Genomic DNA, 57671 nt, shown 5'->3' on the forward strand with positions numbered 1-57671 from the left:
GTGTCCGGACGCCCTCCGCCCCCCCAGCCTCAGCCGGACGAGCCCGCCGCGACCCCGCGCCACCTGATCACCCGCCGCGCCACGCCGCAGGCCGAGGCGCTGTGGGACCGGCTGCAGGTCTTCGAGATCGACACCAGCCATCTCGAGCGCAACCGCATCATCACCGCGAGCCGCGAGGATCCGGCCCATGCCGCCTTCGACGTGCTGCGCACCCGGCTGACCCAGGCGCTGGCCGAGAACGGCTGGACCCGCGTCGGCATCACATCGCCCAGCAAGGGCTGCGGCAAGACCTTCACCGCCGCCAACCTCGCCATCTCGATGTCCCGGCAGGAGGGGCTGCGGGCGCTTCTGATGGACCTCGACCTGCGCAACCCCTCGCTGCACAAGGTCATGGGGGTGCGCGCACCCGGTGCAATGGGAGCCCTGCTGCGCGGCGTGATCCCGCCCGAGGCGCATCTGATGCGCATGGGCGAGAACCGCATCCACGCCGGGCACAACATCGCCTTCGGCTTCAACGAGGTGGTCGAGCCCTATGCCGCCGAGCTGCTCAACGCGCCCGCCACCGCCGAGGTGATCACCTCGATCGAGGCGCGGCTGCAGCCCGACGTGATGCTCTTCGACCTGCCGCCGGCGCTTTACTACGACGATGTCCTGGCCTTCCGGCCGCAGATCGACGGTGTGCTCATGGTGGTCGGCGGCGGGCTGACCACCGAACGCGAGATCCGCGAGGTCGAGCGCCGCCTCGGCACCGAAACCCCGTTGCTCGGCATGGTGCTGAACAAGGCCGAGGGCACCAACCTCAAGAAATACCAATACTGAGAAAGGCGGGCCCCTGGCCCGCCTTTTCACATCGGCTCGCCCTATCGCCGGGTCTGGCCGCCTAGGCGCCGACCCGCGGCAGGAAGCGCTCGATCATCGGCAGCCGGTCGCCAAGCAGGCGCAGCACCCCGAAAAGCACCGCCCCCACCGCCAGCACCAGCGCGGCGATGCCGAGCCCCTTGCCGCGGCGGTCGCGGCGGCTCTTGACCGGCGGGATCGCCACAATCGGCTGGATCCCGAGCACCCGCTCCATCTGCGCCGCGCTGCGCAGCGCCGGGTTCATCAGCTCGGCGGCAAAGGCCGAGATCAGCCCGGCGATCAGGCTCGCCACGGCGCCCACGGCCACCAGCTTGCGGCGGCTCTGCGACGCCGAGACCTCGGGCACCAGCGCCGTCTCGAGCACCTCGAAGCGGTCCGACTGCTGCCGGTCCTCGAGCATCTGGCCCATCTCGGCATCCGCCTTGCGGCGGGTGATCACGCTGTACTGGTCCTGAAGCTGGGTGCGCTCGCGCTCGAGCCCGCTGAGCTCGCGCTCGACCTCGGGGGCGCGGCGAATGGTGTCCTCGATGCCGTCGATGCGCATGGCAATCAGCTGCTTCTGCTCCTGAAGCAGCGCAAGCTGCCGGGCCTGCACGTCTTCGCGCTGGCGGGCGGAATTGGCCTGCAGCGCGACGATGTCCCGGTCAAGCTGCAGCTTGTTGTCCTCGAGCGTGCCGAGCTGGTCGCGCATGGCGGTGAGCCCGGAGGGCAGCGCCTCGGAGTTCTGCTTCTTGAACTCGGCGATACGGCCATCCATCGCCTCGATCTCGGTTTCGACCCGCGCTTCCTCGGCCTCGAAGAAGGCCAGCGCATCGCGCGCCCGCGTCTCGCTGCGGCTGCGCGACATCTCGATCACCGAGTGCATGAGCTCGTTGGCCACGTCCGCGGCCTTCTGCGGATCGTCGAGCCGCACCGTGATCATCAGCCCCGAGGGCTGGTTCTGCGGCGCGTAGACATTCGGATTGGCGCGGATTTCCTGGATCGAGGCGGACTCGCGCATACGGAAGACGCGCTCGTTCATCGGCATCTCGGGAACGGTCACGAAGAGCCCGTGCTCCTGCATGATGCGCACGAGGTTGTCGCGCGACATGATCCGCTGCTCGATGAGCTGCACCCGGCGCGAGGCGGTCTCGGCCGCGCTGGTGGCGCTGGTCGGGTTGGGCGCGACCTGCGCCTCCTCGATCTGGACCACCGCCGTCGCCTCGTAGAGCTTGGGCTGGTTCAGCGCGAAGAACACGGCGATCGCCGTGCCGACCACGAAGGTCAGGACGATCAGACCGAAACGGCGGCGCACTGCGGAGAGCACCTCGGAAAACGACTGTAACTGGTTCACAACAAAACTCCCGCAATGGCCCCCAATGCGATCGGAAAGCGGCACCCCTGCCCCGGCCAATTTGGGGTTGGGACCGGAAGCAGGCGCGCCGCTTTCATGACAAAATCTAGCAATTTTGCCCGGTTTACGCCATGTTTATACGGAGCCATTCGGGAAACACTTCGTGTCCGATGTGGGGATCGCGAACACATTTGCGCCATAAATCCGGGATTTTTCGCCTATCAGCCGTGACGCAAGGCGCAAACCGACAAAATAAGGTCAAAATCCGCGAGCTGAAGCATGGGCAGACCCGCCCCCGCGCCAAGCCCCAATTCCGCCACCATTCGCATCGCGCCAAGCGGCAGGTGTGATTCCATCGCCTCGAAACCGAAGAGCGCCCCGGTCAGCGGGTACTGCGCCTTGTAAGCTGCCTCCTTGGCGCTGAAGATTCGCACCCCGGCGCGCGAAAAGGGCATGGGCGAGAGCCGCGCCAGCTCGGTCACGCTGGCAATGCTGCCGAGCAGTTCGGCACGCATCGGCCGGTCGAGTTCAAGATCGATCCCCAGGCCGCGCCAATCCTGCGCGCGCGCCGCCATGGCAAGGCAGAGCCCCTCGGTGTGGGTGATGCTGGCGACGACCCCCTCGGGCCAGACCGGCGCGCGATCCGCGCCCTTGGGAATGGCAACGCCCGGCAGGCCGAGCTGGCGCAGCGCCGCGCGGGCCGCCAGCCGCCCGCCGGCAAATTCCGCCTGCCGCTTGGGGACCGCGCGAGAAATGCAGTCGCGTTCCTCGGGGAAGAGCTCAGAGAGGTCCTGCACCGGCTCGGACACGGCCCAGACAATCCCCTTCGGCAGCGCGGCCCTGCACAGCAGGTCCCGGAGTTCCTCGGGCCGGGCCATCTCAGGCGGGCCTCCGGGCGCGCATCTCGCGCCGCCGGGCCATCAGGTCGGCCCGCATCTGCGCGCGCGGATTCAGCGGCGCAGCAGCCTCCGGCGCGGCGATGTCCGTCTTCGGCTCCGGCTCCGGCGCTGTCAGGGCGACCGGTGCAACCGCCGCCGCCCGCTTGGTCGCCGGTGTCCTGACCGGGGCGCCCGCCCCGACGGTGAGCCCCGCGACCCGCCCGGCCAGATCCGCCAGCACCGGGAAGCGGAAAATGTCGGTGATCGACAGGCCCTTCGCCCCCAGCGTGTCGCGGATCGCCCGATGCGCCTGCACCGCCAGCAGCGAATGCCCGCCCAGCTCAAAGAAATTGTCCCGCCCGGAAAGGCCCTGCACCCCCAGCACGGTCGACCAGATCTCGGCGATCTGCGCCTCGACCCGGGTTGCGTCCAGCGCCTCCGTGGGCACCGCCTCGGGGGCACTCACCGGCGCCTCGACCGGCTTCGGCGCCGCGCGCCGCGCCAGCGGTGCAGGCAGCGCCTTGCGGTCGACCTTCTTGTTCGGCGTCAGCGGGAAGGCGTCGAGCCTGACGAAATGCGCGGGCACCATGAAGACGGGCAGCCCCCTGGCCATCGCGGCCCGCAGCGCCCCCTCGTCCACCTCGGCAGGCGCGGCGTAATAGCCCACAAGGCGCAGGTCGCCCGGCGTATCCTCGCGCGCCACCACGACGGCCTGCGAAACCCCCGGCTGCGCCTCAATGACGGCCTCGATCTCGCCCAGCTCGATGCGGTAGCCGCGCAGCTTCACCTGGTGGTCGACCCGGCCGATGAAATCGATCCGCCCATCCATCCGCCGCCGCACCAAATCCCCCGTCCGGTACATCCGCCCCGGATGGAAGGGGTTCGCCACGAAGCGCTCGGCGGTGAGGTCCTCGCGACCCCAGTAGCCGCGGGTCACCCCCTCGCCGCCGATCCAGAGCTCGCCCGGCACGCCCACACCCACCGGCTGCTGCACCTCGTCCAGCACGTAGAGCTGCTGGTTGGCGAGCGGCAGGCCGATGTTCACCACGCCCTCGGTACCGCGCGCGTCCTCCGTCGAGGACCAGATCGTTGTCTCGGTCGGCCCGTACATGTTGGTGACCGTGGCCCCGGTGACCCGCCCGAACTCCTCGACCAGCGCCCCGGGCAGCGGCTCGCCGCCGAGGAAGAGGTGATCCACCTTCGACAGCGCAAACCGCGCCTCGTCGTTCATCGCGATCATCCGCGCCATCGAGGGGGTGCATTGCAGGTGGGTCACACCGTGGCGCAGGATCTGCGCGGCGATCGAGAAATCATCCGCCGCCAGCTCCGGCGCAACATTCGCCCGTTTCACCACCTCGGCCAGCGGCCGCAGCCCCTCCAGCACCGTATCCACCGGAATCCCGTAGTCGATCAGGCAGGCAATCTCGCCCACGCCGATGCGTTTGAGCTGCTCGGTCCTCCCCAGCGCGTCCTCGACCGTGCCGAAAAGGCCGCTTTCGGTGAAATACCGCTCGAAAGCGAAGTCCAGGATCGCCTCGAGATCCTCGGGCTCGAGAATGTCGAGGTCCAGATCGAAGGCGTTGTTCACCCCCTTCGGTCGCTTGAACGCCGGGAAGGCCCAGGCGTATTGCTTGATCAGCGCCGCCGCCGAGCGCAGGTACTCGCGCATCGGCCCGCGCGCGGTCTCCCGCGCCGCCTCGCGGGTTTCGGCGATGTAGCTGTGCAGCATCAGCGTGACGGTGAAATCCTTGGGATCCCTGCCCGCTTCGCGCAGCGACGCATGGTAGAGGCGGATCATCTCGGCCACGTCGCCGATGCTTTGGCCCAGCAGGTGCGTCAGCACGTTGCAGCCATGGGTGCCCGCGTCCTTCCAGGTCTGCGGGTTGCCGGCGACGGTCAGCCAGAGCGGCAGCTCCTTCGACACCGGGCGCGGCTGGGTCACCACGTCGAACATCGTGCCGTCCTTGCGCGGGAAGGCCACGGGCCGCCCGGCCCACAAATCCCGAATCTGGGAAATATTCTCGATCACTGCGGCCTTGTTCTCGGGCGGCGTGTTCTCGGGGCGCAGCACGAAGTCATCCGGCTGCCAGCCCGAAGCCAGCGCCAGCCCGGCGCGGCCGTTCGTCAGGTTGTCGATCACCGCCCATTCCTCGGCGATCCGCGCCGGGTGGTGCAGCGGCGAGACGACGGAGCCGGAGCGTACCGCCAAATTCTCGGTCACCGCCGCCACCGCGGCCCCGGTCACCGAGGGGTTCGGATAAGGCCCGCCGAAGGCGTGGAAGTGACGCTCCGGGGTCCAGACAGCGCAGAATCCGTGCCGGTCGCCGAACTTCGCGCCCTCGAGCAGCAGCCGGTACTTGTCGCGCCCGACGCCGTCATCATTGCCCCAGTAGTAGAGCGAGAACGCCATGTGCTGCTCCGACAGCGGCATCGGCCCCTTCGAGATCAGCCCCCGGTCCTCGTCCGAGGTCAGCACCACCTTGAAGCCGCGCGCCAGCGTGTAGAAGAGCTCGAGCACCGAGATGTCGAAGCTGAGCGAGGTGACCGCGAGCCATGTCCCCGCCGGGTCATGCGGCACCACCGCGTCCATGCCGCAAAAGAAGTTCACCACGTTGCGCTGCTCGACCATCACCCCCTTGGGCGTGCCCGTCGAGCCGCTCGTGTAGATCAGATAGGCGATGTCCCCGGGGCCGCTGGTCGCCTCGGGGCGCGTCGCCGGGGCCTGCGCCAGCCGCGGGTCGGCGTCGAGCAGCAGGAGCTGCGCGCCATGTTCCGGCAACGTCTCTGCCAGCGCCGACTGGGTGACGATCACCGGCGGCACCGCTGTCGGCGATATAGTGCTGCAGCCGGTCCGCCGGGTAGGCCGGATCGAGCGGCAGGTAGGCCCCGCCCGCCTTGAGGATGCCAAGCGCCCCGACCAGCAGGTCGACCGAGCGCCGCGTGCAGAGCCCCACCACCACGCCCGGCCCGACGCCCATGCCCTGCAGCACGTTCGCCGTGCGGTTGGCGCGGGCGTCAAGGTCGGCGTAGCTTAGGCTCTGCCCCTCGAAGACCAGCGCCACGGCTTCACGGTCCCTGGCCACCTGCGCCTCGAAGGCGGCCTGAACGGTCAGCCCGCGGCCATGCTCCACGCCGGAGGCGTTCCACAGGTCGATGACCATGGCGCGCTCGGCCTCGGGCAGGATCGGCAGGGCGCGGATCTCGGCATCGCCGGTCAGATGCGTCGCGATCAGCTCCAGTCGGGCGGCGATCAGTTCGGCCTGCGCGGCGGGGATGCGGCCGGTGTCGGCGTGCAGCAGGATGCCCTGCGCGGTCTGCTCGACGGTCAGCACCGCGCCGGGGATCGGCCCGGCGGCAAGGCTCAGTCCAAGCTGCGGCACCTGCGGCGCACCGCTCAGCTCGGGGGCCCGGGCGGGCAGATCGGTGGCAAAACCCCGGCGCCGGCGGGCTTCGGCGATGGCCTCGGCGATGCGCGCCTGCAGCGCCACGGCATCCCCCTCGGCCTCGGCGCGCAGCGGCACCCAGGGGGTGAGGATCCCACTCTTGGCGAGCCCGCTCAGCGCGAGGTCGGCGAGGGCGATGTCACAGGCCCCCTGCGCGTCATGCCGCGCGGCAAAGGCGGCGACGACCGAGCCGAAATCGGCCTCGCCGAACGAAAGCGCCCGGCGGTTGATCGCACCCGCCTGCCTGCCGAGGCCCGGCATCTCGAAGGGGCGCAGCCCCGCCAGCCGGGCGCGCCAGAATTGCTCATGCGGGGCGACGCTGCGGATCGCGGTGTCGATCCGGGCACGCTCGTCCGGCTCCAAGAGGTCCAGCGCCCCGCCGGGCTTGCCGACCTGCGCCACCAGAGCGGGCGCGCCGCAGGGATGGGCGAAATGCGCCAGCCGCAGCGCGCCGCTGCCGCAAGCCACCGTGAGGTGATCGTCGCTGGCCTCGAGGATCTCTCCCGGGGTGCCGCGCCCCTCGATCCCCTGCGCCTCGCCCACCAGCCAGATCCGCCCATTCGCGCGGACCTTGGGGGCCGAGAGCGGGTTGGCATAGCCGCCGTGATCCAGCGCCCGCACCAGCCGGGCGAGATCTGTGGCCGGTTTGGTAAAATCGAGCAGCCCGTGGCCTGACGGCCGGTCGGCCAGCGCGTGATAGCTGCGCTGCGAGAGATCCTGCGGCAGGCGCTTCAGCCCCGTCGCCAGGTGTTCGATGACCTCGTCGAAACTCTCGATGGCGGCCTCGAAAGCCTTGGCGTTCAGCGTCAGCGCGGTGTCGCTGGCCGAGATGTCGAATCCTCTGGTCACGAGGATATCGCCCTCGTCCACGCCGCCCTCGATCATGTGCCAGGTGATGCCGTGGCGGGTCTCGCCCTCGATCAGCGCCCAGATCGGGGCGTTGAGCCCGGCCCGGCGCGGCAGCGGCCCGTCATGGAAGTTCACCGCGCCCTTGGAGGGCAATGCGAGAACATCTGCGGGAATAATGTCCAAATTCGAGATGGAGAGCAGGTAGTCGAAGCCCTTCGGCAGTCGCGAGGCCAACCCGGGACCGGGGGTGACGATCTGGATTCCCTCATTTGATGCCCAATTCCCGATATCGGGATTGCGTGTCACCACCGCCTCTAGGCCATGGCCCGCGCTAAGAAGTTTCTCCGCGCATTGCACCAGCAGGGACTCGTTGCCGATGACGACAGAGCTGAACTTGGCCATCACAGTCTCTCCGCGTTCGTCTCCGCGCTGCCTGTCCCCGCGGGGACGGCACGCTCCGGCGAGGGCCGGAGCAGGGCGCGGAGGTCATGGGATATCAGGTCGTGCAGGAAATGCGCGGGATCGGCGGCGGGCTTGCGCTGGATCACCCGGCGCAGCCGCCAGAGCAGGCCGCCGCAGGCATGCGACAGCGTCGCCAGCGCGGCGTAGCACCGCCCGTGGGTCTTGGCAAAGTAGTGCCAGCGGCTGTCGAGCCAGAAGGTGGGGATGCGGGTCCAGCGCTTCATCCCGGTCGAGACCGAGCCGATGTGCATGACATCGCTGCCGCGCACGTAATGTGTCTGGTGCCCGGCGCGTGCGGCGCGGTGGCAGAGCTCGGTTTCCTCGAAGTAGAGGAAGAATGTCTCGTCAAAGAGGCCGATCTCGTCCAGCACCGCCCGCCGCAGCATCAGCGAGGCACCGGCCAGCCAGTCGACGCGCTGCGTCCCCGCGGGGACGGGCATCGGCACCGCCTTGCGCTTGAGCAGCCGCGAGACCGGGCCGAAACGGGCGGCGCCTTCAAATTCCGACGCGATGGAGGGGAAGCGGAAGGCGGTCATATGCGCCTCGCCGTCCTGGCCATGGAGATAGCTGCCGGCAAGGCCCGCCTCGGAGTGCGCCTCGAGATGCGCGACCAGCGCGCGGATCGCACCCGGCGCGGGGAAGGCGTCGGAGTTCAGCAGGTAGACGTAGTCGGGGCAGCTGCCGTCCGACATGCCGGCGCGGATGCCGATGTTGTTGCCCGCGCCGAAGCCGCCGTTGTGGTCCGAGCCGATCAGCCGGATCGGCGCGCCCTTCGCCCAGTCCTCGGCCGCGAGCGCTGCCTTCATCTCTTCGTAGGATCCGTCGCCGCTGGCGTTGTCGACGATGACGAGCTCGGCATCGAGTCCCTGCATAGCGCGAAGCGCCGCCTGCACCGAGCGCAGGGTCATCTCCGCGGTGCGGTAGTTGAGCGATATGACGAGCACGCGCGGCATCGGTCTACTCCGCGGCACGGGCAGTGAACGGCGGCGCCTCGCCCGGCGCCGGAGCCACCTCGGCCTCGGCAATGGCCTGCCGCATCAGCGCCGCCAGCACCCGCACGTTGGGTTCGAGCACCATGGAGTCGTGATCGCCCGGCACCTCGTGCACCTCGACCCCGGGCACATATTGGCCCCAGTCGTTGTCGGCCAGCACGTAGGCGCGCTCCGAGTTCACCATGCGACCGCCACCGACCTGCCACTTGCCGACCAGCGGCGGGCGGTAGAGCACCAGGCGCCCATCCCACGGGCGGACATTGTACCGCGCCACGGCCTGCAGGAAGGCGGCCTCGATCTCGGCATTGTGGAAGGCGTGTTCGGCGCCGGTGACCGCGCTGGCGCGGCGCTTGGCGATCTCCCAGCGCAGGCGGTTGCGGGCCCAGACCAGCGGATAGAGCGGACCCTTGTCCCTGGCCTCATGCCACTGGATACGCAGCCGGTCACCGCGTTCGAGCGGGCGGCGCGTCGGCAGCGGCGTGTCGAGCAGCACGCAGAGCGCGACCTCTTCGCCCATGGCCCCGAGCTGGCGGGCGATCTCGTAGGCGGTGATCCCTCCGCCCGAGAAGCCGCCGAGCATGTAGGGGCCCTCGGGCTGCACCTGCCGCATCTCGGCGATGTAATCGGCGGCGGCAGCCTCGATGGTCGCATGCGGCGCTTCGCCGCCATAGAGCCCCTTGGCCTGCAGCCCGTAGCAACGCCGGTCGGCGCCCAGCAGATGTGCGAGGTGTCGCAGGTTGAGCACGTTGCCGAACATGCCCGCCACGAGGAAGAACGGCCGGCGCGGCCCACCCTCGCCGTCGTGCATCGGCACAACGTGGGTGAAGCGGCGCTCGGGCGTCTTCGGCGCTTCGCTCGCGGCTTCACCCGCATGCCCCGTGCGCTCGGCGATGAGCGCGGCGCAGCGGCGGATGGTCGGCGCCTCGAAGAGTACCGAGATCGGGAAATCGACGCGGAAGGCCTTGCGCACCATGGCAAAGAGCCGCACGGCGATCAGGCTGTGCCCGCCGAGATCGAAGAAGCTGTCCTCGGCCCCCACGCTCTGCACCCCCAGAAGCTCTTGCCAGAAGCCTGCCAGGGTGCGTTCGATCTCGCCCTCGGGGGCGACGTAGTCACTGTCGAGCTGCGGCCGCTCGAAACTCTGCCCCTCGGGTTTCTCGAGGCTCATGGCGGCACTCTGCCGGGTGAGCTGGTCGAGATCCACGGACGAGACCACCACCTGCGGCAGGCCGAGCCGCAGCGCACGAGCAAAGGCCTCGATGCCTTCCTCGGGCAGGATGCCCTGCGACAGGCTGTCGGCGAGCCGTTCCTCGGCGGGCGAGAGTGGCTGCGCGGCACCGTCGTCCTCGGTCTCCAGCTCGGCGGCGGTGAGCCGCGGCGCGGCCTGCAGCTGCTCGGGCGTGTCGAGACGGCGCAGTGTGAAGCCGTCGATCTCGACCAGCACGCTGCCATCGGGCGCGCAGAGGGTGACGTCGAAGCTGGCGGATCCGCTCTCGGCCTGGGTGTCCACGGCAGTGCGAACCCAACTCACGATCCGCCCCGGCAGCGGCGCGTGTACGCGGACTCGGGAATAGGAAACCGGCACCCAGAGGTGGGTCGGAGCCCAGCCCGCGATCAGCGCCATCGCCCAGCCAGTGGCAATGTCGCACAGCGCCGGGTGCAGCAGGCAGCCGTCCCGCGCCGCCTCGGCCGGCAGCGAGAGATCGGCGATCCCCTCGCCCTGCCCCAGCGCCGCGGCGTCGAGCACCTTCCAGCGCGGGCCGAAGGCGAGCTGCTCTTCCTGTGCGGCGGCAAGCTTGCCGCCGCGCGGCGCGCGCTCGGGGGCGGCGCAGCGGGCGCGGAGTGCTTTCAGGTCAAGCCGAGCAGGGCGCGGCAGCGGCAGGAGAGAGAGCGTGGCCTGCGCGGTGAGCGCAAAGCCGTGGCGTCCGTTCAGCGTGGCATCTCCCAGCACCTCGAAGCCGTATCCCTCGTCCCGGCGCGTGAGGCGCAGGCGGAGATCGCGGGGCCTCTCGTCGGTCACCCTCAGCGGGCGCAGGAAGGTGAGATCGCGGATCTCGAAGCGCTGCTCCTCGCGCTGCGCCTTCAGGGCATGGGCGGCGAGGGTCAGGTAGCCGGTGCCGGGCAGCAGCGCGTCGCCGGCGCGGGTGCGGTGCTCGTCGATGATCCAGTCAGCCGTCGAGAGCGTGCTGGTGAAGAGACGGTTGCCCCGTGCGTCGAACGTTGCCTCGCCGAGCAGCGGCAGGCCGGTGGGCTCCACCGGTTGCGCGGGTTGATCGCAGCTGCGCGCGGCGACGGCCTCGGCGGCCATGCCGACCTCGTTCCAGATGCCCCAGTTGATCGCCGTGACCTGCGTCTGCCCGCCGGCGCGGGCGCGGGCGAAGGCGTTGAGGAACTCGTTGGCGGCGACGTAATCCACCTGCCCCGCCGGGGCGGTGACGGTGGAGGAAGACGAGAAGAGCGCGATCCAGTCCGTGGACCCGTCGGGGAAGACCTCGCCCAGTACCTGCGTGCCGTGGATCTTCGGGGTGAAGACAGCCTCGACCGAGGCCGGTGTCTTGGTGAGCAGCGGCGCGTCGTCGATGACGCCCGCGCCGTGGATCACCCCGGTGATGCGGCCGAAGCGCGCTTCGGCTTCGTCCCGTGCGGCCTGAAGCTGGGCGCGGTTGCAGACATCGGCGGCGATCACGAGGATCTCGGCCCCGGCCTCTTCCAGCGCCAGCACGGCACGGATGCGGCGCGCGATGGGGTCCTGCGGCGCGTGGCGGGCAAGGTATCCGGGCCAGTCCCCGCGCGCAGGCAGCGCGCTGCGGGCGACGAGGATCAGCTTTGCGCCATGCCGGGCGAAGGCCATGCCGAGCGTCAGGCCGATGCCTCCGAAGCCGCCGGTGAGCAGGTAGGTCCCCTGCCCCGGCGGCAGTGCGGCTTCGGGCAGCGGCACGGAGGCCATGATGCATTCATAGCGGCGGCCGCCGCGCAGGGCGGCACTCGCATCCCCGGGCTCGGCGAGCAGGTCCTCGAGCACGAGATCGGTGAGCCGGGCGAAGGCCTGCGCGCGGGTGGCCTCGGCCTTGCGGCGGGTAAAAAGGGTGCCAGTGGCGGGCCCGGGCAGGACAAGGTCGAGCGTTTCGACACGAACACCGGGGAATTCGCGCGGGATGACCCGGGCGGGACCGGCGATGGTGGACTTGGCGGGATGCACCAGCGGCTCGCCCTGCACCTGCGCGGCGCCGGTGGTCAACACGGTTATCTGCAGCGGGCGCGGCAAGGACTCCTCGGCCATGGCCTGCGCGAGGAAGAGCAGCGAGTAGAAGCCTTGCTCCTGCACCCGATGGAAGAAGCTGGAGCCGGGGCGGTGCCCCTCGCCCTCGGTGACCAGCCAGAAATGCGCAACTCGGGTGGGCACATGCCCGCGCAGGGCCAGATCCTGCAGCAGCAGGTCATAGCCCTCGCGGCCGCGTTCGGGCGGCAGGACATACGAGCTCTCCGAGAGGCGGATGAAGGCGTCGCCGGGGCGCACCTCGATCACCTCGTGCCCGGCCGCACTGAGCCGCGCCGCGCAGCGGTCGGCGAGCCCGGCCTCGTCCATGAACATAAGCCAGACCTGCGGTTCGGCTTCCGAGAGCGCCTCGGTGACGTCCAGCGCGGCCTTGGCGGTGCGCGGGCGCCAGACCGGCTTCCAGCCCCAGCTGCTCAGGTCGTCGCTGCGCAGGAGGTGCTTCGGCGCGGGTTCGGCCTGCTTGCCGGGCGCGATGAAATAGGGTGCGCGCTGGAAGGCGTAGGTCGGCAGCACCACGCGGTTGCGGCGGGCCCCGCCCCAGACCTGCGCCCAGTCGATCTCGGCCCCGAGCGCCCAGAGACGGCCCAGAACCTCGAACATGTAGCGATCGTCGGCGATCTCTTCGTCGGGGTGGCGCAGCGAACTCAGCACCTGCTGACCCGGCACCGCGGGGTGCTGGCCGGCGAGCGAGGAGAGCGCCTTGCCCGGGCCGACCTCGAGGAAGATGCGGCTCTGCTGCTCGGCAATCGTTGCCACGCAGTCGGCGAAATGGACGGTGCCGCGCAGATGCTCGACCCAGTAGTCGGGGCTTGTGGCCTCGTCGTCGGTCATCCAGCTGCCGCTGCGGTTCGAGGTCAGCGGAATGCGCGGCGGGCTGAGATCGATGGAGCGCAGGTAGGCGCGGAACTGCTCGAGGATCGGAGCGAGCATGCGGCTGTGCGCGGCGACGTCGATGGCGATACGCTGGCAGTCGATGCCGTCCGATATCAGTCTCTGTTCAAGCGAATTCAGCGCCTCTGCAGGCCCCGAGGCCACCGAGAGCTCGGGCGCATTGACCGCGCCGAGGTCGAGATCGTCACCAAGGTAGCCCTGCAGCGTCTCGGCGGGCAGGCTGACCGAGAGCATGCCGCCCGCGGGCACCGTGTCGAAGAGCCGTCCGCGCAGGTGCACGAGGCCGATGCAATCCTCGAAGCTCATCACACCCGCGATGCAGGCGGCGGTGTTCTCGCCCATGGAATGGCCCGCAAGGGCGGCGGGCTCGATGCCCCAGCTCATCCAGAGCTTCGCCAGCGCCACCTCGGTCATCAGGATCAGCGGCAGTTGCAGGGAGGGCCGCTTCAAGGCCTCGTCGGCGGCGCGCTTCGCCTCGGGCGCGGGCAGCCAGAGGGCGCGGATGTCCTCGTCGGTGATCTCGGCCAGCGCGGTCAGCCCGCGGTCCATCCAGTCGGCGAAAACAGGCTCTGTTTCATAGAGATCGCGTGCCATGCCGGCGTATTGCGCGCCGCCTCCGGGGAACAGGAAGGCGATGTCGGGCCGGTCGAGCGCGCCGTGGGTATGCACCCGGCGGGGGGGTGTTTTCCTCCAGCAGGCGCGCGGCCTCGTCATGGCTCGCGGCCACCACCACGCGGCGTTTCTCGAAGGCGCGGCGTCCCTCCTTGAGGGTGAAAGCTATGTCAGCCAGCGGCTGCTCGGGGTGGGCGCGCAGATGGGCGGCGAGGCGCTTCGCGTTCTCCTCCAGCGCCGCCTTGCTGCGGCCCGAGAGGGTGAGGATCTGGAACGGCCAGTCGCTCTGCTCCGAGGCTGGGCGCAGGGGCGCCTCCTGCAGCACGACATGGGCGTTGGTGCCGCCGACGCCAAGCGAGTTGACCCCGGCGCGGCGCGGGTGATCGCCGCGCGCCCACGCCGTCAGGGTGTCATTGACCACAAAGGGCGAGGTCTCGAAATCGATGGCGGGATTGGGTTTCTCGTAGCCCAGCGAGGGCGGCATCTGCCCGTGGTGCAGCGCCAGCGAGGTCTTGATCAGGCTCGCAACCCCGGCGGCAGTGTCGAGGTGGCCAATGTTGGTCTTCACCGAACCGATGCGGCAATGCCCTTGTTTAGAGCCGCTTGCCGAGAAGGCCTGGGTCAGCGCCGCGACCTCGATGGGATCGCCGAGATAGGTGCCGGTGCCGTGGCATTCGACATAGTCGATGCTGTCCGAGCCGACGCCCGCCACGGCCTGTGCCTCGGCGATGGCCTGCGCCTGGCCGTCGACCGAAGGCGCGAGATAGCCCGCCTTGCCCGCGCCGTCGTTATTGATCGCCGAGCCCTTGATGACCGCCCAGATGTGATCGCCGTCGGCAATGGCATCCCCGAGGCGGCGCAGCACCACGACCCCGGCGCCGGAGCCGAAGACCGTGCCCTGCGCGCGATGGTCGAAGGCGTGGCATTCCCCGTCGGGCGAGAGGATCTCGTTCTCGCGGTACAGATAGCCGCGCTTCTGCGGCAGCTCGATGGTCACCCCGCCCGCCAGCGCCATGTCGCATTCCCCTCCCAGAAGCGCCTGAACGGCGAAATGGGTGGCGACGAGCGAGGTCGAACAGGCGGTCTGCACGTTGACCGACGGCCCGTGCAGGTCGAGCACATAGCTCAGCCGGGTGGTCAGGAAGTCCTTGTCGTTGCCGGTATGGCGCAGCAGGAACAGGCCCGTATTGTCGACGAGATCGGGGTTCGAGCAGAGGTTGACGTAGAAATAGCTGCCCATGCCGACGCCGCCGAAGACGCCGATGGCGCCGTCGAAGTTCTGGGGCACGTGGCCGGCGGTCTCGAGCGCCTCCCAGGCGGTCTCGAGGAACTGCCGGTGCTGCGGGTCCATGATCGCCGCGTCCTTTGGGGCGAAGCCGAAGAACTCGGCGTCGAACATCTCGAAGCCGTCCAGCGGCGCGCCGAAGGGCACGTAGTCGCGGTGACGCAGCAGGCCCGGGTCTTCGCCGGCGGCGCGCAGCTCGTCCTCGGTGAAGCGGCGGATGGCGCGGCGGCCTTCGCGCAGGTTCGTCCAGTAAGTGGCGATATCGGCGGCGCCGGGAAGATGCGCGGCCATGCCGACAATGGCGATGTCCGTCTCGGCGATACCCGTCTCGGCAATGTCACGTTGACTGTCCAAGAAGCCTTCCTCACTCGTACAAACCCGCGACCTCATGCTCCGTAAAGACCGATTACGGAGAAAATTGGGCGCAATTCGGCATGACGCACCGTCGCGGGAAACAAAGCGGGGCAGGCCTCGGCACTGTCCGCCGCGAAGGACAGTATCAGGCGAGCCCCCGGCTGTCTCGGGTGGCCGTGGCCGCAGGCGCAGGGGCGGCGGGACTCACCAGCCCTGGGCGCTCAGCGCGGTGACGGCGGACCAGTTGAGCGTGATGGAAAGCGCCGCGAGCGCCGCGCCGAAAAGCGCGAAGCACAGGTCGTGCAGCGGGTCCCAGACGCCCATGCGTCGCGCCAGCCAGACCACGACCGGATAGGCCAGCGCGAAGGCCGCACCGTAGCCGAGCAGCGCGCCGATCAGCCCGTGGGTTTCCAGCCCGACGAGGATACAGCCCACCATCAGCAGCGCCCGCGCCAGCGCCAGCACGAAGAAGCTGCGGCTGTCGCCCGCCGCCAGTGCCGCCTGGTCGTAGGTCTGTACGATGATCTGCGGCATCTGCATGCAGGCGATGAGCACCGTCACCGCCCCGGCGGCGAGGTAGCGCTCGTCGTACATCAGCTCGACCAGCGCGTGGCCGCAGACGGCGAAGCTGGCGACCAGCACCAGAAGCGCGCCGGTCACCGAGAAGCGCATCTTGCGCAGGCGCAGGAAGTTCTGGCGGCTTTCGCGCGGCGGGCTCTCGCGGTAGATCGGGATCAGCACCTTGCGCGTCACTATGCCGCCCAGCAACATCGGGAAGGAGGCGAGGAAGTAGCCGATGTTGTAGACCCCGAAGGCGTCGAGGCTGAGGTACTTGCCGATCAGGATCTTGTCGCCCTGGCTGAAGAAGAAGCCGCAGACGGTCGACAGGAAGATCCACTTGCCGAAGTTCACCAGTTCGTGCCGCGCCTCGGGCTCCATGCGGAAGCGGTTGCGGCCCCCGGCGAGCAGCAGCGAGTTGGCGATCACCTCGAAGAGGCTGCTGATCAGCCCCGAGAGCACCAGCGACCAGACCGAGCCGGTGGCCCATGCCAGCAGCACCGCGCTGCCGACGCCGATGGTCTGCGTGGCCAGCTCGAGCAGGGTGACCCTGCCGAGCAGCAGGTGGCGGTTGGCGCTGTCCATGCGGGTCGGGCGAAAGCCGACGATGAACAGCGACAGCCCCGCCACGGGCAGCAGGTGCAAGAGCTGCGGCTCGGCGTAGAAGAGCGACATCGGCCAGGCCAGAACGCAGGCACTGAGCCAGAGGCCGATGCCGCGCAGCACCTGGATGGTCCAGGCGGTGTCGAGGAAATCGCGGTCGTCGCCGCGCTTGCTCTGCAAGATCGCCGGGGTGACGCCCACGTCCGAGAACTGCATGAGCCCCATCAGGAAGACCGAGACCAGCGCCATGAGGCCGAAAGCCTCGGGGAAGAGCAGCCGGGTGAGGATCAGGTTGCTGCCGAGCCGCAGCGCCTGGGAAAAGCCGAAGCTGCCCACGGTCAGCAGCGACGAGCGCAGCACCCGGGCGCGAGCGAGGCGCCGGAAAAGCGTCGGATCAGGGCGGTTGTCACCGGCTGCGGCTCCACTCCGGGCGGACCTGCGGCGTCAGCCGGACCAGCAGCGCGACGCCGCTGTAGACGGCAAAGCCGATCGGGTCGCGCAGCGCCATGCGCAGCTTCCCGATGGCCGAGAGCGGCAGCTTGTCGTCATTGCCCAGGAGCCGCGGGTAGAGCTTGCCGACCTCCGCCACCCCGGCGTCCTGCCTCCGGCGCACGCGGACCAGCGCGGCCAGCCCCTCGGCGATGGGCCATTCGTAATGGGCGGGCACCGAGGCGCGCTCGTCGGGGGTGAAGCTGAGCCGCACGAAGGTATCGTCCGAGATGATGTCGGGAAATTCCGGCCAGCGGGCACGGCCCTCGGCGTTGACCGCGAAGACCCCGCAGCCCGGCACACCGTCCGACATGAAGGGCACCTGCCGCCAGGTCCGGGCATAGGCGCGGGCGGCCCAGCCATGGGCGGTGATCCGCAGCCGTCCGCTGGCATAGCGCGCGCCGGGCCGGGACAGGGCGGCGTGGAGCTGCGCCAGCAGCGCCTTGCTGACCGTCACGTCGGCGTCGAGGTAGATGCGGATGCCCGACCCTGCCTCGGCGTCCCCGGCGTTGAGCGCGGCGAGCTTGCCGCCCTCTGCACGCTCGATCACCCGCAGGCTCCAGCCACGCGCGGCGAAACCCTCGACGAAGCCGCGGGCGCGCTCGGCGGTGTCGTCGATGCAGCCATTGGCTATGACGATGACCTCGGGCGCGGGGCTGTCCCCGGGCCAGTCCGAGGCCAGCAGGGCCTTAAGACACGCGCCGATCAGCGCGCTCTCGTTGCAAGCTGGCAGGATCACCGACACCGCGGGACTGCCAGGAAACTGATACTCGTCAGATGCCATGATCCGTACCAAGGACGACACACATGCCTATGTCCTGCACCAGGACGGGGTAGCTTTGCCAGCAAACTATGGCCAAAGAATGATTTGAGGGAGTTTGTGGTTTAATTGTCGACGGCCGTCCCGGCCTGCCGTTCGACGCGTGGGGGGTTCCGGTGTCGCAAAACCTTCGGATCGGTTATCTCGTCCCCCAGTTCCCGGGGCAGACGCATATCTTCTTCTGGCGCGAGGTGCAGGCGCTCGAGGCGATGGGCCACGAGGTGCACCTTCTGTCGACCCGCGTGCCGCCCGCTGGGCTGATCGCGCACAGCTGGTCCAAGGAAGCCATCGCGCGCACCACCTATCTTGGCGAGATTCGCCCGCTGGCCGCGGCCACCACGCTGGCCCGTCTGCTGCCGCGGGGGCTGGCGCTGGACCTCCTGCGCGAGGGGCCGGGCTTTGCCCGGGACACGGCCCTGACCCTCTCGGCCGCCGAGGCGCTGCGGGACTACACGCGCGAGCATCAGCTCGACCACGTCCACGTGCACAGCTGCGCCCGCGCCGCCCTGGTCGCCAATCTCGCGCAGAGACTCGGCGGCGCACCCTATTCGCTGACCCTGCACGGGCCGCTGTCGGATTACGGCCCCGGCCAGCGGGTGAAATGGCGGGAGGCGACCTTTGCCACGGTGATCACCCGCAAGCTGACGGATGAGCTGCATGCGGCGCTGGGGGACAACCTGCCGCCGCGCATGGTGATCCGTCCGATGGGCGTCGACACCGAGGTGCTGCGCCGCGAGGCCCCCTATGTGCCACCCGAAAAGGGCCGGCCGGTGCGGCTCTTTTCCTGCGGTCGGTTGAACGTGGTGAAGGGCCACCAGGACCTGATGTCGGCGGTGCGCCAGCTGCTCGACCAGGGCGTCGACGTGCGGCTCGAGATCGCCGGCGAGGACGACGCAGGCGGCAGCGGCTACCGCGCCGAGCTCGAAGCGCATCTTCGCAAGCTGCGGCTGCGCGACCACGTGAAGCTCCTCGGGGCAATCGACGCGGGGGCGGTGCGCGACAAGCTGCTCTCGGCGCATGTCTTCGTGCTGGCCTCGTGGCACGAGCCGCTCGGCGTCGCCTACATGGAGGCGATGGCCTGCGGCCTGCCGGTGATCGGCACCGACGCGGGCGGGGTGCGCGAGCTGATCGACGACGGGCATTGCGGCAAGCTGGTGCCGCCGAAGGACCCGACGGCGCTGGCAAGGGCGATCCGCGATCTGGCACAGAATCCCGAGACCGCGCGGCGCCTTGGTGCGGCGGGACGGGAACGCGTCGAACGGGACTTCCGCGCCAGCCTCGGCGCCGAGACGCTGATCGAGGAAATCCTGCGCGCGCGGCAATAGGCGCAAAAGCCTTCGATGGGTTTTGCACCTCTCTTCGAAGAGAGGTGCGGCTCATAGACCGGCGGTGGGAAGTTCTGTCTCGGGCGCCGCTTCGAAGCTCAGCAATTCAACGGCGAAGAGCGTCACCCGGCCCTTGCCCCCCTCAGCGACCAACCTTCCCGCCGCATCGCGCGAAAAGGTGTAATCCCCCTGCGCCCCCGGCAGCAGCGCCCGGTCCTCGCCCGCGCCGCCGTTGAGGTGATCGTCGCTGCCCTTGCCGATCAGCAGGTCGTCCCCGGTGCCGCCAAGCAGGACGTCGGGCCGCGCACTGCCCTCCAACGTCTCGCCCCCGGGTCCGGCGCGCAGCTGCAGCCCGTCGTCGAAGGTGCTGGCGGCGCGCTCTTCCCAGCCGGTCGGCGCCGAGGCATTGTAGCTCATCAGCATGTCCCAGCGCGGATTCGCGTCATCGAGATGCCGCAGCCCGCCCCAGCTGCCCCATTGCGAGGCCGGGGCGACATCGACGAAGGCATTGAAGAGCGTGCCCCCCCGCCGCGATCCAGCCACTCAGCAACTGCTCGTAGAGTTTGGCCATCTCGGGGCTGTAGTTGAACTGTTCGAAAAAGTCGGTGAGCCTCTCGTCCTGCAGCCGCTCGGCCTGCGCCGCGACATGCGTGCCGCCCTCGTACATCACCAGCCGCAGCCCCGCGGTTTCAGCGACTTCGGCGTGATAGGGCAGGATCTCTCCGGTCAGCTCGGCGAGCGAGCCCTCCTGCAGCGCCAGAGCCACGGGCAGCATGGCAGCGTCGAAACGGTGGTCTTTGACATATTCGCGCAGGGCGACGCGGCGCAGCCCTTGTTCTTCGCCCTCCTCCTGCGCCTGCATCTCGGCGCGCGCGAGCCAGTCGTCTACCTGCCCCGCCATCTCCGCACCGCCGAGCTCGTAGCCGAAGTAACCCGCGACGGCGTAGGCGTCGAAGCTCTGCTGCGGCGCACGGCCGAGCGCCAGATAGGCCAGCGGTGCGGTGAGGATCTGCTCCTCGAGCCCCGGCCAGCCGGTGTGGGTGGAGATCACCCGCACGATCCGCTCGTCTGCCTCCGCGCCGTAGACCTCGCTCCAGATGTCCATGATCTGCGCGGCGCGCAGCGCGTAGAACTGGATCCAACCCGACTCCGAACGCCCCCAGCGCGCCTCGGCCTGCTGCGTCGCCCATTGCGCCTGCGGGAAGATGAAGTTCCAGACCTCGTTGGAATATTCGACATAGGCCTTGAGCCCCGGATCAAGTCGCGCCTTCACCAGCTCGGCGAAATGCCGGACGTAGTCGTCATCGGCCATATGCGGCAGGGTGAACCACGGGTCGACGCCGACTTCGTTGGCGAGGGCGATCATCACCTCGGGCGGCACACCCCAGGCGGTCCAGGTGGCATCGCTGAGGCGCGGGCGGTCGTCCCAGCGCTGCACCGGCGAGCCGTTGGTCATCATCCAGTCCATGAAGCGCAGGCTGCGCAGGTCGTGAATGCGCGCCAGCCAGGCGGGGTTGAACAGCGCCCCGGCCTCGAAGAGCGGCATCTGATCCTCGCGCACCACGTGGATGTCGCGGATCGGATCGTCGGGCTCCGTGGCCGAGATCGAGATGCCCACCGAGCCCTCGCCCGGCGCGTAGTCGAAGAGCGCCCGGCCCTCCTCCATGCGCACGCGGCTGGCGCGGCCGGTGAGCCGCAGATCGCCCTTGCCCTGCCAGAGCACCACGTAGGTGCCGCGCAGGTGCTGCGCGGCCTCGGGCTGGTCGGTGAGCAGCAGCGCTTCCAGACGCTCGACCCCGTCGGGGATGCGCAGCGGCCAGCCGTCCTCGTCCAGCGCGCCGAGGGCGCGGAGCGCGTCGATTTCCACTCCTCCCCATTGCCCGGGCAGGTGGCCGATCCACGGCCGCGAGGATTTCATCAGGTCGATGAACGGGTGCTGGGTGGACCAGTCAGAGAGCCCGTTGAGCCCCATGGCCAGCGCCGGGGCACCCTCGGGGCGGGCCTCGGCGTCGGGCAACGCCAGATCGGGGCGCGGTGGCAGGGGCGCGGTGGCGGCAGGCAGCGGCGGCGGGTTCAACCCCGGCTTCGACGGCGGCCTGCCCGGGCGCTTCCGGCTGCGGCGCGACCGCAGCCTGCTCGGGCAGCCCCTCCGAGACCACCTGCCAGACGTGTGCGGCGATCTGCGGGTAGGCGGCGGTGATCTCGCGGTCGATCTCGGGCGGCGGCGCATAGCCTTCGGGCGGCGGCGCGCCATAGAGCGCGCTGTAGGTTACCATGGCGGCGAGGAAGTAGAGCGAAGGCGTCCCGTGCGGCGCATCGTCGACGTAGAGCGCTTGCGCCGGCACGTCCTGCAGCGGCCCGCCCTCCTCGAGCAGCTCCGACAGGACGCGCGCCACGGGAATCAGCTGCACCGGTTGGCCAGGGCGCGCCGCGCGCAGCTTGTTCAGCAGGTCGTCGTACCAGACCCCGTAGGCGCCGAGCGTGTAGTCGTGGTAGCGCCGCATCCCCCGCGCCGAGGGCGGGTAGTCGCCGGCAACCGAGGCCATGTCGGGCCAGCCCTCGTAGATCCAGAGCGGCGTGCCGGGGGCATGGCCCTCGACCCAGTCGGCAACGGTGAGAATCGCATCCATCGGGCTGGTGCCCGAGGGGTTGTTGCCGGGATAGGGCGCGTCGGAGACCTGGTACTGCAGAAAATTCGCCGGGGTGATCAGCACCGCGTCAAAGCCCGCATCGCCGAAGGCGCCGCGCCCCGGGTCCCAATGATTGCTCACCCCGGGAATCGTCCAGTTCGGCTCGGGCGGCAGGTTGTCGGAAAAGTCGCGCAGAAAGCCCCATTGCCCGTCGAGGGCAAGCCGCGCGCCATCCGCCTGCGCCAACTGCGCGAGCCAGTAGGGCGTGTTGCTATGCGCCTCCTGCCCGAGGAAATGCACCAGAGAATTGCCGAAGACATAAACCTCGCGCTCGGGGCTGCCGCCCTCCTGCGCCAGCGACGCCAGGGGCCAGCCGGCAGCCAGCAATGCTGCCCTCAGAAAACGCCCGACCATGAAAATCCCCCGAAACAACCCTGAACCAAACGGCTTTCCCGAAACATATGGGCACGCGGCGCGGTCACTCAAGCGGCACGAGGGGCGTGCTGCACTGCGGCGTAACTTTCCGCGCCTCGTGCGGTATTTGCGGTTTTCATTTCGCTGCCGCTGCGTATAGTCGCGGCCATGATGACCCTTGGCCATATCCCCGCTGCTGCACGTGCATTCCGCGCGCCGGTTGCGCTTGGCCTGCGTCTAGTCCTAATCCGCCTCTGAGCGCGCATCTCGGCGCGACCGCTCAGAGGAGGACCGTTTCGCGCCGGCGAACCCTTTCCAGGACGACGACTCAAGAGATCCGAAAAATGACCGACCAAGCCAAAGACCGCGTGTACATCTTCGACACGACCCTTCGTGACGGCGAGCAGTCGCCCGGCGCGACCATGACCCATGACGAGAAGCTCGAGATCGCCGAGCTGCTCGACGAGATGGGGGTCGACATCATCGAAGCCGGCTTCCCAATCGCCTCCGAGGGCGACTTCCGCGCTGTCTCGGAGATCGCCGAGCGCAGCCGGAACTCGGTGATCTGCGGCCTTGCCCGCGCGCAGCTCAACGACATCGACCGCTGCTGGGAGGCGGTGAAACACGCCGCCCGCCCGCGCATCCACACCTTCATCGGCACCTCGCCGCTGCACCGCGCCATCCCGAACCTCACGATGGACGAGATGGCCGAGCGCATCCACCAGACGGTGACGCACGCCCGCAACCTCTGCGACAACGTGCAATGGTCGCCGATGGACGCGACCCGAACCGAGCATGACTACCTCTGCCGCGTGGTCGAGATCGCCATCAAGGCGGGTGCCACCACGATCAACATCCCCGACACCGTGGGCTATACCGCGCCGCGCGAATCGGCGGAGCTGATCAAGATGCTGCTCGAGCGGGTGCCGGGCGCCGACGAGATCATCTTCGCGACCCACTGTCACAACGACCTCGGCATGGCGACGGCCAACTCGCTCGCCGCCGTCGAAGCCGGCGCGCGGCAGATCGAATGCACCATCAACGGCCTTGGCGAGCGCGCGGGCAACACCGCGCTCGAAGAGGTGGTGATGGCGCTCAAGGTGCGCGGCGACATCATGCCGTACGAGACCAAGATCGACACCCGCAAGATCATGCACATCTCGCGCCGCGTCGCGACGGTCTCGGGCTTCCCGGTGCAGTTCAACAAGGCGATCGTCGGCAAGAACGCCTTTGCCCACGAGTCGGGCATCCACCAGGATGGCATGCTCAAGAACAAGGAGACCTTCGAGATCATGCGTCCCGAGGACGTAGGTCTCGCGGGCACCTCGCTGCCGCTCGGCAAGCACTCGGGCCGCGCGGCGCTCCGCGCCAAGCTCAAGGACCTTGGGGTCGAGGTGGGCGACAACCAGCTCAAGGACATCTTCGTCCGGTTCAAGGACCTTGCCGACCGCAAGAAGGAGGTCTTCGATGAAGACATCCTCGCGCTGGTGACGGCGGCGATGACCGATGGCGCGGATCACCTCGAGATCGTCTCGCTCAAGGTCGTCTGTGGCACCGGCGGGCCGGCCGAGGCAACGCTCGAGATGGAAGTTGGCGGCGAGGAGAAATCCTGCGTCATGGAAGGCGACGGCCCGGTCGACGCCACCTTCAAGGCGGTCCGGGCGCTCTACCCGAACTCGGCCCGGCTGCAGCTCTACCAGGTGAACGCAGTGACCGAAGGCACCGATGCGCAGGCCACCGTCTCGGTGCGCCTCGAAGAGGATGGCAAGATCGCCACGGGCCAGTCGGCGGATACCGACACGGTCTATGCCTCGGCAAAGGCCTATGTGAACGCGCTCAACCGCCTGCACGTGCGCCGTAGCAAGACCGGCACCGACCAGAAGGAAATCAGCTACAAGGAATTTGGCTGATCCGACCTGTGCCCATGGCATAACAGGCCCTTGGCGTGAGAGATCGAAGCCCGCTCCCTTTGGAGCGGGCTTTTTCTTGCGGTCCCCTCAAGGTGCATGGGGTACGTCCCGTCCATCGCCCCGGGGCCGCTTCAATCAGGCGAAATGCCCGTCGAAAAGCGCCGCGTGCAGGAGCTGGCCGTGGTCGCCATGTCCATGCGGATCGGGCCGGTGCAGGGCGCCGTGATGCGTGGCCCCCTCCTCGGTATGGTCGAAATCTCCCGGCCCCTGCCAGCTGGCATCTCCATCGAAGAGCGCACCATGCAAAGCCGCGTATTGGCTTTCGAGGAACATAACCTCTTCCTGCGCCAGCACCGCCTGCGAGTGGTGTGACAGGCTGTCCTCCGCGCCGTCACTGGCGAAGACGAAGCCCTGGGGCTCGTCGTCCTCTGCCAGCATCTCCTCGAGAAAAGCGCGCCCGGCGTCGGAAGGCCCCTCGCCCTCGGTGCCCGCTGCGCCCTGCAGCCCGAAGGGATGCGGCACCGGGTCGCTCTGGGGCACATGTCCGCTCGCCTCGAGCCCCATGTCCTCGAGCGGGCCATCCACGGAAAGCTTCATGATTTCGGGAAGTCGGTCGGCCCAGCCGATGCGCCAGCTTTCCGCGTAGCCCGCCTCCGCGGGGGCCACCGCATTTCCCTCGGGCGCATGATGGAGGTCGAACCAATGGCCGATGCTGATCACCGCGTTGCGCAGACCGCGCACGCTTCCATCGGTCTCGCCGCGCAGCAGCGCCAGCTTCGACTTCCGGCCCTGCGAGAGGAGCGCCTGCTCATGGGCAAGCGCATGTTCGGCAAGCGCATCCTCGACCCGCGCCTCGTCCAGCGCGTCTTCCCGCGCGACGATCGTCTGGTACCCGAAGACTCCCAGCGCGATGCCGGCGTCGACAAGCGCCAGGTCCTGGGCCGCGTGATTGTAAGGGGCGCCGTTGCCCATACCCCAGCCCTGCCCGGAGGACAGTCCCCGCTCCAATGTCCGCTCCATGGGTCACCCTCGTTCGCTTCGTTGCGATGCCGTCACAATCGCGCAATCAGGGGGCGGAAGCGGCGCGGAAACATGGCCGGAAAACGGAGACTTCCGGCGATTTTACGAGAAATCGAGAGGGTGCTGCGGGGCGGAGGGGCTCAGCCCTCCTCGGCCTGAAGCTCGGCGAGGATTGCCGCCAGACCCACCCGCCAGTCCGGGCGCGGCAGGCCGAAGGTGGCCTCGGTCGCGCTGTTGTCCATGCGAGAATTGGCCGGGCGCTTGGCCGGGGTCGGGAAGTCGGAGGTCGGGATGTCGACCACCTCGCAGGTGATCCCCGACTGGGCGAAGATCTCGCGCGCGAAGTCGGCCCAGCTCACGTCGGGCCCGCCCGAGAGGTGGTAGGTGCCCGACTTCTCCGGCGCCTCGATGAGCTGGCTCGCCGCGGCGAGGCAAAGCTCGGCGATATCCGCCGCCGGGGTCGGCCCGCCGACCTGGTCGGCGACGATGGTGAGCCGGTCACGCTCGGCGCCGAGCTTCAGCATGGTCTTCACGAAGTTCTTGCCGTGGGCGGAGACCACCCAAGAGGTGCGGATGATCGCATGCGGGCCGCCCGCGGCGCGCACCGCCTCTTCGCCCGCCAGTTTGGTGCGGCCATAGGCGCCGAGCGGACCGGTGGGCGCATCCGGGGAAAAGGGCACGTCGCCCGTGCCGTCGAAGACGTAATCGGTCGAGATGTGGATGAAGGGAATGCCGAGATCGGCGCAGGCCCGGGCCATGGCGCCCGGTGCCTCGCCGTTCACCCGCGCGGCGGTGATCTCGTCGCTCTCTGCCTGGTCGACGGCGGTATAGGCGGCAGCGTTGATCACCACGTCGGGGGCCTCGGCCCGCACCGCCTCGGCGCAATCGGCCGGATCGGTAAGGTCGACGTCCTCGCGGGACAGCGAGACGACGGGGGCGCGGCGCTCAATCTCGCGCGCGACCTGCCCCGTCGATCCGAACATCAGAATTCGCATGATCTATCCGTGTCTTTGAAGGTCTATGAAGTGCAGGGCGGGCGGTTCAGAGCATCGCCGGCACGACCTGGTCCGGCGGGCGGTGCCCGTCGGCGAAGGTCTTGACGTTGATGATCACCTTCTCGCCCATCTCGATGCGGCCCTCGAGCGTCGCCGAGCCCATGTGCGGCAGCATCGCGACGTTCGGCATGTTCACCAGCTCGGGGTTGCCCTTGATCTTGTGCTGGTAGACGTCGAGCCCGGCGCCGCCCAGCTCTCCGGCCTTGAGCATCCGGGTCAGCGCCGATTCGTCGATCACCTCGCCGCGCGAGGTGTTGATCAGCACCGCCGAGGGTTTCATCAGGCGCAGCCGCCGGGCGTTCAGCAGGTGGAAGGTCGAGGGGGTGTGCGGGCAGTTGACCGAGACCACGTCCATCCGCGCCACCATCTGGTCGAGGCTTTCCCAGTAGGTCGCCTCGAGCGCCTCCTCGGTCTCTTCGCGCAGGCGGCGGCGGTTGTGGTAGTGGATCTGCATGCCGAAGGCCGAGGCACGCCGCGCCACCGCCTGGCCGATCCGCCCCATGCCGAGGATGCCGAGCCGTTTTCCACCGAGCCGCGTGCCGAGGAAAGCGGTCGGGGCCCAGCCGGCCCAGTTGCCCTCCTGCATGGTGGCGAGCCCCTCCTGCATGCGGCGCATCACCGCCAGCATCAGCCCCATCACCATGTCGGCGGTATCGTCGGTCATCACCCCCGGCGTGTTCGACACCATGATGCCCCGCGCCCGGGCGGTCTCCACGTCGATGTGATCGACGCCTGCGCCATAATTCGCGATCAACTTGAGTCGCGGTCCGGCCTGGGCAATCAGCCCAGCGTCGATCTGGTCGGTCAGAGTCGGCACCAGAACGTCGGCCTCGGCCATGGCCGCGGTCAATTCCGCGCGAGTCATCGCGAGGTCGTCGGTGCGCAGTTTGACGTTGAAAAGCTCGCTCAGGCGGGTTTCCACCACCTCCGGCAAACGTCGCGTCACGACAACAGTCAGGCGTTTCTGCGGCATTCCGGTCAGGGCCTCCCTTTCCTTACGCTCTTTGCTTTGGCACACTGTCGCAAGCATGCACGGGGCACAAGAACCCCGGCGTAAAATCTCGAGCAGGACAGACACGATGGTCAGGACTTCTGTGTTGGCGGGGCTGCTTGCCGCCCTGCTCTGCGGCGCGGCCGCGCAGGCGGCCGAAGAGCGCGGGCCGGTCACCAACCTGCCACTGCCGCGCTACGTGTCGCTGAAGACCAACGAGGGCAACGCCCGGCGCGGCCCCTCGCTCACCCATCGCATCGACTGGGTCTACACGCGGCGCGACATGCCATTGGAGATCATCGCCGAATACGGCCACTGGCGCCGGGTGCGCGACAAGGACGGCGCAGGCGGCTGGATTCACTACGCGCTGCTCTCGGGGGTGCGCACGGTTCTGGTCGAGGAGGACATGCTCGAGCTGCACCAGCGCCCTGATCCGGGCACCCCGGTCGAGGCCAAGCTGGCGGTCGGGGTGATCGCCCATCTCGAGCACTGCGAGAAGGACTGGTGCGAGCTTTCCGCCGGCGGCTACGACGGCTGGGCGCCGAAGGCCGCTGTCTGGGGCGTCGATCCGGACGAGATTCTCGAATAGCCCCGCTCAGGGCTGCCAGCGGTAGAGAATGTCGAAGGGCTCCTCGCCCACCGGCTCGAAACCGCAGGCGCGGTAGAAGCGGTTCGCCGGGCTGCCCTTGAGCGCCATGAGCCGGATCGGCACGCCCGCCGCCCGCGCCTCCTCCTGCAGCTCTTCCATCACCCTTCGGCCAAGCCCGAGGCCGCGCGCCTGCGCGGCGAGGTATAGATGGTCGAGATAATGCTCTTCCGGGCGCCGGCGCAGGACGAAGAAGCCGGCGAGCTGATCGCCCTGCAGAAGGATGGTTGTCTCCGCCGGATCGAAGCTGTCGAGAAACCGCCGCCGCACGCGCTGCGGATCGAAACGGCCAAGCGCCTCGAGGCTCGGACGCATCGCCTCGGCCCTCAGCTCGGCCAGCTGCGGCGCATCCGAAGGCGTGGCGAAGCGGCGCGTGATCAACATGTGGTGCGGTCCTCTTGCGAAAGGTGCCTTTCCATAGCGCCGCGGCGCGGGCACGCAAACGGCAAACCGCCGCTCTCGGGCCCTCTGCCGGAGCTGCGGCGCCACCCTTCTCGCGCTGACGGGCTGCTGCGCCGTCGCGGTTGGCCATCTGTGCCCCGCGCAGGCCCGCCCCTGCCGCGCCGCGCCATTGGACAAGACGGCGATTGCGGGATAACACGCGGGCATCTCAAGATCAGGGATCCCCATGTCCGAAACCCCTTCCGACATCGCCCGCAAGGTGCTGGCCACCGAGACCGAGGCGCTGGTCCGCCTTTCCGACGAGCTGCCCGCGGCATTCGACGCCGTGGTCGCGCTGCTGCTGAGCATCCGCGGCCGGGTCATCGTCTCCGGCATGGGCAAGTCCGGCCATGTGGCCGCGAAGATTGCCGCCACGCTTGCCTCGACCGGCACCCCGGCGCAATTCGTCCACCCCGGCGAGGCCAGCCATGGCGATCTCGGCATGATCACCTCGGCCGACGCGGTGATCCTGATCTCCAACTCCGGCGAGACCCGCGAGCTCGCCGACATGATCGGCTACTGCGCGCGCTTCTCGATCCCGATGATCGCCATCACCAAGCGCGCCGACAGCACGCTGGCCAGCGCCGCCGACCATATCCTGCTGCTGCCCGACGCCCCCGAGGCCTGTGCCATCGGCATGGCGCCCACCACCTCGACGACGCTGTGCATGGCGCTCGGCGATGCGCTCGCCGTGGCACTGATGAGCAACCGAGGCTTCGGCCGCGAGAGCTACGCGCATTTCCACCCCGGCGGCTCGCTCGGCGCAGCGCTGCTGCGGGTCTCGGCGGTGATGCACAAGGGCGACGAGCTGCCCGTGGTCACCCCCGACACGCCGATGAGCGAGGCGCTGGTGGTCATGTCGCAGAAAGGCTTCGGCGTCGCGGCGGTGGTGACCGAGGGCCGCGTCGCGGGAATCATCACCGACGGCGACCTGCGCCGCAACATGGAGGGGCTGCTGGAGCGCCGCGCGGGCGAGGTCGCCACGCCCGGCCCGCTTGTCACCCGTCCCGACACCCTGCTTACGGAGGCACTCGGCGTGCTCAACGCGAAGAAACGGACCGTCCTTCTGGTGGTCGACGAGGCCGAGCGCCTCGTCGGGCTGCTGCACATCCACGACGCGCTGCGGGCAGGTGTGGCATGAGCGCGGTCATCTTTATCCCCGCCCGCTACGCCTCTACCCGCTACCCGGGCAAGCCGCTGGTCGAGCTGACCGGTGCCACCGGCGAGAAGAAGAGCCTGATCCAGCGCGCCTGGGAAGCCGCGCTGACGGTCGAGGGCGTTTCGGCGGTCTACGTTCTGACCGACGACGCGCGCATCGCCGAGGCGGCGCGCGGCTTCGGTGCCGAGGTGCTGATGACCTCCTCCGAGGCCCGCAACGGCACCGAGCGCTGCGCCGAGGGCGTGGCGCAGCTGAGCGGCGAGCCGGAGATCGTCATCAACCTGCAGGGCGACGCGCCGCTGACCCCGCCGTGGTTCATCGAGGCGCTGATCGCCGCGATGCAGGACCCCAAGGTCGAAATGGCCACCCCTGTGCTGAAGACCGACCCCGAGACGCTGGCCAATTTCGTCACGGACCGCCACGCCGGCCGGGTCGGCGGCACCACGGCCGTCATGCGCCACGACGGCACCGCGCTCTATTTCTCCAAGGAAGTGCTGCCCTACGTCGGCAACCTCGAAACCCCGCCCGAGGTCTGGCACCATGTCGGCGTCTACGGCTACCGTCCCGACGCGCTGCGCCGCTACGCCGCCTGGGCCGAGGGCCCGATCGAGCGCGCCGAGGGGCTCGAGCAGCTGCGCTTCCTGGAAAACGGCGGCACCGTCACCTGCGTGCCTGTCGAGGCGCGCGGCCGGGTGTTCTGGGAGCTAAACAACCCCGTCGACGTGGCCCGGATCGAGGCCGTTCTGAAGAAGGAAGGCATCGCATGACCAAGATGAAACCCGTCGCCGTCAAATCCGTCACCTTCGCCAACGACGCGCCGCTGGCGCTGATCGCCGGGCCGTGCCAGCTCGAAAGCCTCGAGCACGCGCGCATGCTGGCCGAGAAGATCGCCGCCGCCGCCGAGGCCGCGCGCACGCCTTGGGTGTTCAAGGGCAGCTTCGACAAGGCCAACCGCTCCTCGCTCTCGGGCAAGCGGGGCATCGGCATGGAGGCGGGCCTGTCGATCCTGTCGCAGATCGGCACCGAGTTCGGCGTGCCGGTGCTGACCGACATCCACACCGCCGAGCAATGCGCGACGGTGGCGCAGGCGGTCGACATCCTGCAGATCCCCGCCTTCCTGTCGCGCCAGACCGACCTCTTGCTGGCGGCGGGCGAGACCGGCGCGGCGATCAACGTGAAGAAGGGCCAGTTCCTCGCCCCCTGGGACATGGCCAACGTCGCGGACAAGATCGCCTCGACCGGCAACGAGCGGCTGCTGCTCTGCGAGCGCGGCGCGAGCTTCGGCTACAATATGCTGGTCTCGGACATGCGCGCGCTGCCGATCATGGCGGAGACAGGATACCCGGTGCTCTTTGACGCCACCCACTCGGTGCAACTGCCGGGCGGACAGGGGACGTCGTCAGGCGGCCAGCGGCAGTACGTGCCGACTCTGGCCCGCGCCGCGGTCGCCGTCGGCTGCGCCGCGGTCTTCATCGAGACGCATGAAGACCCGGACAACGCCCCCTCGGACGGGCCGAACATGGTGCCGGTGGATCAGCTCGGCGCGCTCCTGACCAAGCTGCGCGCGATCGACGAGGTGGCCAAGGGGGCGTAAGCGCCCCCTCGTCCGCTCAGCGAAAGAGCTGAAGTACCAGCGGCGCGATGAGCCCGGTCAGCACCGCGTTCATCCCCATGCCGATGCCGGCAAAGGCCCCGGCGGTCGGATGCACCTGCAGCGCCCGCGCGGTGCCCACGCCATGCGCGGCAACGCCGGTGGCAAAGCCCCGCCCACGCCAGTCGCGCAGCCCCAGCGCGTTCAGCATCGGCGTCACCGCGATCGCCCCGATCATCCCGGTCATCAGCACCAGCACGGCGGTCATCGACGGATCGCCGCCAAGCTTTTCCGAGATGCCGATCGCCACCGGCGCGGTCGCCGACTTCGGCGCCAGCGACGCCAGCAGGCCGAAATCCGCCCCCAGCAGCCAGGCCAGCCCCAGCGCCGAGACCACGGCGGTCCGCGAGCCCGCCAGCAGCGCCAGCGCCATGGGCAGCGCCGCCTTGCGCACCCGGCGCAGGTTGGCATGCAGCGGCAAAGCCAGCGACACCGTCGCCGGGCCGAGCATGAAGTGGACGAACTGCGCCCCCTCGAAATAGGTCTCGTAGGGCGTCCCCGTCGCCAGCAGCAGCCCGCCCAGCACGATCACCGACAGCAGCACCGGGTTGAACCAGGGCTTGCCGTTCGACAGGCGGAAGATGCGGTCGCCGATCCAATAGGCGACCAGCGTGGCGGTGAGCCAGAGCAGCGGCCCGCTCTCGAGGTAGGACCAGATCAGCAGCGGGTCGGTCATGCCTCGTCCTCCTCGTCGATGTTGCCGGTGAGCCGTGCCACGTGCTCGAAGGTCAGCGCGCCCACGCAGATCGCCAGCAGCGTGGAGCCGATCAGCGACACGCCGATGGCCAGAGCATGGGCCGAGAGATCCGACAGGCGCGCCACCGCCCCCACGCCCACCGGCACGAAGAGCAGCGAGAGGTTCTGCAGAAGGAAGCTCGCCACCGGCCGGACCAGCGCCAAGAGCCGCTCCGACAGCGCCATGCCGATGACCAGCGCCACCATTGCCAGAACAGGCCCCGGCAGCGGCAGGGCGAAGATGCGCGAGACCACCTCGCCGCAGAGCTGGAAGAGCAGAAGGACAATGATACCGGAGACGATGGCGGGCATGGGGCGAACCTCTTTGCGGCGGGAGTTGCACCCAACCTGCGTCTGCCGCGAGGCCAAGTCGAGTGCTCGCGGCCACGCCGCCCCCCCGAAACCCTCACCCTGACGGGCACCGCGCCCCGAGCGCACACCAGCCCGCCTCGGCCAGGCACTGTCCGGCCAATTCTTCTAGGTCCAAATATCCCGGGGGAGTCCGCGCAGCGGACGGGGGCAGAGCCCCCTCCTTCCAACCCCAGGCACCGAACGAAAAAGGCCACCCGCAAGGGTGGCCCTTTGTCTGATCTGGCCTTCGGGAAGACCATGGTGCCGCTGAAGGGACTCGAACCCCCGACCCCATCATTACGAATGACGTGCTCTACCAGCTGAGCTACAGCGGCACTGGTGGGCGGCCTCTTAGCACCGGTGCCGCCGCAGGAAAAGGGCTATTTTGCCTTCGCGTGTTCAAGCTCGCCGTCGCTGCCTTCGACCGTGTCTTCAACGGTCTCGGCATCCGGCACGTCCCGCTTCAGGTCGGCAGAAATCTCGGCGCTGTCGACCGGGTCGACCGGCGTCTCGGGCGTGGGGGTCAGCACCTCGGGCGCCTCTTCCGCCTGTTTCGCGGCCTCGGCGTCAGCGCTTCGGTCCTCGAGCGAGCCGATGATCAGCGGCAGCATCTCGGCCCCGGCGGGGGCGACGTCGGACTGCGGCGGGCTGCGCCAGCTCAGCGTGTCGAAGCCCTCGCAATTGGCGCAGACCGGCACCCATTCGGCGTGGATGTGGTTGCACTTGTCGCAGACCCACTGCGGGCCGCGCGGCGCCAGCAGCGCCTTTGCGAGCCAGCCGCGCACCACCGGCTCGGCCGCGCCCTCGCCCTTGGCGATGGCCGCCATGACGGTCAGCACGCGGGCATCGGGCTCGGTCTCGGCGAGGTTGCCCACGGCGCGGCGCGCCTCGGGGAAGTCCTCGGCGGCGAGCGCCAGCTCGGCCTTGAGCAGCTTGGTCTCGCGGTGCTCGGGGTTGATCGAGGTGAGCGTGCCGAAGCGCTTCATCCGCGCCGCCGGGGTCTCGTCCGGGGCGATCTCGGCGAAGGCGGCGGCAAGATCCGGGTGCGGCTGCACCGACCAGGCCTTCTTGAGGATGCGGGTCGCCAGCTTGGGCTTTTCCTGCGCGATGTAGGAGCGCGCCGCCATGGCGGCGCCGGGGATCAGGTCGGGCGAGCCCTTCGATGCGGCGATCGCCGCCTCGCGGGCCTCGATCGGCTTGTCCTCGTCCATGATGTCCTTGGCTTCCGACAGGGCCAGGACGGCGTCGCGGCGGCGATAGACATCGCGCGGCAGGGCGCCGTGCTTGAGCTTGGCCGAGAGCGTCTTGCGCGCGCCCTGCCAGTCATGTTTCGAGGCCTGGAGCTGCAGCAGAAGGTCCTGGATTTCCTCGTGCTTGGGCTTCAGGGCGAAGGCGCGTTCGGCCAGCTTCAGCGCGGTATCCGTGTCGCCCTTGGCGAGCTTCTGCTTCATCATCCCGCGGATGCCAACGAAGCGGGTCTGCTCGTTGGTGATGAGCTTCTTGTAGACCTCCTCGGCCTTGCGCGAATCGCCGGTCATCTCGGCGGCCTGCGCGGTCAGCAGCTGGGTCAGCTCGGGCTTGTGCAGGTAGCGCTCGGCCTTCTGCGCCTTGGCCATGGCCAGTTTTCCCTCGCCCGAGGCCAGCGCCAGCAGACCCTCGGACATGGCCTGGTAGCCCTTGCGCTCGCGGTTGCGGTCGAAATAGCGCGACAGCGCCGTGTCATCGCCATTGATGAACTTGAGGATCGCGATGAGCAGCGAGACCAGCTTGAAGACCACCCACAGCACGACGACCAGCACGATGGCGGCGATCACCGATTGCAGCGGCCCGAGGGTGAATTCCATCCCGCCGGCGTGACCTGCACCCCTCCCTGGCTTTCCATCAGGTAGCCTGCCCCGAGGGTCAGCCCCGCCACGGCGGCGACGAAGAGAACGATTTTCAGAAGTGACCAAAGCATGAAAACGATCCCTTACCCTCAGTTCTGGTTCAGTGTCTGTGCGACGGCATCGGCGCCGTCGAGCGCGGCCTTGCGCGCCTCGGCGCGGGCGGTCCAATCGGCCAGTTCGGCCTGCGCAGGTTCCGGCAGCGCCGCAAGCTCGTTCAGCACGCTGCCGAGATCGCCCGAGCGCAGCGCCGCCTCGGCGCGCGAGAGCACGGCGTCGGGGTCATCCCCCTCGCGCGGCTCGACCGAGCGCGCGCCAAGCTGGTTGGCGAAGAAGGTGGTGACCCGGCTGGCGGTGTCCTCGGTGGTCGACTCCGCCCGGCGCGCGGCCGAGAGCGCATCGCGTGCGGCCGGCGGGAAGTCGGCCATCAGCTCGGCCTGGGTCGCGCGCCGTCACCGGCAGAGGCCGCGAGCCCCTCGGGCACGTTCACGCCATTGGTCTGCAGCACCTGCAGCGCCTCGGAATAGGGCGCTCCATCGCGCAGCGCGGTGTTGATGTCCGACAGCGCCGTGCGCGACTTGGCCAGCATCGCCTGGTCCGAAGCGCTCTGCTGCGCCGCCATGGCGTCCTGGGTCATCTGCTCGACCTCGGCGCGCTGCGTCTCGATCGCGGTGCGCACGTCGGCGAGTGCCTTTTCATAGGCGGCCATCGCCTCGGGCGAGACCGACTCGGACAGCCACTGGTTCTGCATGTTCTCGATACGGGTCTGAAGCTGCGCCAATTGCTCGGTGAGCGTCGCGGCCGAACCTTCGGCGGCCTGCATGCGCGCGCCGAGATCGGCGGTGGAGGTCTCGAGCCCCGACAGGTCGATGCCGCCCACCTGCGCCGCGGTCTCCGCGACGGTGCCGCTCAGCGTGTCGATCTTCTCGGATTGCGCCGCCAGCGAGGCCGCGGTCTGCGCCTCGAACGCGGCGCCACCATCTCCGAAGGGATAGCTGCCGGACTGATAGCTCGAAGCGCCCCAGCCGAGCGCCGCCGCGAGGATGCCACCGAGCGCCATGGGCACGAAGCCGCCCTTGCGCTCGACCACCGTCTCGCGGATCACCTCGCGCGGCGGCACGGCCACGGCGGGCTCATGGGAGTCGGCCTGCGGCGCGATGGTATCCTCGCCCTCGGCGATCAGCGTGTCGGCGTCCTTGCCCACATCGGTGTCGCTGTCGAGTTCGACGGCCTCGCCCACCGAGTGGATCGTTTCCATCGAATTGGCCGGTTCCTGCGCCGCAGCATCCTGTGCGACCGTGTCCTCGGACTCGGCGCTGAGGAGCGAATCCTCGGTCACGAAGGTGTCCGTGCCTTCGGCGCTTGCCATCGTGTCGGGCGCCTCGGCGGGCAGCGTATCGTCGGCAGCGGCCTCGAGGCTCTCCGCCCCGGCGGCGTTCTTCACCTCGTCGCCGAGCGTGTCCTCACCCTGCGGCGCGACGCTGTCAGCCGCTGTCGCGGTGTCGGTGCCTTCGGGCGTCTCGTCGAGGGTGGCTTCGGTCTCGGGGGGGGATCTTGCCCTCCTCCGGCTTGTCCTTGGCGTCGTCTAGAGGCTTCTTCTTGTCGGCCACGCGGTCCACCCTTTCAATCTGTCGCTTGCGGATCCTTTCCGGATCTCGCGTCACTTTCATAACTTTTCACGGACCCGCCGCGCTCCACAAGCAATCGAGCGCATTCTAGGAGCTTTTCCACCGACTTACGCATGAGCCGGGCGTCGGGTCGCAAAACAATCTCTGAGTCGAGAACATAGAGGCCGGAGAGGGAGGCTTCCACCTCCGCGCTCATATATGCGGCGAAAAGCGGCGCGGTAGCGTTAACGTCCCGAGCAGCGGCGGCGAAGAGCGCGGCGCTGCGCGGTGAAAAAAGCGGCACGACCACCGGGAGTTGACCGCGCAGCGCCACGACCGCCTCGGCGCTGAGCGGGCGAGTCGGCTGGTCGTAGATCACCGCCTCGGCGCAGGGCTGCCCGGCTGCGGTGAGTCGCGCGGCAAGATCGCCGCGCGCATGTGTGCCGCGCAGGTGCAGGAGCGCGCCGCCCGGCGAATCTTCAAGAACCAGCGCCAGCAACGCCTCGGCATCCCCCTGCGCCACCTTCGGCTTCATGCCGATGTGTCGCGCCGCGCGGGCCGTCGCCTCGCCCACGGCATAGCACAGCGGCAGCGGCGCACCGCCCAGCTCAGCATAGGCGCGCACGCCATTGGCAGAGGTGAAGATGAGCCCCGTCACCCCGCTCATCTCCGGCAGCGGGCCGGTGGTCTCGACCTCGATCAGCGGGCTGAGGACCGGCGTGAACCCCGAACCGCCGCCGTCACGAAGCTCGCCGAGAAAGCGCTCGGAGGCCGCGCGCGGGCGGGTGAGCAGCAGGAGGGGCTGGGAATCTGGCATCCTTGCTCCGGGATTGGAGGCCCCCGGGATTGTGAGGACCCTGCTCTGGTGGTAGCTGCAGGACCAAAGGGATGCAACGGATGTGCCGATGCCTGAACTGACGATCCTCGGGCTGGAAAGCAGCTGTGACGACACCGCCGCCGCCGTGCTGCGCGGGCAGGAGATCCTGTCCTCGGTGGTGCTCGGACAGGCCGAGCTTCACGCGGCCTTCGGCGGCGTGGTGCCCGAGATCGCCGCCCGCGCCCATGCCGAGAAGCTCGATCTCGCCATCGAGCAGGCGCTGGTGCAGGCCGGGGTGCCGGTGAGTGAGCTCGACGCCATCGCGGTGACCGCAGGGCCGGGGCTGATCGGCGGCGTGCTCTCGGGCGTGATGATGGGCAAGGGCATCGCCGCGGCCACCGGAAAGCCGCTGATCGGGGTGAACCACCTTGCCGGCCACGCGCTGACGCCGCGGCTGACCGATGGGCTCGCCTATCCCTACCTGATGCTGCTGGTCTCGGGCGGGCACTGCCAGTTCCTGATCGTGCGCGGCCCGCAGGAATTCAAACGGCTCGGCGGCACGATCGACGACGCGCCCGGCGAGGCTTTTGACAAGACCGCCCGCCTGCTCGGGCTGGCGCAGCCCGGCGGCCCCTCGGTCGAGGAGGCCGCGAAATCCGGCGACGAGAAACGCTTCCGCTTCCCGCGCCCGCTGCTCGACCGCGAGGGGTGCGATCTGTCCTTCTCCGGGCTGAAGACCGCGCTGCTGCGCATGCGCGACAAGCTGATCGAGGAACAGGGCGGGCTGCACCGGCAGGACGTGGCCGACCTCTGTGCCGGCTTCCAGGCGGCGGTGCGTGACGTGCTGGCGGAGAAGACCCGCCGCGCGATGCGAGCCTATCTCGAGGAAACTCCCGCCGAGCCCGCGCTGGCCGTGGCCGGGGGCGTTGCCGCCAACAAGGCCCTGCGCGGCGCACTCGAGGCGCTCTGCGCAGAGCATGGCGTGACCTTCACCGCGCCGCCGCTGCGGCTCTGCACCGACAATGCGGCGATGATCGCCTATGCTGGCGGCGAGTTGCTGGCAGCCGGAGAAATGTCCGACATGACCCTTGCCGCCCGCCCGCGTTGGCCGCTCGACAAGGCCGCCGCGCCGTTGCTCGGCTCGGGCAAGAAGGGGGCCAAGGCATGATCGGCGTTCTGGGCGCGGGCGCCTTCGGCACGGCGCTGGCCGTGGCGCTGGCGCAGGACGGTCGGAAAGTCATGCTCTGGGGCCGCAACGCGGGGGTTATGGACGAAATGGCGCAAAGCCGCCAGACCGCCCGTCTCCCCGGCGTGACCCTGCCCGAGGGCATCGAGATCACCGCCGATCTTGCCCGCGCCGCGACCGCCGAAACGCTGCTGCTCGCGGTGCCGATGCAGACGCTTTCCTCCGTGTTGGGGTCGATTTCCGACCCGCTCGAGGGGCAGAAGCTGGTCGCCTGCTGCAAGGGCCTCGATCTGGCCACCGGCGAGGGGCCGAGCCATGTCATCGCCCATGCCAAGCCCGGTGCCCTGCCCGCAATCCTCACCGGTCCCAGCTTTGCCGCCGACATTGCCCGCGGCCTGCCGACGGCACTGACGCTGGCCTGCGAGGACGCCGAGGCCGGTCTGGTCCTGCAACATGTGCTCTCGACCAAGACGCTGCGGCTCTACCGCAGCACCGATGTCACCGGGGCCGAGATCGGCGGCGCGTTGAAGAACGTCATGGCCATCGCCTGCGGCGCCTGCATCGGCGCCGGCTTCGGCGACAGCGCCCGCGCCGCGCTGATGACCCGCGGCTTTGCCGAGATGACCCGTCTCGCGGTGCACCTCGGCGCCAAGGCAGAGACGATCACGGGGCTTTCGGGCCTTGGCGACCTGGCGCTCACCTGCACCTCGGAGCTGTCGCGCAACTACCGCTACGGGCAGGCACTCGGCCGCGCGGAGGGGTTCGACCCCTCGGTCACCGTCGAGGGGGCCGCCACCGCCCGCGCCGTCGCCGCGCTTGCGGCCCGCGACGGGATCCCCATGCCGGTCTCGGGCGTTGTCGCCGCGCTGACCGAAGGCAAAGTCACCATCGCCGAAGCTCTGGAAGAGCTTCTGTCCCGACCCCTGAAGGAGGAATGACCATGCTCGTCGCGCTTATTGCCAAGGACAAACCCGGTGCTCTCGACATCCGCAAGGACACTCGCGCGGAACATCTCGCCTATATCGACCGCACCGGCGTCGTGGCGCAGGCCGGCCCGCTGCTGGATGATGCCGGCGAGATGGCGGGTAGCCTGGTGATCCTCGACGTCGCCGACATGGCCGTGGCGCAGGACTGGGCCGACAAGGACCCCTACGCACTGGCAGGCCTCTTCGAGAGCGTCACGCTGACCGCCTGGAAAAAGGTCATCGGGTGAGCCGATGAGATACTGGCTCTTCAAGTCCGAGCCCTCGACCTGGTCCTGGGAGGACCAGGTCGCCAAGGGCGAGGCGGGCGAGGAATGGGACGGCGTCCGCAACTACCAGGCCCGCAATTTCATGCGCGAGATGAAACTCGGCGACCGCGGCTTCTTCTACCACTCGCAGAGCGAGAAGGCAGTGGTCGGCATCATCGAGATCTGCGCCGAGGTTCACCCCGACAGCAAGGCCGGTGATCCGCGTTGGGAATGCGTGGACATCAAGGCCATCGAGAAGCTGCCGACCCCGGTGACGCTCGACGAGATCAAGGGCGACCCGGCGCTCTCGGAGATGGCGCTGATCAAGCAGTCGCGCCTCTCGGTGCAGCCGGTGAGCGAGGCCGAGTTCTTGCACATCTGCGCCAAGGGCGGGCTGAAGCTCTGATCCCGCGCTGAAAGCCGCTAGGCAGCGCGCCGCCTTTGCGGCAGGCTTTCCTCCAAAGCGAGGGAGGCCCCCATGGAATTCTTGAGCGTGATCGTCTCGGCGCTGGCCGGATGGCTGTTTGGCGCGGGTTGGTACATGACGCTGTCGAAGCCCTGGCTGGTCGCCTCGGGCATTGAATGCGACGAAGACGGCAGGCCGAAGAACGCCAGCCCCCTGCCCTTTGCACTCTCGGCCATCGCCATGCTGCTGGTCGCGGGCATGATGCGGCACGTCTTTCACGAGGCGGGCATCTTCACCGCCGGCGCCGGGCTGCTTTCAGGGATGGGGGTCGGGCTTTTCTTCATCTCGCCCTGGATCATGATCAACAACGCCTACGGGCAGCGCCCCTTCAGGCTGACGTTGATCGACGGCGGCTATGCCACCTTTGGCTGTGCGGTGATCGGGCTGGTGCTGGGGCTATTCTGAGGACCGGCACCCGGAACACAAAGCGAGCCGCTTCGCCAATAAAACAGGGGTCCGCCAAGAGCCGGACCCCTGTGCCACCCCGCGTGCTCCCACGCACGCTTCGGCGAAACTGGACCCGGCCGTTCTGGCCGAGCTTCGAAAATCGCACGTCCGCGGCGCCGGAGCAAAGTGGAAGTGCGTAGAATTGTAGTGGCCCGCCCTCAGGCGTAGGCGCCATCTTTGCCGAAGTGCTTCACCAGCATGTAATAGACCACCGCCCGGTACTTGTTGCGCTCGGAGCGGCCGTAGGTCTCGACCACGGCATTGATCGCCTCCATCAGCTCCGGCCCGTCCTCGAGCCCCAGCTTCTTGACGAGGAAGTTGTCCTTCACCGTCTCCAGCTCATGTTCCTGGCTGGCGGCGACGGTCGCCGCATCGGCATCGTAGATCGACGGCCCGCAACCGATGGTGACCTTGGTGAGCAGCTCCATGTCGGGCTCCATGCCGCACTTCTCGCGCAGGTCCGCAGCGTATTTCTCGATCAGATCGTCTCGCTTGCCCATGTCACTCTCCTCCTGAACTGGGTGTCCGGGCGCGCCGGGCGCACCTTTCCTGCCAAGACTATAGTCGGCCTTCATTGTTGATAAAGAGGAGAAAATCGTTCTCTTTTTCTGCACAGCTTACCCTAGGGGCATGGCGTTAATCTTTTTTTTAGTGACAAAGCCGTGACGCCGCCCGCAGCATGGGCGGGGGAGTGCATGGAGTGGCAGACCCGGAAAACGGGCATCACCCTGCTCTCTCAGACGCAGAAACCCGGGGAATTCCAATGACAACAGAGACGTTTGTCGTCGCCTACGAGAACAAGGAAGGTGATGACGGCCTGCTCGATTACGCAATCGCGCGGGCCAAGAAGGACAATGCGGCCTTGCTGCTTGTCCATATCCTGGAATGGTCGCCCTACAAGTTCCTGACACCTCAGGAAATCGAAGAGCGCCATGCCCGCCGCAAGCAGGAACTGGCGCGGGCCAAGGAGGTGATGCTCGATCCGGCGCTCGCCAAGGTGCACGCGGCCGGGCTCGAGGGCGACTGCCGCATCCGCTATGGCTCGGTCGTCGAACTGGTGGCCGAGATCGCCTCGGAGGCCAGCGCGAGCATGATCTTTGTCGGCAGGTCCGGCACTCAGTCCATGGCGGCCCGCATCTTCGGATCGGTGCCCCTGGGACTTGCGCAGGTCGCATCCGTGCCAACCGTCATCGTGCCCTGAGCCGCTGGAGACCCCTCATGAAACCCACCCAAATCGCCCTTCGTGCCGGCCTTCCGGCTCTCGGCGCGGCGCTCGCCGCCCTCCCTGCCCAAGCGCAGGAGACGGCGCATAGCATCGACGAGAAGATCAACGAGGTCGTCGGCGCCGCCACCGGCCCCTTCGTCAACTTCATCTTCGCCCCCTTCCCCGGCACCTCCTTTCCGTGGATCGTGCTCTGGCTGGTGATCGCGGCGACGATCTTCACGCTCTATTTCGCCTTCGTGCAGTTCCGCGCCTTCCCGCATTCCATCGCGCTGGTGTCGGGCAAGTACTCCGATCCCGATGACGCCGGAGAGGTCAGCCACTTCCAGGCCCTCGCCACCGCGCTCTCGGGCACGGTCGGCCTCGGCAATATCGCCGGTGTCGCGGTGGCCGTGTCGATCGGCGGGCCCGGCGCGACCTTCTGGATGATCCTCGCGGGTCTCATGGGGATGGCGTCGAAGTTCACCGAGTGTACCCTCGGCGTGAAATACCGCAACGAATACGCCGACGGCACCGTCTCGGGCGGGCCGATGTACTACCTCAGCAAGGGCATGGCGGAGCGCGGCTTTGCCGGTTTCGGCAAGGTGCTGGCGATCTGCTTCTCGATCGTCTGCGTGCTTGGCTCGCTGGGCGGCGGCAACATGTTCCAGGCCAACCAGGCCCATGCGCAGCTCGCGAATATCATCGGCGACTACCCGGGCTGGATCACCGGGGTGATCTTCGCCGCCATCGTCTTTGCAGTGATCATCGGCGGGCTGAAGAGCATCGCCCAGGTGACCGAGAAGATCGTGCCCTTCATGGGCGTGCTCTACGTCGGCACTGCGCTGATCATCATCGCGATCAACTATGACCGGATCGGCTGGGCGCTCGGCCAGATCTTCGACGGCGCCTTCACCGGGCTTGGCGTCGCGGGCGGGCTTGTCGGCGCGCTGATCCAGGGCTTCAAGCGGGCGGCCTTCTCGAACGAGGCGGGCGTCGGCTCGGCGGCCATCGCCCATTCGGCGGTGCGCACCAAGGAGCCGATCACCGAGGGCTTCGTGTCGCTGCTCGAGCCCTTCATCGATACGGTGGTGATCTGCACCATGACCGCGCTGGTCATCGTGATCACCGGGGTGTTGCAGGTGGATGCGGAAACCGGCCAGTACATCTGGAACGCCGAGCTGGGCCGGGTCGAAACCCTCGGCGACGTTTCGGGCGTGGCGCTGACCTCGGCCGCCTTCGAATCCGCGATCTCGTGGTTCCCCTACGTGTTGGCCCTGGCGGTGATCCTCTTCGCCTTCTCGACGATGATCTCCTGGAGCTACTACGGGCTCAAGGCCTGGACCTATATGTTCGGCGAAGGCAAGTTCCAGGAACTGAGCTTCAAGATCCTGTTCTGCATCTTCGTCGTCATCGGCGCGGCGATGAACCTCGGCCCGGTGATCGACTTCTCGGACGCGGCGATCTTCGCCATGGCGCTGTTCAACATCATCGGCCTCTACTTCCTGATGCCGATCGTGAAGGCCGAGATGATCAGCTACCAGTCGCGGCTGAAGTCGGGCGAGATCAAGCGCTACGCCTGATCCCGGCCAAGGCCGTCGACAAGGAGGCGCCCATCGGCGCCTCCTTTTTCGTTCCGACGCGGCTTACTTCGCCGCCAGAAGTTCGGGCACCTCGAGAAGGATGAACTCGTTGTGCGCCGCCTCGCCCGGCACGCGCCCGCCCGAGAAAGGCAGGTTGTTGTCGTTGGCGACGAGGATGTGGGTGTCGTCCACCGCGATCACGTCCTCGATGGTGAAGAAGGGGAAGCTGAAGTGATCGCCTCCCGCGCCCATGCCCTCCAGCGCCTTCGCATCCGGATCGGCGATGTCGAGCAGGTCGATCTGGCCGATGCGGCGGATGAAGCCCTCTTCATCGGTGTCGCCCATGTCGACCAGAACGATGTTCTTCACCTTGGCGGGGTTCGGATAGCAGTCGGCGGTCTCGCTCGCGCCCTCGGCACAGGCCTGCGCCAGGTCGCCCTCGCCGTTGTCGCGCTCGATGACCAGCGCGCGGGTCTCGTCGATGAAATTGAAATCACCGATTGCGGTCGCGCCTTCGGCGAGCTGGAACTTCACGCTCTCGCCGGTCCATTCGCCCGCTTTGGGGTCGAAGGCGATGACCCGCAGGAAGGGCCCCTCGGTCTCGCCGCCCTCGATGAGGATCGGCTTTTCCAGCATCGCCCAAAGCAGGTTCGTGCCCGGCTGCAGCGCCATGCCCTCGTAGCCGCCCGAGCGCTGCACCTGGAAATCGGTGCCTGCGGTTGCCGGGACGAACACACTGTAGGTGTCGGGCCCGTGCAGCTCCTTGCCGTCGAGCTTGGTGGCAAAGACTTCCTTCACCACGCCGTCGAGACCCGCACGGATGATGTAGGGGCCGAACTCGTCGCCGATCCAGATCTCGCCGTCCAGCACCTGGATCGACTCGGTGTCGAAATCAGCCCCGGTCAGATAGCGGCTCTCGGTGCCTTCGTAGGAGATGCGGAAGGGCACCTTGTGGTCGGGGTCCGACAGGAACACGGTCTCGCGGCGCTCGACGGTGCCGGTCTCGAAATCGGGGGCCATGCGGTGGAAGAACAGCATCGCGTCAGGGGAGTTGCGCTTCGAGCCGAAGCCATTGTCGGTCAGCGTGTAGAAGCTGCCATCCTCGGCGCGAGTCATGGCAAAGCCCGACATGCCCTGCACCGGCTGGCCGATGAAAGGCAGCGAGATGCCGGTGCCGTGGTTGCCATAGTTCTTGCCGGTGTTGCCCTCGACACTCATCGCCTGCCCGTTGCGCGCGGCGCCGGTGAACTTGCCCGACAGCCAGGCGTCGCGCGGCGCGTCGGCCGGCGGCTCGACCAGCGACAGCGCCGGCAGATAGGCGTGACCGGCGAGCTTGGCCGGGAAGACTTCCTGGGCCGTGGCGGGCGCGGCAACCGCGCTGGCGAGGGCGAGAAGGGAAAGCGAAAGGCGCATCGGGAACTCCTCGTGGATGCAGTGATGCGCCGCTGCTACGGGCCTTGCGTAACGCTCACGTGGCCGTGATGTGACGCCCCGGTGAAACCGCGCGCACCAAACGCAAGACGCCCCGCCAAGGGGCGGGGCGTCTGCAATCAGCCTGAGTCAGGCTCTAACTCAGTAGCGGTAATGCTCGGGCTTGAACGGGCCTTCCGGCGTCACGCCGATATAGGCCGCCTGCTCGGTCGAAAGCTGGGTCAGCTTGGCCCCGACGCGCTCGAGGTGCAGGCGCGCGACCTTCTCGTCGAGGTGCTTGGGCAGGATGTAGACCTTGTTCTCGTACTGGTCGCCGTTCTTGTAGAGCTCGATCTGCGCCAGCACCTGGTTGGTGAAGGAGGCCGACATCACGAAGCTCGGGTGGCCGGTGGCATTGCCGAGGTTCAGCAGGCGGCCTTCCGACAGCAGGATGATCTTGTTGCCCGAGGGCATCTCGATCATGTCCACCTGGTCCTTGATGTTGGTCCACTTGTGGTTCTTCAGCGAGGCCACCTGGATCTCGTTGTCGAAGTGGCCGATGTTGCCGACGATGGCCATGTTCTTCATCTCGCGCATGTGCTCGATGCGGATCACGTCCTTGTTGCCGGTGGTTGTGATGAAGATGTCGGCGTCGGCAACGACGTCCTCCAGCAGCACCACCTCGAAGCCATCCATCGCCGCCTGCAGGGCGCAGATCGGGTCGGCCTCGGTCACTTTCACCCGCGCACCGGCACCGGCCAGCGAGGCGGCCGAGCCCTTGCCCACGTCGCCGTAGCCGCAGACCACGGCGACCTTGCCCGCCAGCATCACGTCGGTGGCGCGGCGGATGCCGTCCACGAGGCTCTCGCGGCAGCCGTACTTGTTGTCGAACTTCGACTTGGTGACCGAGTCGTTGACGTTGATCGCCGGGAAGGGCAGCAGGCCCTTCTTCTGCAGGTCATACAGTCGGTGCACGCCGGTGGTGGTCTCTTCCGACACGCCCATGATGTCGCCGCGGGTCTTGGTGAACCAGCCCGGGCTTTGCTCCATGCGCTTCTTGATCTGCGCGTGGATCACCGCTTCCTCTTCCGAGGTCGCAACGCCCAGATCCTCACCCGCCTCGGCGCGCGCGCCGAGCAGGATGTAGAGCGTCGCGTCGCCGCCGTCGTCGAGGATCATGTTCGCGCCCTCGGGGAACATGAACGAGCGGTCGAGGTAATCCCAGTGCTCTTCCAGCGTCTGGCCCTTCACCGCGAAGACCGGCGTGCCGCCCGCGGCAATCGCGGCGGCGGCATGGTCCTGCGTCGAGAAGATGTTGCACGAGGCCCAGCGCACGTCGGCGCCCAGCGCCTTCAGCGTCTCGATCAGCACGGCGGTCTGGATCGTCATGTGCAGCGAGCCGACGATGCGCGCGCCCTTGAGCGGTTGCGCCTCGCCGAACTCGGCGCGGCAGGCCATCAGGCCCGGCATCTCGGTTTCGGCGATGTCGAGTTCCTTGCGGCCAAAATCGGCCAGCGAGATGTCCTTGACGATATAGTCTTCAGCCATGGTCCGGCGCTCCAGTTCGAATATCGGGATTGCGGGGCTGGGTAGCATCCCTTGCTATGCCCCGCAACGTGCATCACAGTCCTGCCTAAACGGAAGAATAATCCGCCGAAGGCAGCCGCAGCATGGACCAGACCCCTCCCAGCAACGCATACGGCCGTTACTGCGTGCCCGCCGGGCTCGCCACGCGCCCTGCGGTGAGGGCCGTTCTCGCGGGCTTGATCTACGAGCCGCAGACCATCGCCTTCATGCGTGCCCACGCGGCGGGCGGGGACGTGATCCACGCCGGCACCTTCTTTGGGGACTTCCTGCCCGGCGTCGCGGCGGCTCTGGCCCCCGGCGCCAGGCTCTGGGCCTTCGAGCCGAACCCCGGCAGCTACGCCTGCGCGGTGGAAACCCTCCGGCTCAACGCGCTCGAGAATGTCACCCTGACCAATGTCGGCCTGTCGAACGTCGAGGAGACGCTGCACTTCCGCACCCATGACGCAGAGGGCGCGCCGCTTGGCGGCCTCTCGCATGTCACCGAGGCGCCCGGCCCCGGCGTCACCGCGGTGCAGGCGGCGATGCTCGACTTCGCCATCCCCCGCGACCGGCAGGTCTCGATCCTGCAACTCGACGTGGAGGGCCACGAGAAGCGCGCGCTCAAGGGTGCCTATCACCTCATCCACCGCTGCCGCCCGATCCTGATCCTCGAGAACCACGGCAACGAAAGCTGGATCCAGCGCACGTTCCGCGGCCTCGGCTACCGGGTCTGCGGCAGGCTGCACGGCAATTTTGTCTACGCCACCGAAGACCTGGACCTCTGAAGATGCCCCCCATCCCCAAGCAACCCCGCGCCTGGCAGCGCATGCTCTCCGGCCGGCGCCTCGACCTGCTCGACCCCACCCCGGTGGACATCGAGATCGAGGACATCGCCCATGGCCTCGCCTTCGTCGCGCGATGGAACGGCCAGACCAAGGGCGACTTCCCCTATTCCGTCGCCGAGCACTCACTGCTGGTCGAGACGCTGTTCTGCCGCCTCTGCCCCGGCGCCAAGCCCGCCGAGAAGCTCTTCGCCCTGCTGCACGACGCCCCCGAATACGTCATCGGCGACATGATCTCGCCGGTGAAGGCGGCGGTCGGCCCGGGCTACGGCGAACTCGACAAGCGGCTGGCGGCGGCGATCCACATCCGTTTCGGCCTGCCCGCCGCCCCTAGCATCCGCCTCAAGAAACAGATCAAGAAGGCCGACAACGTCTCGGCCTGGATGGAAGCCACCCAGATCGCCGGCTTCTCCGAAACCGAGGCCTCGCGCTTCTTCAAGCGCCCCGAACCGGCGCTGATCGCGGGGCTCGACATCCACCTGCGCCCCCCCGGTCGAGGTCCGCCGTGCCTATACCGCGCGCCACGCCGAACTGCTGGCCGAGCTATGAGCGCGCCGATCACAGTCCGCCGCGCCGGCGCGCTCGATGCCCGGCCCATGGCCGAGCTGCTCAACGAGGTGATCGCCCGGGGCGGCACCACCGCGATGACCGCCCCGGTGAGTGCAGAGGACTTGCGCGGCTGGATGCGCGTCCCGCGGGCCATCTGGCATATCGCCGAGGACGATGCCGGCGCGCTGCTCGGCTTCCAATGGGTCGAGCCGCACACGAGGCTCGGCGACAGCGTCGCGCAGATCGCCAGCTTCGCACGGGTCGGGCGCACCGGGCTCGGCATCGGATCGGCGCTCTTCGAGGCCACCCGCGCCGCCTGCCGCGCCGAGGGCTATGCCTGGATCAATGCCGAAATCCGCGCCGACAACGAGGGCGGCCTGATCTACTACCAGAGCCGCGGCTTCGAGGATTACGGCCATATCCGCGACTACCGCCTCGGCGACGGCCGCACCGTCGACAAGGTGCTCAAGCGCTACGATCTCTGACCCCAGCTGAACACCCGAAAGCCGCGCCCCTTGCAAAGCACGGCCCCTGATTTCTTCTAGGCAGAAATATCCCCGCCGGAGGCAGCGCCCGCGAGGGCGCTCCCCGTCACTTCGGCGAGCGCTTCGCGAGGATCCGCTGCAGCGTCCGGCGGTGCATGTTGAGCCTCCGCGCGGTCTCCGAGACGTTGCGGTCGCAAAGCTCGTAGACCCGCTGGATATGCTCCCAGCGCACCCGGTCGGCGCTCATCGGGTTTTCCGGCGGCGGCGGCAGGTCGTCACCGCGCGACAGCAGCGCATTGGTGATGTCGGTGGCATCAGCCGGTTTCGACAGGTAGTCGGTGGCGCCGATCTTCACCGCGGCGACGGCGGTGGCGATCGCGCCATAGCCGGTCAGCACGACGATCCGGCTGTCGGGGCGGCGCTCGCGAAGCACCTCGACCACGTCGAGCCCGTTGCCGTCCTCGAGCCGCAGGTCGACCACGGCATAGGCCGGCGGACGGGCCTTGGCGATGGCGGTGCCCGCCGCGACGGACTCGGCGGTCTCGACCTCGAAGCCGCGTTTTTCCATGGCCTTGGCCAGCCGCTTGAGGAAAGGCTCGTCGTCGTCGACCAGCAGGAGCGAGCGATCGTCGCCCAGATCGTCTTGTGTAAGTTCCGCCACGGAGGCCCCCGTCCTATGGACCGGCTTGAAGCGCCGTATGAGAAATTCTCTTATCCCGCCCGCGACATGCGGTCAAATCAAGCCGGTCCCATGCGCTCGATGAAACAGGTGGCGCGCTCGGCCAGCTGCACCGGCGACACGTCGCGGCGGAAAAACTCTGCAAAGCCGATCCCGGGCAGGACGAGGTAGGTGAAGGCCGAGTGATCCACCGAGTAGAACTCGGGATCGTCGTCGTTCTTCTTGTAATAGGCGCGATAGGCCTTTGCGGCCTGCGCGACCTGCGCCTCCGAGCCGGTCAGTCCGATCATCTTGTCGTGGATGTTGGCGGCATACTGCCCCATAACCTCGGGCGTGTCCCGGGCCGGATCGACGGAGATCATCACCGGCGTCACCGAGTAGCCGGCCTCGGCCAGGAGGTCGACCGCATCGGCGTTGCGGACATTGTCGAGCGGGCAGATGTCCGGGCAGAAGGTATAGCCGAAATAAAGCAGCGTCGGCTCGGTGATCACCTCCGCATCGGTGACCGTCTCGCCCGAGGGGAGCACCAGCTCGAAGGGCCCGCCGATCGCCCCGGCCCCGCCAGCCACCACACCTTCTCGGCAGTCGGCGAAGGGATCGTCGCCGCGGCCCCATTGCGTCGCCACCCAGATTCCGGCGGAGAGGGCGACGAGACCACCGGCGGCAACGATGGCGACAAGCGTGGCGGGTTTCATGGCGGGATCCTTCCAGGTCGTGATCGGGCCGGGCATCGGGGCAAGGCGCATTGCAAATCCCCGCCCCGGGCATGACACTCCCAGACCTAACGATTGCCCCCCGGGGCGCAAGCCAAGAAACCACGCGAAAGATGACACCGGCATGAGCCCGACGGACCTGGTCCTGCCCTGGCAGGAAGAACGCAGCACCTTCATCCGCCTGCGCACGATGATCCTGCTGCGCTGGGTGGCCATCGTCGGCCAGATCGCGGCGCTTGTGGTGGCGCAGTCGGTCTACGACCTGCAGCTTCCGCTCGGCCTGTGCTACCTCGCCGTGGGCATCTCGGTGATGGGCAACCTTGTCGCCAGCCTGATCTTCCCGGAAACCAAGCGCCTGTCGGAAGCCGAGAACTTCCTCATGGTGATGTTCGACCTCTTGCAGCTGTGCTTCCTGCTCTATCTCACCGGCGGGCTGCACAATCCCTTCTCGGTCATGGTGCTGGGCCCGGTGACCGTCTCGGCGGTGATGCTGTCGTTGCGGTCGACCATCGTGCTCAACGTCACTGCCTTCCTTCTGATATCGGGCATGGTCTTTGCCCATGTGCCGCTACACACGGTCGACGGTCAGGTGCTGCAGATCCCCGATCTCTTCGTCTTCGGCCAATGGGTGGCGGTGACCATCGCGCTGGTCTTCCTGTCGGTCTACGCGCGCCGGGTCACCACCGAGATGAACGCCATGTCGGACGCGCTCAACGCCACGCAAATGGCCCTGTCGCGGCAGCAGAAGCTCAACGATCTCGGCGGCGTGGTGGCCGCGGCGGCGCATGAGCTGGGCACGCCGCTGGCGACGATCAAGCTGACCTCGGCCGAGCTGATCGAGGAACTCGACGACCGCCCCGAGCTGCAGGAGGACGCACGGCTGATCCGGGCGCAGGCTGACCGCTGCCGCGACATCCTGCGCTCCATGGGGCGCGCCGGGAAAGACGACCTGCACCTGCGCACCGCCCCGCTCACCGAGGTGATCCGCGAGGCGGCCGAGCCACATGAGAACCGCGGCAAGCAGGTGAGCCTCGAGACGATCGGCGAGACCGACCTGCCGATGCCGCAGGTCCTGCGCCACCCCGAGGTGATCCACGGGCTGCGCAACCTCGTGCAGAACGCCGTCGATTTCGCCCGCAGCCGGGTCTGGATCGAAACCGGATGGGATGCGCAGAGCGTCACCGTACGGATCATCGACGACGGGCCGGGCTTTCCGCCGCACCTCATCGGCCGCATCGGCGATCCGATGATCCGCCGCCGCAAGACCGAGGCCGAGCGCCGCGCCCGGCCCGAATACGAGGGCATGGGGCTCGGTCTCTTCATCGCCAAGACCCTGCTCGAACGCTCCGGCGCCGAGCTGAGCTTTGCCAATGGCTCGGATCCGACCATGCCCGAGCCCCCGGGCACGCGCCGGGGCGCGGTGGTCGAACTGGTCTGGCCGCGCGAGGCCATCGTCGCTCCCGAACTGGCGCCGGGCACCCCGCTCGGCAAGAACCCCGTCTTCGACGCCTGACCCCGATCACCACGGAACGCCTCTCTTGATCGCTCGCTCAAGATTTACATTCTATTAACTATTAAGACCGTAATCTGGCCGAACGTCCTGCAATGCGGAGGCCAGATTGGAGCTGACAATCGCGCTTGCCATCGGAACCGGCGCTGGAATCGCGGCGTTTTTCGGAACCTACGCCCTGCGCTCGCCTCGACGGCGGGACGCCTCGGGGCAAGCCACCGAAACGCCGGGTTTCCGCAATAGTGAAACTGAGATATTGATGATCGGCGACCGGGTCGTCGATCTCACGGGCGCGGCGCGAAGCTTTCTAGAAACAGAGCCCGGCGACACGCCCGACTGGCCGTCGCTGCGACCACGGCTCGAGACATACTTCGGCCCGCTGCCCTCTCTGCTGCCCGCCGAGCCCGCCAGTTATCCCGCCCTCGGCGCAACAGGCGCCCGACTGCTGGTCCGCCCCGAGGGACGCGCGCTGCGGCTCTCGATCGAGGCAGAGCCCATGTCCGCGGGTACCCGGCTCAAGCTGCTGCAGGAGCAGAGCGAGCTGCCCCGCCTGCGCCGCGCCCTCGCGCTCGTGCCCTGCCCGATCTGGCAGTCCGACGAGACCAAGAACGTGATCTGGTGCAATGCCGCCTACGAGGATGCCTGCGCGCAGGTCGATGCCTCGCCGACCGGCCCCGCCCCCTTCGATCTGGCGGCCCCCGACGGCAGCGACACGCGCCGCAGCCGGACCGCGCTCGGCGCGCGCGGCGAGGACAGCCGCTATTGGTACGAGGTGCAGTCCCATCGCAACCGCGACGGCTGGATGCATTTCGCCACCAATATCGACGCCATCATCCGCGCCGAGATCAACCAGCGCAGCTTCCTGCAGACGCTGACCCGCATCTTCGCGCATCTGCCCATCGGCCTTGCCGTCTTCGACCGCGATCACCGGCTGGTGCTGTTCAACCCCGCGCTGATCGATCTCACCGGCCTGCAGGCCGAGTTCCTGAGCACCCGCCCCAACCTGATGAGCGTCTTCGACACGCTGCGCGAGGGGCGCATGATGCCCGAGCCGAAGAACTACAAGTGCTGGCGCGACCACCTGACCGGGCTCATCGCCGCGGCCTCCTCCGATCTCTACATCGAGACATGGGAGCTGCCCTCGGGGTTGACCTACCGGATCACCGGGCGGCCGCATCCCGACGCCGGGATTGCCTTCCTCTTCGAGGACATCAGCTCCGAGATCACCCTCACCCGGCGCTTCCGGCAGGAGCTGGAACAGGCCCATTCGGTGCTCGACAGCCTCGAGGAGGCGGTGGCGGTTTTTTTCGCCGCAAGGCGCCCTAAGCTTCTGCAACGAGGCCTATCGCGGGCTCTGGGGCGAGGATCCCGACACCTGCGTCGCCGATCTGTCGGTGACCGAGGCCACCGCCTCGTGGCAAGCCGCCTGCACCCCCAGCCCGATCTGGGGCGATATCCGCGATTTCGTGCTGAGCCTGCGGGACCGCGCCGCATGGGAGGCACCGCTCGTCCTGCGCGACGGCCGGCCATTGCTCTGCAAGGTCAGCCCCATGGCCGGGGGTGCGACGCTGCTGCGCTTCGCCGCTGATCCCCGGATGGCGGACGTGCCGGGCTGACGTCCCGATCCGGCTTGCGCGCGCGGGCGGGGATTGTATCTTCCCGCCATGACGACGCGCGCCCTGTCCCTGCCCTCCCCAGACGCCACCTGCGCGCTGGCCGCCACGCTGGCCCCGCGCCTGCGTCCCGGCGACGTGCTGCTGCTGATCGGCGGCATCGGGGCGGGCAAGACCCATTTCGCCCGCTGCCTGATCCAATCGCTGATGGACGAACCCGAGGATGTGCCCTCGCCCACGTTCACGCTGGTTCAGGTCTACGACGTGCCCACGGGCGAGCTTTGGCACACCGACCTCTACCGCCTCTCGGACCCCGACCAGGTGGTCGAACTGGGGCTGACCGAAGCCTTTGACGAGGCGATCTGCCTCGTCGAATGGCCAGACCGGCTCGAGGATCTCACCCCCGCCGCGGCGCTGACCCTCAGCTTCGAGGTGACCGGCGACGAGACCCGGCGGGTGACGCTCGACTGGCAGGACGCGCGCTGGGACAGCCGCCTGGAGGGGCTTTCGTGAAAGAATTTCTGCTCACTGCGGGCTGGAGCGATGCCGTGGCGCAGCCGCTCGCCGGCGACGCCTCGTCGCGCCGCTATACCCGTCTGACACGTGGCGCGGAGAGCGCCATCCTGATGGACGACCCCGAGGGCGACGTGGCGCTCTTTGCCCGGCTCGCGCGGCACCTGCTGTCGATCGGCCTGAGCGCCCCGCGCGTGCTGGCCGAGGCCCCGGGCCTTCTGCTTTTGGAAGACCTCGGCGACGGGCTGTTGGCGCGGCTCTGTACCGACGTCGAGAGTGAAAAGCGGCTCTATCTCGTGGCAACCGACGCGCTGATCGCCCTGCACCGGCACGCCCCGCCCGAGAATTTGCCCGTGGCCGACGCCGCGCACCTGTCGCAGATCACCGGCCTCGCCTTCGACGCCTACGTGCCCGGCACGGGTGCGCCGCAGGACCCGCAAACCCGCGACGCGGTCATCGCCGCGCTGCACGATCTGATCGCCGAGCACGCGCCGGAAACAGACGTGATGATCCTGCGCGACTATCACGCCGAGAACATCCTCTGGCTGCCCGGGCGCGATGGCGCCGCACGGGCCGGGCTTCTCGATTTCCAGGACGCGCTCAAGGGGCCCCGCGCCTACGACCTGATCTCGCTGATCCGCGACGCGCGCCGGGACGTCTCCGCCGAGACCGCCGAGGCCTGCATCAGGCACTATCTCGGGGAAACCGGCGCCGACGAGACCCGCTTCCGCAGCGCGCTGGCCGTGCTCGGGGTACAGCGCAGCCTGCGCATCCTCGGGATCTTCGCCTCGCTCGCCAAGACCCGCGGCAAGCCGCAGTACATCGACCTGATCCCGCGCGTCTGGGGCAACCTGCAGACCGATTTGGCGCATCCCGCCGTGGCCGAGCTGCGCGCCCTGCTTGCCCGCTCCCTGCCCGCGCCCACGCCCGAGACACTCGAAAGGCTGAAATCCTGATGCCCCACGCCGTGATGCTCTTTGCCGCGGGCTTCGGCACGCGCATGGGCGCGCTCACCGCCGACCGTCCCAAGCCGCTGATCGAGGTCGCCGGAAAGCCGCTGCTCGACCACGCGCTGGCGCTGACGACCGGCCTGCCCACCCGCATCGTGAATGCCCATTACCGCGCCGAACAGGTCGCAGCGCATCTCGACCGCAGCGGGGTCGTCGTCTCGGTCGAACAGCCGGAGATCCTCGACACCGGCGGCGGGCTGCGCCATGCGCTGCCGCTCTTGGGGCCGGAGCCGGTCTTCACGCTCAACACCGATGCCGTCTGGGCCGGGCCCAACCCGCTGGACCTTCTGGCCGAGGCCTGGGATCCCGCCCGCATGGACGCGCTGCTGCTCTGCGTGCCGCTGGCCCGCGCCGTGGGCCGCAAGGGTGCGGGTGACTTTACCCTGCAAGACGATGGCCAGCTGCGATGGAAAGGCGATCACGTCTACACCGGCGCGCAGATCATCAAGACCGAGCTGCTCGCCGAGGTGCCCGAGGAGGTGTTCTCGCTGCGCCTGCTCTGGCAGCGGATGGGCAACGAGGGCCGCCTGCACGGACTCGACTACCCCGGCCACTGGGCCGATGTCGGCCACCCCGAGGGCATCACGCTTGCCGAAGAGATGCTGGCCCGCCATGTTTGAGCCCTCCGGCAGCCCCCGCGTCTTTGGCCTCGCCCCCGGCGTCGACTTCCCCGCCGCGCTGGTCGCCGGTCTGCGCGACCGCATGGCAGGCCGCCCGCCCGAGGAGATGGCTGGCGTCGAGCTGATCCTCAACACCAGCCGCATGGCGCGGCGGGTGAAGGCGATCTTCGATCAAGGGCCCGCGACCCTGCTGCCGCGCATCCGCCTGCTCACCGACATGGCCGACCCCGCCGCGCTGCGCGACCTGCCCGCGCCGGTACCGCCGCTGCGCCGCAGGCTCGAACTCACGGGATTGGTGTCGAAACTGCTCGACGCGCAGCCCGATCTTGCCCCCCCGCGCCGCGCTCTTCGATCTCGCCGACAGCCTCGCCACGCTGATGGACGAGATGCAGGACGAGGGTGTCTCCCCGGACCAGATCGCCGCGCTCGACGTCAGCGACGAATCCGGCCACTGGCAGCGCGCGCTCAGCTTCCTGAACATCGTGCAGCGCTACTTCGAGCAGGGCGAAGAGGCGCCGGACACCATCGCCTTCCGCCGCTACGCGCTGGAAGAGAGACTGAAACGCTGGCAAGAGACCCCGCCTGAGCACCCGGTGATCCTTGCCGGCTCCACCGGCTCACGCGGGGGTACGCATCGGCTGATGTGCGCGGTCTCGCGACTGCCGCAAGGCGCGCTGGTGCTGCCCGGCTATGATTTCGACATGCCCGGGCCCGTGTGGGGTGGGCTCACCGATGCACTCTCGGGCGAGGACCACCCGCAGTTCCGCTTTGCAAGGCTGCTGCACGAGCTTGCGCTCGATCCGGTGACACTGCCGCATTGGCACGACCAACCTGCGCCCAGCGCCACGCGCAACCGGCTGGTCTCGCTCGCCCTGCGCCCCGCGCCGGTCACCGACCAGTGGCGCTCGGAGGGGGTGCACCTGCCCGAGCTGACCGAGGCAACCGAAAAGCTCACGCTGGTCGAGGCCAACTCCAAGCGCGAGGAGGCCATGGCCATCGCGCTGCGACTGCGGCAGGCGGCGGAAGAGGGCACCACGGCGGCGCTGATCACCCCCGACCGGATGCTGACGCGGCAGGTGACGGCGGCGCTCGACCGCTGGGACATCGTGCCCGACGACAGCGCCGGCATCCCGCTGCAGCTGACCCCGCCGGGCCGGTTCCTGCGGCAGGTGGCGGCGCTCTTTCAGCGCGATCTGACCGCCGAGAGCCTGCTGTCGCTCCTGAAGCACCCGCTGACCCACAGCGGATCGGAGCGCAACACCCACCTGCGCGCCACCCGCGAACTTGAACTGCACATCCGCAAGAAAAGCTGGCCCTTCCCGCAGCCCGAACTGATCGAGGCCTGGGGCGAAGCCGAGGGCTTCCCCGACTGGGCGCATTGGGTCGCCGAGACCTTCTGCCAGCCGCCGCTTCATGGCACGCAGGCGCTGAGCGACTGGCTGATGATTCACGTGGAACGCGCCGAGGCCATCGCTTCGGGCCCTGCAAAGGGCGACTCCGAGCTCTGGAAGGAAGGCGCGGGCCGCAAGGCGCGGCAGGTGGTCGCCGAACTCGAGGGCGAGGCCAGCCATGGCACCGATCTCGACGCCCGCGACTATGCCGATCTGTTTGGCGCGATCCTCGCCAAGGGCGAGCTTCGCGATCGCGACGCACCGCACCCGCATATCCTGATCTGGGGCACGCTCGAGGCCCGCGTCATGGGCGCCGAGCTGCTGATCCTCGGCGGGCTCAACGAGGGCAGCTGGCCGGAAATCCCCGGCGCAGACCCGTGGCTGAACCGCCGCATGCGGCACAAGGCCGGGCTCCTGCTGCCCGAGCGGCGCATCGGTCTTGCCGCGCATGACTTCCAGCAGGCGGTCGCCGCCGACGAGGTCTGGATCACCCGCGCGCTGAAATCCGACGATGCCGAGACGGTGCCCGCCCGCTGGGTGAACCGCCTGATGAACCTGATGAACGGCCTGCCCGCGAAACAGGGCCCCGACGCGCTGAAGGCCATGCAGGCGCGCGGGCGTCACTGGCTGGCGCTGGCGCGGCAGGTCGAGGCACCGATCAAGGCGCCCTCGGCCGCCCGCCCCTCGCCGGTGCCGCCGGTCGCGGCGCGGCCAAGGCAGCTCTCGGTCACCGAGATCAAGACGCTGATCCGCGACCCTTACGCCATCTACGCCAAGCGCGTCCTGCGGCTGCGCCCGCTCAACCCGCTGCAACGTGCGCCTGACGCCTTGCTGCGCGGCATCCTCATCCACCAGGTGTTCGAGGAATTCGTGCGCGAAACCGTCTCTGATCCGGGGCTTCTGACCGCCGAGGCGCTGCGCGCCAAGGCCGCGACGGTGATCGGCGACCCCGCGGTGCTGCCCTTCCCGGTGACCCGCCATGTCTGGCAGTCGCGCATCTCGCGTATCGCCGAGTGGTTCACCCGCACCGAGACCGCACGCCAGCAGATCGCCCGCCCGGCACATTTCGAGACCAGCGGCTCGAGCGACATCGCGTCCCTCGGCTTCACCCTCAAGGGCACCGCCGACCGGATCGACATCGACGAGAAGGGCAACGCCCATCTCTACGACTACAAGACCGGCCCCGCCCCAACCGCCAAGCAGCAGAAGAATTTCGACAAGCAGCTCTTGCTGGAAGCGGCGATGGTCGAGCGCGGCGCCTTCCCGAACCTGCACCCGCGCCACGCCGCGCGGGCCGTCTTCGTCTCTGTCTCGGCCAATCCCAACGAGGTCGAGGCGCCGCTCGACGAGGTGCCCCCCGCCAAGGTCTGGAGCCAGTTCGAGACCCTGATGACCCGCTGGTTCGAGCCGGATCGCGGCTATACCGCCCGCGCCGCCATGCTCAGCGAGAACGATTTTTCCGACTACGACCACCTCTCGCGTTTCGGCGAATGGGACGTGATCGACGCCGCCGAACGGGAGATGCTGGAATGAGCCGCAACGAGGCCAGCGAAAAGCAGGTCGAGGCCGCCCGCCCCGATGCCTCCACATGGCTCGCCGCCAACGCGGGTTCAGGCAAGACCCGCGTGCTCACCGACCGCGTGGCCCGGCTGCTGCTCGACGAGGTACTGCCCGAGCACATCCTTTGCCTGACCTACACCAAGGCCGCCGCCACCGAGATGCAGAACCGGCTGTTCAAGCGGCTCGGGGCCTGGGCGATGCTCGACGACGACCAGCTCATCGGCGAGCTGCGCCAGCTCGGCCTCGACGGCGCGCTGCCGCCCGAGCGGCTGCGCCAGGCCCGCACGCTCTTTGCCCGCGCCATCGAGACGCCCGGCGGCCTGCGCATCCAGACCATCCACTCCTTCTGCGCGAGCCTGCTGCGGCGTTTTCCGCTCGAGGCCGGGGTCTCGCCGCAGTTCACCGAGATGGAGGACCGCTCCGCAGAGATGCTGCGCGCCGAGGTGCTGGAACGCATGGCAGAGGGCCGTGATGCTTGGCTGGTCGAGGCCATGGCCCCCTTCCTCGGCGAACAGCCCGAAGCACTGCTGGCCGAGCTTTGCGGGCGCAAGGCGGCCTTCTTGCCGCCGCGCAGCCCCGAAGACATCCGCGCGCTCTACGGGCTGCCCGGTGACATGGACGAGGATGCGGTTCTGGCCGAGGTCTTCCTTGGCAGCGAAAGCGACCTCATCTCCCGGGTGATCCCGGTGCTGAAGGCGGGCAAGAGCACCGACCAGGGCGCAGCGGCCAAGCTCGAGCGCTTCACCGGGCCGGACAT

43 protein-coding genes, 1 tRNA gene and 5 pseudogenes (1 of these 49 running past the window's edge) are annotated in these 57671 nt (G+C 68.5%); 24 read left to right on the plus strand and 25 right to left on the minus strand.

The genetic code is table 11. The features are described 5' to 3' along the window. The coding region (locus CLG85_RS04725) for a CpsD/CapB family tyrosine-protein kinase (protein WP_260348509.1) at positions 1 to 819 on the plus strand (819 nt) is incomplete at its 5' end. Between the two features lie 61 nt (positions 820 to 880). Here the strand turns inward: CLG85_RS04725 and CLG85_RS04730 are convergent. From CLG85_RS04730 to CLG85_RS04760, 7 genes and pseudogenes are all read right to left on the minus strand, one after another. Next, positions 881 to 2191, minus strand: a complete 1311-nt coding sequence (locus CLG85_RS04730) for a GumC family protein (protein WP_095883994.1) — start codon at positions 2189 to 2191, stop codon at positions 881 to 883. A 221-nt stretch (positions 2192 to 2412) separates the two neighbouring features. Then, positions 2413 to 3069: a 4'-phosphopantetheinyl transferase family protein gene (locus tag CLG85_RS04735; RefSeq protein WP_260348510.1), complete on the minus strand. Its 657-nt coding sequence runs from the start codon at positions 3067 to 3069 to the stop codon at positions 2413 to 2415. 1 nt (position 3070) lies between these two features. Continuing rightward, positions 3071 to 7763, minus strand: a pseudogene (locus CLG85_RS04740) (MupA/Atu3671 family FMN-dependent luciferase-like monooxygenase). Further along, positions 7763 to 8776 carry a glycosyltransferase family 2 protein gene (locus CLG85_RS04745; RefSeq protein ID WP_095883029.1) on the minus strand — a complete coding sequence of 338 codons (1014 nt, stop codon included), beginning with the start codon at positions 8774 to 8776 and terminating at the stop codon, positions 7763 to 7765. The pseudogene CLG85_RS04740 and the gene CLG85_RS04745 overlap by 1 nt, the downstream one beginning before the upstream one ends. Before the next feature lie 4 nt (positions 8777 to 8780). Beyond that, positions 8781 to 15171 (minus strand): annotated as a pseudogene (locus tag CLG85_RS04750) (type I polyketide synthase). 267 nt (positions 15172 to 15438) lie between these two features. Next, positions 15439 to 16755 (minus strand): oligosaccharide flippase family protein, encoded by a 1317-nt coding sequence (locus tag CLG85_RS04755; protein ID WP_311734957.1) that lies wholly within the window; start codon positions 16753 to 16755, stop codon positions 15439 to 15441. Positions 16756 to 16801: 46 nt separating this feature from the next. Further along, a complete protein-coding gene (locus CLG85_RS04760; protein WP_260348511.1) occupies positions 16802 to 17668 on the minus strand; it encodes a glycosyltransferase family 2 protein in 867 nt (288 codons plus the stop codon). Between the two features lie 152 nt (positions 17669 to 17820). On the opposite strand from CLG85_RS04760, the gene epsE reads away from it, so the two are divergent. Continuing rightward, complete coding sequence (epsE, locus tag CLG85_RS04765; protein WP_095884160.1) at positions 17821 to 19029, plus strand: exopolysaccharide biosynthesis GT4 family glycosyltransferase EpsE; 1209 nt, start codon at positions 17821 to 17823, stop codon at positions 19027 to 19029. A gap of 51 nt (positions 19030 to 19080) precedes the next feature. Here the strand turns inward: epsE and CLG85_RS04770 are convergent, their stop codons facing one another. Further along, positions 19081 to 19572: a hypothetical protein gene (locus CLG85_RS04770; RefSeq protein WP_260348512.1), complete on the minus strand. Its 492-nt coding sequence runs from the start codon at positions 19570 to 19572 to the stop codon at positions 19081 to 19083. Continuing rightward, complete coding sequence (locus tag CLG85_RS04775) at positions 19472 to 21106, minus strand: hypothetical protein (RefSeq protein ID WP_260348513.1); 1635 nt, start codon at positions 21104 to 21106, stop codon at positions 19472 to 19474. Before CLG85_RS04775 ends, CLG85_RS04770 begins: the two co-directional genes overlap by 101 nt. Positions 21107 to 22417: 1311 nt before the next feature. Here CLG85_RS04775 and CLG85_RS04780 point away from each other — a divergent pair. Continuing rightward, positions 22418 to 23983 carry a 2-isopropylmalate synthase gene (locus CLG85_RS04780; protein ID WP_095881878.1) on the plus strand — a complete coding sequence of 522 codons (1566 nt, stop codon included), beginning with the start codon at positions 22418 to 22420 and terminating at the stop codon, positions 23981 to 23983. A 135-nt stretch (positions 23984 to 24118) separates the two neighbouring features. Here the strand turns inward: CLG85_RS04780 and CLG85_RS04785 are convergent, their stop codons facing one another. The 3 genes from CLG85_RS04785 to CLG85_RS04795 form a co-directional block, all read right to left on the minus strand. After that, entirely contained in the window at positions 24119 to 25003 is an 885-nt protein-coding gene (locus CLG85_RS04785; protein ID WP_141244515.1) for a hypothetical protein, read from the minus strand. Between the two features lie 140 nt (positions 25004 to 25143). After that, on the minus strand, positions 25144 to 25998 hold the full coding sequence (rfbD, locus tag CLG85_RS04790; protein WP_095881880.1) for a dTDP-4-dehydrorhamnose reductase: 855 nt from the start codon (positions 25996 to 25998) through the stop codon (positions 25144 to 25146). Between the two features lie 46 nt (positions 25999 to 26044). After that, complete coding sequence (locus CLG85_RS04795) at positions 26045 to 27031, minus strand: 2-hydroxyacid dehydrogenase (RefSeq protein ID WP_095881881.1); 987 nt, start codon at positions 27029 to 27031, stop codon at positions 26045 to 26047. A 106-nt stretch (positions 27032 to 27137) separates the two neighbouring features. Here CLG85_RS04795 and CLG85_RS04800 point away from each other — a divergent pair, with 106 nt between their 5' ends. Beyond that, positions 27138 to 27638 (plus strand): SH3 domain-containing protein, encoded by a 501-nt coding sequence (locus CLG85_RS04800; protein WP_095881882.1) that lies wholly within the window; start codon positions 27138 to 27140, stop codon positions 27636 to 27638. A 6-nt stretch (positions 27639 to 27644) separates the two neighbouring features. Here the strand turns inward: CLG85_RS04800 and CLG85_RS04805 are convergent, their stop codons facing one another. Continuing rightward, complete coding sequence (locus CLG85_RS04805; RefSeq protein WP_235865369.1) at positions 27645 to 28079, minus strand: GNAT family N-acetyltransferase; 435 nt, start codon at positions 28077 to 28079, stop codon at positions 27645 to 27647. Between the two features lie 244 nt (positions 28080 to 28323). Here CLG85_RS04805 and CLG85_RS04810 point away from each other — a divergent pair, with 244 nt between their 5' ends. Genes CLG85_RS04810 through kdsA form a run of 3 tightly spaced genes read left to right on the plus strand, consistent with a single transcriptional unit; the run spans position 28324 to position 30889 of the window. After that, positions 28324 to 29277 (plus strand): KpsF/GutQ family sugar-phosphate isomerase, encoded by a 954-nt coding sequence (locus CLG85_RS04810; RefSeq protein WP_095881883.1) that lies wholly within the window; start codon positions 28324 to 28326, stop codon positions 29275 to 29277. Further along, positions 29274 to 30062: a 3-deoxy-manno-octulosonate cytidylyltransferase gene (locus tag CLG85_RS04815; protein ID WP_095881884.1), complete on the plus strand. Its 789-nt coding sequence runs from the start codon at positions 29274 to 29276 to the stop codon at positions 30060 to 30062. The genes CLG85_RS04810 and CLG85_RS04815 overlap by 4 nt, the downstream gene beginning before the upstream one ends. A gap of 5 nt (positions 30063 to 30067) precedes the next feature. Further along, positions 30068 to 30889, plus strand: a complete 822-nt coding sequence (kdsA, locus tag CLG85_RS04820; RefSeq protein WP_095881886.1) for a 3-deoxy-8-phosphooctulonate synthase — start codon at positions 30068 to 30070, stop codon at positions 30887 to 30889. 16 nt (positions 30890 to 30905) lie between these two features. Here kdsA and CLG85_RS04825 read toward each other — a convergent pair whose 3' ends face one another. From CLG85_RS04825 to CLG85_RS04855, 7 genes and pseudogenes are all read right to left on the minus strand, one after another. Beyond that, a complete protein-coding gene (locus CLG85_RS04825) occupies positions 30906 to 31622 on the minus strand; it encodes an LrgB family protein (protein ID WP_260348514.1) in 717 nt (238 codons plus the stop codon). Beyond that, positions 31619 to 31993, minus strand: coding sequence for a CidA/LrgA family protein (locus tag CLG85_RS04830; protein WP_224846039.1), 375 nt, complete (start codon positions 31991 to 31993; stop codon positions 31619 to 31621). Before CLG85_RS04830 ends, CLG85_RS04825 begins: the two co-directional genes overlap by 4 nt. Positions 31994 to 32291: 298 nt before the next feature. Beyond that, positions 32292 to 32367 (minus strand) — tRNA-Thr (locus tag CLG85_RS04835). Positions 32368 to 32412: 45 nt separating this feature from the next. Continuing rightward, a pseudogene (locus CLG85_RS04840) lies at positions 32413 to 33989 on the minus strand (heme biosynthesis protein HemY). 18 nt (positions 33990 to 34007) lie between these two features. Next, complete coding sequence (locus CLG85_RS04845; RefSeq protein ID WP_260348515.1) at positions 34008 to 34343, minus strand: COG4223 family protein; 336 nt, start codon at positions 34341 to 34343, stop codon at positions 34008 to 34010. Continuing rightward, positions 34343 to 35359 (minus strand): hypothetical protein, encoded by a 1017-nt coding sequence (locus CLG85_RS04850; RefSeq protein WP_260348517.1) that lies wholly within the window; start codon positions 35357 to 35359, stop codon positions 34343 to 34345. The genes CLG85_RS04845 and CLG85_RS04850 overlap by 1 nt, the downstream gene beginning before the upstream one ends. A gap of 179 nt (positions 35360 to 35538) precedes the next feature. Then, positions 35539 to 36339, minus strand: a complete 801-nt coding sequence (locus CLG85_RS04855) for a uroporphyrinogen-III synthase (protein ID WP_095881654.1) — start codon at positions 36337 to 36339, stop codon at positions 35539 to 35541. Positions 36340 to 36427: 88 nt separating this feature from the next. Between CLG85_RS04855 and tsaD the strand changes: the two genes are divergently transcribed. The 5 genes from tsaD (at position 36428) to CLG85_RS04880 (ending at position 39627) form a co-directional block, all read left to right on the plus strand. Continuing rightward, positions 36428 to 37507 (plus strand): tRNA (adenosine(37)-N6)-threonylcarbamoyltransferase complex transferase subunit TsaD, encoded by a 1080-nt coding sequence (tsaD, locus tag CLG85_RS04860; protein ID WP_095881653.1) that lies wholly within the window; start codon positions 36428 to 36430, stop codon positions 37505 to 37507. After that, positions 37504 to 38463, plus strand: a complete 960-nt coding sequence (locus tag CLG85_RS04865; protein WP_095881652.1) for an NAD(P)H-dependent glycerol-3-phosphate dehydrogenase — start codon at positions 37504 to 37506, stop codon at positions 38461 to 38463. Before tsaD ends, CLG85_RS04865 begins: the two co-directional genes overlap by 4 nt. 2 nt (positions 38464 to 38465) lie before the next feature. After that, positions 38466 to 38738, plus strand: a complete 273-nt coding sequence (locus CLG85_RS04870) for a YciI family protein (RefSeq protein ID WP_095881651.1) — start codon at positions 38466 to 38468, stop codon at positions 38736 to 38738. A 4-nt stretch (positions 38739 to 38742) separates the two neighbouring features. Continuing rightward, a complete protein-coding gene (locus CLG85_RS04875; protein WP_095881650.1) occupies positions 38743 to 39162 on the plus strand; it encodes an EVE domain-containing protein in 420 nt (139 codons plus the stop codon). Between the two features lie 72 nt (positions 39163 to 39234). Beyond that, positions 39235 to 39627 carry a DUF1761 domain-containing protein gene (locus tag CLG85_RS04880; RefSeq protein WP_095881649.1) on the plus strand — a complete coding sequence of 131 codons (393 nt, stop codon included), beginning with the start codon at positions 39235 to 39237 and terminating at the stop codon, positions 39625 to 39627. A 200-nt stretch (positions 39628 to 39827) separates the two neighbouring features. Here CLG85_RS04880 and CLG85_RS04885 read toward each other — a convergent pair whose 3' ends face one another. After that, positions 39828 to 40169: a DUF2853 family protein gene (locus CLG85_RS04885; RefSeq protein WP_095881648.1), complete on the minus strand. Its 342-nt coding sequence runs from the start codon at positions 40167 to 40169 to the stop codon at positions 39828 to 39830. A gap of 263 nt (positions 40170 to 40432) precedes the next feature. Between CLG85_RS04885 and CLG85_RS04890 the strand changes: the two genes are divergently transcribed. Together CLG85_RS04890 and CLG85_RS04895 are read left to right on the plus strand one after the other, a co-directional pair. After that, positions 40433 to 40870: a universal stress protein gene (locus CLG85_RS04890; RefSeq protein ID WP_095881647.1), complete on the plus strand. Its 438-nt coding sequence runs from the start codon at positions 40433 to 40435 to the stop codon at positions 40868 to 40870. 17 nt (positions 40871 to 40887) lie between these two features. After that, positions 40888 to 42453 carry an alanine/glycine:cation symporter family protein gene (locus CLG85_RS04895; protein WP_095881646.1) on the plus strand — a complete coding sequence of 522 codons (1566 nt, stop codon included), beginning with the start codon at positions 40888 to 40890 and terminating at the stop codon, positions 42451 to 42453. Positions 42454 to 42516: 63 nt separating this feature from the next. Here the strand turns inward: CLG85_RS04895 and CLG85_RS04900 are convergent, their stop codons facing one another. Together CLG85_RS04900 and ahcY are read right to left on the minus strand one after the other, a co-directional pair. Continuing rightward, positions 42517 to 43866 carry an esterase-like activity of phytase family protein gene (locus CLG85_RS04900; RefSeq protein WP_095881645.1) on the minus strand — a complete coding sequence of 450 codons (1350 nt, stop codon included), beginning with the start codon at positions 43864 to 43866 and terminating at the stop codon, positions 42517 to 42519. A 159-nt stretch (positions 43867 to 44025) separates the two neighbouring features. Further along, positions 44026 to 45411, minus strand: coding sequence for an adenosylhomocysteinase (gene ahcY, locus CLG85_RS04905; protein ID WP_095881644.1), 1386 nt, complete (start codon positions 45409 to 45411; stop codon positions 44026 to 44028). 122 nt (positions 45412 to 45533) lie between these two features. Between ahcY and CLG85_RS04910 the strand changes: the two genes are divergently transcribed. The 3 genes and pseudogenes from CLG85_RS04910 (at position 45534) to CLG85_RS04920 (ending at position 47305) form a co-directional block, all read left to right on the plus strand. Continuing rightward, positions 45534 to 46214: an FkbM family methyltransferase gene (locus CLG85_RS04910; protein ID WP_095881643.1), complete on the plus strand. Its 681-nt coding sequence runs from the start codon at positions 45534 to 45536 to the stop codon at positions 46212 to 46214. Positions 46215 to 46255: 41 nt separating this feature from the next. After that, positions 46256 to 46820 (plus strand): annotated as a pseudogene (locus CLG85_RS04915) (hypothetical protein). Then, entirely contained in the window at positions 46817 to 47305 is a 489-nt protein-coding gene (locus CLG85_RS04920) for a GNAT family N-acetyltransferase (protein WP_095881642.1), read from the plus strand. Before CLG85_RS04915 ends, CLG85_RS04920 begins: the two are co-directional and overlap by 4 nt. A gap of 106 nt (positions 47306 to 47411) precedes the next feature. On the opposite strand, the gene CLG85_RS04925 is transcribed toward CLG85_RS04920, so the two are convergent. Together CLG85_RS04925 and CLG85_RS04930 are read right to left on the minus strand one after the other, a co-directional pair. Further along, the gene (locus tag CLG85_RS04925; protein WP_095881641.1) at positions 47412 to 47966 is read right to left on the minus strand and encodes an ActR/PrrA/RegA family redox response regulator transcription factor; all 555 of its coding nucleotides are present in this window, start codon (positions 47964 to 47966) and stop codon (positions 47412 to 47414) included. Between the two features lie 77 nt (positions 47967 to 48043). Next, positions 48044 to 48679, minus strand: coding sequence for an SCO family protein (locus tag CLG85_RS04930; protein WP_095881655.1), 636 nt, complete (start codon positions 48677 to 48679; stop codon positions 48044 to 48046). A 142-nt stretch (positions 48680 to 48821) separates the two neighbouring features. On the opposite strand from CLG85_RS04930, the gene regB reads away from it, so the two are divergent. The 7 genes and pseudogenes from regB to addA form a co-directional block, all read left to right on the plus strand. After that, positions 48822 to 50210, plus strand: coding sequence for a sensor histidine kinase RegB (regB, locus tag CLG85_RS04935; protein WP_095881640.1), 1389 nt, complete (start codon positions 48822 to 48824; stop codon positions 50208 to 50210). A gap of 256 nt (positions 50211 to 50466) precedes the next feature. Next, positions 50467 to 51795, plus strand: coding sequence for a PAS-domain containing protein (locus CLG85_RS04940; RefSeq protein ID WP_260348518.1), 1329 nt, complete (start codon positions 50467 to 50469; stop codon positions 51793 to 51795). Positions 51796 to 51871: 76 nt separating this feature from the next. Beyond that, the gene (tsaE, locus tag CLG85_RS04945; RefSeq protein WP_095884316.1) at positions 51872 to 52333 is read left to right on the plus strand and encodes a tRNA (adenosine(37)-N6)-threonylcarbamoyltransferase complex ATPase subunit type 1 TsaE; all 462 of its coding nucleotides are present in this window, start codon (positions 51872 to 51874) and stop codon (positions 52331 to 52333) included. After that, on the plus strand, positions 52330 to 53289 hold the full coding sequence (locus CLG85_RS04950; RefSeq protein WP_095884315.1) for an aminoglycoside phosphotransferase family protein: 960 nt from the start codon (positions 52330 to 52332) through the stop codon (positions 53287 to 53289). The genes tsaE and CLG85_RS04950 overlap by 4 nt, the downstream gene beginning before the upstream one ends. Next, positions 53289 to 53963 (plus strand): nucleotidyltransferase family protein, encoded by a 675-nt coding sequence (locus CLG85_RS04955; RefSeq protein WP_095884314.1) that lies wholly within the window; start codon positions 53289 to 53291, stop codon positions 53961 to 53963. The genes CLG85_RS04950 and CLG85_RS04955 overlap by 1 nt, the downstream gene beginning before the upstream one ends. Then, a pseudogene (addB, locus tag CLG85_RS04960) lies at positions 53956 to 56887 on the plus strand (double-strand break repair protein AddB). The gene CLG85_RS04955 and the pseudogene addB overlap by 8 nt, the downstream one beginning before the upstream one ends. Continuing rightward, a protein-coding gene (addA, locus tag CLG85_RS04965) for a double-strand break repair helicase AddA (RefSeq protein ID WP_260348520.1) crosses the window boundary here: on the plus strand, positions 56884 to 57671 show its 5' portion. 2587 nt of this gene lie beyond the right edge of the window; 788 of the gene's 3375 nt are visible here — the first part of the coding sequence; it begins with the start codon at positions 56884 to 56886; the stop codon falls past the right edge of the window. The pseudogene addB and the gene addA overlap by 4 nt, the downstream one beginning before the upstream one ends.

It is taken from the genome of Alloyangia mangrovi, assembly GCF_002300555.2.
Classification (GTDB): Bacteria; Pseudomonadota; Alphaproteobacteria; order Rhodobacterales; family Rhodobacteraceae; genus Salipiger; species Salipiger mangrovi.

Coding starts and splice junctions, on each gene's coding strand:
- CLG85_RS04735 (WP_260348510.1), bottom strand. CDS start 3,069: ATGGCCCGGCCCGAGGAACTCCGGGACCTGCTGTGCAGGGCCGCGCTG.
- CLG85_RS04745 (WP_095883029.1), bottom strand. CDS start 8,776: ATGCCGCGCGTGCTCGTCATATCGCTCAACTACCGCACCGCGGAGATG.
- CLG85_RS04760 (WP_260348511.1), bottom strand. CDS start 17,668: ATGGCATCTGACGAGTATCAGTTTCCTGGCAGTCCCGCGGTGTCGGTG.
- CLG85_RS04780 (WP_095881878.1), top strand. CDS start 22,418: ATGACCGACCAAGCCAAAGACCGCGTGTACATCTTCGACACGACCCTT.
- CLG85_RS04785 (WP_141244515.1), bottom strand. CDS start 25,003: ATGGAGCGGACATTGGAGCGGGGACTGTCCTCCGGGCAGGGCTGGGGT.
- rfbD (WP_095881880.1), bottom strand. CDS start 25,998: ATGCGAATTCTGATGTTCGGATCGACGGGGCAGGTCGCGCGCGAGATT.
- CLG85_RS04795 (WP_095881881.1), bottom strand. CDS start 27,031: ATGCCGCAGAAACGCCTGACTGTTGTCGTGACGCGACGTTTGCCGGAG.
- CLG85_RS04800 (WP_095881882.1), top strand. CDS start 27,138: ATGGTCAGGACTTCTGTGTTGGCGGGGCTGCTTGCCGCCCTGCTCTGC.
- CLG85_RS04805 (WP_235865369.1), bottom strand. CDS start 28,079: ATGTTGATCACGCGCCGCTTCGCCACGCCTTCGGATGCGCCGCAGCTG.
- CLG85_RS04810 (WP_095881883.1), top strand. CDS start 28,324: ATGTCCGAAACCCCTTCCGACATCGCCCGCAAGGTGCTGGCCACCGAG.
- CLG85_RS04815 (WP_095881884.1), top strand. CDS start 29,274: ATGAGCGCGGTCATCTTTATCCCCGCCCGCTACGCCTCTACCCGCTAC.
- kdsA (WP_095881886.1), top strand. CDS start 30,068: ATGAAACCCGTCGCCGTCAAATCCGTCACCTTCGCCAACGACGCGCCG.
- CLG85_RS04825 (WP_260348514.1), bottom strand. CDS start 31,622: ATGACCGACCCGCTGCTGATCTGGTCCTACCTCGAGAGCGGGCCGCTG.
- CLG85_RS04830 (WP_224846039.1), bottom strand. CDS start 31,993: ATGCCCGCCATCGTCTCCGGTATCATTGTCCTTCTGCTCTTCCAGCTC.
- CLG85_RS04845 (WP_260348515.1), bottom strand. CDS start 34,343: ATGGCCGACTTCCCGCCGGCCGCACGCGATGCGCTCTCGGCCGCGCGC.
- CLG85_RS04855 (WP_095881654.1), bottom strand. CDS start 36,339: ATGCCAGATTCCCAGCCCCTCCTGCTGCTCACCCGCCCGCGCGCGGCC.
- tsaD (WP_095881653.1), top strand. CDS start 36,428: ATGCCTGAACTGACGATCCTCGGGCTGGAAAGCAGCTGTGACGACACC.
- CLG85_RS04865 (WP_095881652.1), top strand. CDS start 37,504: ATGATCGGCGTTCTGGGCGCGGGCGCCTTCGGCACGGCGCTGGCCGTG.
- CLG85_RS04870 (WP_095881651.1), top strand. CDS start 38,466: ATGCTCGTCGCGCTTATTGCCAAGGACAAACCCGGTGCTCTCGACATC.
- CLG85_RS04875 (WP_095881650.1), top strand. CDS start 38,743: ATGAGATACTGGCTCTTCAAGTCCGAGCCCTCGACCTGGTCCTGGGAG.
- CLG85_RS04880 (WP_095881649.1), top strand. CDS start 39,235: ATGGAATTCTTGAGCGTGATCGTCTCGGCGCTGGCCGGATGGCTGTTT.
- CLG85_RS04885 (WP_095881648.1), bottom strand. CDS start 40,169: ATGGGCAAGCGAGACGATCTGATCGAGAAATACGCTGCGGACCTGCGC.
- CLG85_RS04890 (WP_095881647.1), top strand. CDS start 40,433: ATGACAACAGAGACGTTTGTCGTCGCCTACGAGAACAAGGAAGGTGAT.
- CLG85_RS04895 (WP_095881646.1), top strand. CDS start 40,888: ATGAAACCCACCCAAATCGCCCTTCGTGCCGGCCTTCCGGCTCTCGGC.
- CLG85_RS04900 (WP_095881645.1), bottom strand. CDS start 43,866: ATGCGCCTTTCGCTTTCCCTTCTCGCCCTCGCCAGCGCGGTTGCCGCG.
- ahcY (WP_095881644.1), bottom strand. CDS start 45,411: ATGGCTGAAGACTATATCGTCAAGGACATCTCGCTGGCCGATTTTGGC.
- CLG85_RS04910 (WP_095881643.1), top strand. CDS start 45,534: ATGGACCAGACCCCTCCCAGCAACGCATACGGCCGTTACTGCGTGCCC.
- CLG85_RS04920 (WP_095881642.1), top strand. CDS start 46,817: ATGAGCGCGCCGATCACAGTCCGCCGCGCCGGCGCGCTCGATGCCCGG.
- CLG85_RS04930 (WP_095881655.1), bottom strand. CDS start 48,679: ATGAAACCCGCCACGCTTGTCGCCATCGTTGCCGCCGGTGGTCTCGTC.
- regB (WP_095881640.1), top strand. CDS start 48,822: ATGAGCCCGACGGACCTGGTCCTGCCCTGGCAGGAAGAACGCAGCACC.
- CLG85_RS04940 (WP_260348518.1), top strand. CDS start 50,467: ATGATCGGCGACCGGGTCGTCGATCTCACGGGCGCGGCGCGAAGCTTT.
- tsaE (WP_095884316.1), top strand. CDS start 51,872: ATGACGACGCGCGCCCTGTCCCTGCCCTCCCCAGACGCCACCTGCGCG.
- CLG85_RS04955 (WP_095884314.1), top strand. CDS start 53,289: ATGCCCCACGCCGTGATGCTCTTTGCCGCGGGCTTCGGCACGCGCATG.